The organism is Crossiella cryophila (assembly GCF_014204915.1).
In the GTDB taxonomy this organism is placed as follows: domain Bacteria; phylum Actinomycetota; class Actinomycetes; order Mycobacteriales; family Pseudonocardiaceae; genus Crossiella; species Crossiella cryophila.
This window is the reverse complement of sequence record NZ_JACHMH010000001.1, coordinates 1,079,606-1,137,276: the sequence shown is the minus strand read 5'-3', so window position 1 is coordinate 1,137,276 and position 57,671 is coordinate 1,079,606. Positions and strand designations below refer to the sequence as shown.

Sequence of the window (57,671 nt, the reverse complement as noted above, 5' to 3'; positions counted from 1 at the left end):
ACGGTGGGGCCGGAACGGGTCTCCGGGGTGGAGAACATGCCGATCACCGACAGCCCGGCCCAGGCGAGGATGCCCGCGGTGGCCATGGTCAGCAGCGTCATGCCGACGGCGAGCTTGCGCCGCCTGCTCTTCTCGTCCCGCTTGTCGTCCTCGTCGCTGCCCAGCGCCGGGTAGGACTCGGTGAGCGCGGCCTCCTGGGCGCGCAGCGCGGCGGCCTCGGCCTCGGCGGCCGCGGTCTGCTCGAGCACCCGCAGGATGGCCGCGCCGGTGCGCAGGCCGCCGACGCTGGTGTCCTCCAGGCTGCGCACGGCGACCGTGGACAGCTCGTGTGGCACGGCCGGGTGCAGCGTCTGCGGGGAGACCACGGTGCCGTCCGGGCCGGTGGGCGCCGACGGCAGGCCGTTGGGGCCGCCGTCCAGGGCCCAGCGGCAGGTCAGCATCAGGTACAGGGTGGCGCCGAGACCGCGGACGTCCTCGCGGGCGGTCACCTCGGCCCTGGGGCCGGGGAAGGCCAGCCGCAGCTTGCCGTCCGGGGTGACCCGCAGTCGTTGCGGGTGGTCAACGCCCAGCACCAGGCCGGCGTGGTGCGCGGTCTCCACCGCGGCGGCCAGCGGCTCCAGCAGCCGGGAGGCGGTGCCCGCGGGCAGTGGGCCCTCGGTGATCAGGTCCAGCAGATCGGTGCCCTGGGTCCATTCGGCCACCACGATGCCGAACACGCCGTCCCTCGGGTTGACCCCGTGTCCTGGCCAGAGCACGTCCAGCGTCCGGGAGACCCCGGGGTGGGTGAAGCCCGCGGAGTGGGTGGCGCGTTCCAGGGTGCGCCGGGAGCGGGCGGCGGTGCGCTCGTCCGAGGCGTCGCCGATCAGCACGGTGAGAGCAACGTCACGCCCCAGCGCGTTGTCCCTGGCCCGCCAGAACTGGGCTGGGCCGCGTGGATCCTGGCCCGCCAGTGACAACAGGCGGTAGCGGCCGTCACCGAGCGTCGCACCCGGAACGAAGGCGGCAGCACCTACCGCGCCGCCGGCTGGATTCCCGTGCGGCGCCGTGTAATCCGGCGTCCCACTCACCGAGCTTTCTCCCGTTCCGCACGTCTTCTACGGTCGCGACCCCTGACCGTGTGCTGCTGCTCCCGGTCGAGGGTACGGGAAGCCGGGCGTCAACGGCGGCGCAAAAGTCGGGTGATCCGTGACATTGCCGGATTCAGCTCCGTCACCTTGAGTAGCATCATCGAGCCGAAGGCGACGGCCAGTCCGAGCATGCTCCCGACAATCAGGACGATCCAGGCGATCATCCGCGGCGAGGTGCCGATCGGGGCGAACTCCAGCGTCGCGGTGTGCACCAGGACCACGGTCAGCGCACCCAGCAGCGAGCCGACCAGGGACAGCCCGAAGGTGCGGCCCAGCCGCCCGGTCTCCAGCCTGCCGAGCCGGACCCGCAGCCAGATGTTGCCTGCCACCGCGCCCACCAGGAACGACATCGAGTTCACGAAGGCGAGGCCGAGCACCATGGTGTGCGGGTCGAGCACCTGCACGCACAGGATGGACAGGCCGATCTTCACCGCCACCGTGACCAGCTGCAGCATGGCCGGGGTGCGGGCGTCCTTCATCGCGTAGAACACCCGCAGCTGCATCATGGTGATCGCGTAGGGCACCAGCCCGAACGCGGAGACCGCCAGCGTGGTGCCGATCTGCTGGGCGCTGGAGAGGGTGTTGGCGCCGTAGAAGAACAGCGCGACGCCGAGCTGGCTGCCCAGCACGGTCATGCCCGCGCTCAGCGGCAGCAGCATGGTGGTCAGCAGGCGGCTGCCCAGGGACAGGTCGGCGACCACCCCGCGCACGTTGTTGTCCGCGGCCGCCTTGCTCATCCGCGGCATGATCGCGGTGAGCAGGGAGAAGCCGAGGATGCCGTAGGGCAGCTGGAAGAGCTGCCAGGCCAGGTTGTACGAGGTCATGCTGCCGGGCAGGGCGGCGGTGGCGATCCGGGTGACCACGATCACGCCGACCAGGCCGAGCACCACGTAGACCAGCATCCACAGCGCCAGGGTGCCGAACTCGGTGAGCCTGCGGTCCCAGCCCCAGCGCCACTTGAACCTGATCCCGGCCCGGCGCATCGCGGGCAGCACGACCAGCGACTGCACCACGATGCCCAGCGTGGTGCCGATGCCCAGCACCAGCAGCTTCGGGTCGCTCATGGCCAGCGGGTTGATCGTCGGGTCACCGGGGACCAGCAGGTACACGCCGAGCGTGATCAGCACGACCAGGTTGTTGAACACCGGCGCCCAGGCCGGCAGGCCGAACACGCCGCGGGCGTTGAGGATCGCGGTGAACAGCGCGCCGAGGCCGAAGAAGAGGATCTCCGGCAGCAGCAGGAAGGCGAAGGCGGTGACCAGGTCCGGCCGGGCCTTGCTGGTGCTGCTGCCGTCGACGTAGATGGTGGTCAGCAGCGGTGCGGCCAGCACCATCACCACGGTGGCCACCAGCAGGATCACCGGCGCCATGGTCAGCAGGCGCTGGGTGTACGCCTCGCCGCCGTCCTCGTCCTCCTTCTCCGCCCGCACCAGCAGCGGCACGATGATGCTGGTCAGCACGCCGCCCAGGAGCAGCTCGTAGACCTGCAGCGGGATGGTCATGCCGACCTGGTAGGAGTCGGTGATCACGCCGGAGCCGACCACCACCACCAGCACGATCCGGGACAGGAACCCGGTGACCCGGCTGGCCAGGGTGGCGATCGCCATCGAGCCGCTGGCCTTGGCCAGTGAGGGCTGGGGCTTGGCCGGGACCGGCTTGTCCATCTGCCTCGTCTCGCTCACGCGGTGTGCTCCTGTTTGCCCGAGCGCAGGCGCCGGTACAGCCTGCGGGCCACCAGCAGCACCAGGGCCGCGCCCGCGGTGACCGTGATGCCGAGGGTGATCGTGCCGTACGCGGTGGAGATGAGGGTGATCCGGTTGGCGTCCCCGCCTGGGCCCAGCGGGCTGCCGTTGATCGTCTGCAGCAGGGCGTCCACGCTGAACTGGCCACCACGGGTGATCTCGGTGGGCACCCGGATCGGCAGGTTGCTGTTCGCGCCGATGGTCAGGTCGTTGACATCGCTGGTGCGCAGGCCCTGGGTGCTGCTGAAGGTCACCCGCACCTTGATCACCACCGGCAGCTTGTTGCTGATGGTCAGCGGCAACGGGCTGTCCGAGGAGGCCAGGTAGTACGGGCCGGGTGGGGTGACTATCCGCACCTGGGAGACCAGGTTCGCCAGCTGGTCGCCGACCAGCGAGCCTGCCGCGCCGCCAGCGGAGCTGTTGCCGCGCCAGGCGCCGGAGGCCGCCCGGATCATGCCCAGGTCCAGCGGGTCGATCAGCGCGGCCGGGGCGGTGCCCTTGACGCCGTCGCTGGTCATCGCCGCGAGCAGGTCCCTTGACCGGTCGCGCATCGCACGCAGTTCGCCGGTGGCGGTCGGGGAGATCTCCGCGCCGGTGGCCTCCACCGGGTAGGTCAGGCCCGCGGTGCGCCCGCCTGCCGCGGCGGCGGCCTGCTCGGTCAGCCCACGCGGGGTGACCAGCCTGCCGCCGAGCAGCTGCTGCATGGACTGCAGGAACGCGGTCAGCTCGCCGACCGGGGCCTTCCACCGCCGCGGCGGGGCGACCACCAGCGAACCGCCGGTCTTGCCCAGCGCGGTGGCCCGGTACAGCAGCGCGCCCATGCCGTTCTGCAGGTCCAGCGCGCCGTAGGTGGCTGAGCCGGAAGTGGGCGCGCGGCCGCCGCCGAGGGCGTTGAGCACCAGCGGGTCGATCGGCACCGCGGTGGAGCCGGCGGTCAGCGAGCCGGCCGGGGCGGCGAGTTTGACCGGGGCGGTCACCGTGCGGCCGTCCTGCAGCCCGCGCTGTTCCAGCAGCAGGTTGCGCCGGCCGAGGTCGGCCAGGGTGCGCTCGTCCAGCACCCCGCCCAGCGGCCACACCATCTCGCTGACGGTCTGCACCTGGAGCAGCTCGCCGACCGACTTGCTCCGGGTCACCGCCTGTTCCTGCAGGTCGGTGAGCCCGGCCTTGGACAGCGCGACCAGGTCGGCGTCGGCGAAGGGCAGCGCGAGCACGCAGCGGCCGCGGGCGATGCCCTTGAGCCGCTCCAGCCACTTCTGCGCCGCGGTCGAGCCGGTGCCCTCCACGGTGGTCCGGCCGCTGCGGATGCGGTAGACGCCGCCCGCGGTGTCGGCCATCGCGGCCACCGTCTGCACCAGGTCGGGGTCGATCACCAGGCAGAGCGAGCTGGCCAGCGCCGAGCCCGACGGCGCGGTCTGCTCCACCGCGGAGACCAGTTCGGACAGCCTGCCGCCGGTGGTCAGCGAGCGGGCCAGGTCGTCGTTGGTCAGCACGGTGCTGCCGTCGCTGGTGGGCAGGCGCACCGGCTGGTCGACGATCGGCCAGAGCACGGTGGTCGCGGGCGCGTTGGGCGCCGGTGGCAGCGAGGCGCCGCCGGGCACGCCGGTGACCGGCAGCAGGAAGCCGCGGGAGGCGATCCGGGCCCGCTTGCCGAAGTCCGGGGTGCCGTTGATGTTGAACAGCACCGGGTAGACGCCGGGGGTGGTGATCTGCAGGGTGGCCAGTGCGACCTCGGCCCTGACCTGCACGCTCTGCCCCGGCTCCAGGTCGCCCACGTTGGTGAACTTGGGTTCGGCCCGGTCGGTGGCCACCTCCCCCGCCAGCGCGTCGTTGATCTTGTCCTCGCTGGTCAGCGGCGCGCCGGCCTGCAACCGGACGATCAGGTCGCTGAGCTTGCGGTCCCCGGTGTTGGTCAGTTTGCCGACCGCGACGACCTTGTTGTCGCCATCGGCGGTGACCACCCTCGGTTGCAAGGTGTCCAGCTCCAGCGTCGCGGGCGGGGCCGGCGACGGGCTGGTCGAGGCGGGCTGGGCCCGCACGTCATAGGTTTCCGCCCACCCGGGCAGGGGCAGGGTCAGCACGGTGCACGCGGCTACCGCCGCGACCGTGAACAGCCTCTTCACGCCGGCTCCGAAGTCTCACTGGGCGCGCGCACGCGTTCGACCGCCTTGCGCACCAGGCGGCGTTCATCCACGTAGGCCAGCAGCCCATCCAGTTCACCCAGCGGCACCCACGCCACTTCGGTGACCTCCACGTCCTCGTCGGAAAGCTCTCCGCCCACCGCCTCCAGCAGGAAGTGGTGCACGGTCTTGTGTACTCGCCGGTCCTCGGCGACGAACCAGTAGTCGATCGCCCCGAGTACGGCCAGCACCCGGCCACGGATGCCGGTCTCCTCGGCGACCTCGCGGACGGCCGCTTCTTCGGCGGTCTCACCCTGCTCGATGTGGCCCTTGGGCAGCGACCACAACAGCCGTCCTTTTCGATCAAGTCTGCCAATGAGCGCAGCGTGTTCGCGCGCGGCATCCACTACCAGCCCGCCAGCGGACACCTCGTCCACCGTACGCAGCCGTTTTCCCCGCTGGCGCCTGGTCCGTCTGCCCGGTGCGGCGCCACCAGCGCTGCCGGAGGACGACGGGGGCATGGCGCCGATGGTAGTGCGACGTAGGGTGGCTCCTCGTGTCCAGCACCTCTGTACCGGCCCAGCCGAACCAGGTCGACCCCGCTCGCGGCGCGCAGCAGAATGCGGTCGTGGAACTGATGCGGATCGCCCCGGTCGCCGACGAACTCGCCCAGCGGTTCGCCGCCGCGGGTCACCGGCTGTACCTGGTCGGCGGCAGTGTCCGGGACGCGCTGCTGGGACGGCCGCTGACCGACCTGGACTTCACCACCGACGCGCGGCCGGAGCAGGTGCGCACGCTGCTGACCGGGTGGGCGGAGGCGATCTGGGACACCGGCATCGCCTTCGGCACCCTGGGCGCGGTCAAGCGCGGGGCCACGGTGGAGATCACCACCTTCCGCGCGGACAGCTACGACCGGGTCGGGCGCAACCCAGAGGTGGTCTTCGGCGAGACCATCGAGGCCGACCTGGTGCGCAGGGACTTCACCGTGAACGCGATGGCGGTCCAGCTGCCCGCGAAGACCTTCGTCGACCCGCACGACGGGGCCGCCGCGCTGGTTGCGCGGGTGCTGGACACCCCGGCCACGCCGGAGGAGTCCTTCGCCGACGACCCGCTGCGGATGCTGCGGGCCTGCCGGTTCGTCGCCCAGCTCGGTTTCGAGGTGGCGCCGCGGGTGCTGACCGCGATGCGCGAGATGGCAGGCGAGATCCAGCGGATCACCGCCGAGCGGGTGCAGGCCGAGCTGTCCAAGCTGCTCTGCGGGGCGCAGCCGCGGCGCGGGCTGGAGCTGCTGGTGGACACCGGGCTGGCCGAGTACGTGCTGCCAGAGGTGCCCGCGATGCGGCTGGCCATCGACGAGCACCACCAGCACAAGGACGTCTACCACCACTCGCTGGTGGTGCTGGACCAGGCGATCGCGCTGGAGGAGCCGGACAACTCGCCGGACCTGGTGCTGCGGCTGGCCGCGCTGCTGCACGACGTTGGCAAGCCGGACACCCGGCGGTTCGAGCCCGGCGGCGGGGTCAGCTTCCACCACCACGAGGTGGTCGGCGCGAAGATGGCGCGCAAGCGGCTGCGTGCGCTGAAATATTCCAAGGAGATCACCGAGGCGGTGGCCCAGCTCGTCTACCTGCACCTGCGCTTCCACGGGTACGGCAAGGGCGAGTGGACCGACTCCGCGGTGCGCCGCTACGTCACCGACGCGGGCCCGATGCTGAGCAGGCTGCACAAGCTGGTGCGCGCGGACTGCACCACCCGCAACAAGCGCAAGGCGGCCGCGCTGCAGCGCACCTACGACGACCTGGAAGTCCGGATCGACCGGATCGCGGCCGAGGAGGACCTGCGCCGGGTGCGGCCGGACCTGGACGGCAACGCGATCATGGAGCTGCTCGGGCTGCCGCCGGGTCCGCTGGTGGGCAAGGCGTGGACGTTCCTGAAGGAGCTGCGGCTGGACCGCGGTCCGCTGGCGCCCGAAGAGGCAGAGGTCGAGCTGCTCGCATGGGCAAAGGAACAGGGTTTGCAACCACCTGATCGGGGCTAGTTTCTGCCGGTTCAGTTGCCCTTTCGCTACGTTGGGTAGCGAAAGGGGGCACGGTGAATATCTTGGGCAAAACCCTGTTTAGCCTGGTCACGGTAGGTGTTGCGGTATCGGGGTGCAGTGCGCCGCCACCCAGGGAAACAGTCACGGTGACGGTGACCCAGCCGCCGGCAAACCCGTCGCCAACCTCGGCGACTCGCGGTAAGACGGTGGCGGTGCCGAACGTGGTCGGCATGGTGCACCAGCAGGCGCAGGACACCATGCAAGCCGCTGGCCTGCGCAATCTCGCTGAGGAAGACGCCACCGGGCGTGGCAGGCTGCTGCTCAACGACCGGAACTGGAAGGTCGTGAGTCAGGAACCGGCCGCGGGCACGGTGGTGGCGCTGGACACGAGGATCCTGTTGAAGTCCAAGAAGGACGGTGACAGATAACGCGTTCAGCGGTTAGCGGGACGACAGGCCCGTCGGTCACCATGTGTGCTGGAGGGATCTCGTAACGCAGGGGCATGGGGGTGCGCCGTGTACAGGGTGTTGGTGAGTGCGGACGACCTGATAGTCGGGTTCGGGCTGCGGAGCATGGTGTCCGCGGGGGCGGACCTGACCTTGGTCGATGAGGGGGACCGGGCCGACGTGGTGCTGGCCGACCTGCCGGACCTGTCCGAGTGGCGGCTGACCAGACTGGCCAGGCTGACCACCAGGACGCCGGTGGTGGCGCTGCTCGGGGTGGCCCGGGTGCACCAGGCGATCGGCCTGCTGCGGCAGGGGTTCCAGGGGATTCTCTTCCACGAGACCTACACGCCGGAGAGCCTGGCCGCGGCAGCCCGTGCCGCGGCCGAGGGCAACCGGGTGCTGGACCCGCTGCTGGCGGTGCCCTCGCTGCCCGGTCCGCGTCAGCCCGACTCGCGGCCGGTGGCCTCGGTCCGGCTGGCCTGCGCCTGACCACGGCGTTCGACCAGCAGGTAGCAGAGCGTCCCGATCAGGTAGACCACGACGACGCCGAGCATCACGCCGGTGGAGTGGCCGTCGGCGGGCACCAGCAAGGCAACGGTGCCCGCCGAGACCACCATGCTGACGTTGAACAGGGTGTCGTAGAGGGCGAAGACCCGGCCGCGGGTCTCATCGCCGATATCGCGCTGCGCGGCCGCGTCCACGCACAGCTTGACCACCTGGCCCGCGCCGATGATCAGGAACGAGGACAGCAGCAGCGCGGGCAGCGACAGGGTCAGGGTGAGCGCCAGCTGGGTCAGCGCGGCCAGCACCAGCGAGCCGGTGATGGTGGCCCGGCGGCCGACCTTGGCCACCAGCGGTGGCGTGACGAAGGCGGCGGCCAGGATGCTCGCGCCGCCGGCCAGCGCGATCACGCCGACCCCGCCCATGCCCGAGGGCAGCCAGCCAACGTCGTGGAATGAGTTGCGCAGCAGCAGCACGCCGAGCAGCACCAGCGCGCCGTAGGCCAGCCGGTGCGCGATGAGCGCGACGAACCCGGCGGCCACGCTGGTGGTGCGGGCGGCCGCCCTGGCCCCGTCGATCAGGCCGTGCGCGATCGCGACCAGCGCCCTGGACGGTTCGTTGACCTCGTCCGGGCCGAGCTGGCCGCGCCGGAAGCCGAGCATGATCAGCGCCGCGCCGATCGAGCCGAGCACCGCGATCGCGGTGACCGTGCCGGAACCCGCGTCCCCGGCGCCGAGCAGGGCACGCAGGCCGATCGCGCTGCCCGCACCGACCACGGCCATGCCAGCGCCCAGGGTGGCGGCCACCGCGTTCGCCTCGACCAGGTCCTCCCTGGGCACCAGGTGCGGCAGCGAGGCGGACAGCCCGGCCAGCATGAACCGGCTCACGCCAAGGGTGAGCAGCGCGGCCACGTAGAGCGGCGGGCCGGTCAGCCCGCTCAGCACGGCCACCGCGGTGACCAGCACCAGCACCCCGCGGATCACGTTGGACAGCAACAGGACCTGCCTGCGGTCCCAGCGGTCCAGCAGCGCGCCGGCGAACGGGCCGACCACCGAGTAGGGCAGGAAGATCACCGCGAACCCGGCGGCCGCGGCCAGTGGATCGGCCGCGCGCTCGGGGTTGAACAGCACCGCGCTGCCCAGTCCGGCCTGGAAGACGCCGTCACCCCACTGGGCGGTGACCTTGACGCCGAGCAGCCGGAAGAACCCGGGATTGGTCAGGAGATGGCGCAGTCCGGCCCGAGCTTTGTGCGGGGATTGGCCGCGACCGGCCACGCTGTCTTCGGCCGTCTGCACACACGCAGGGTACGGGGCCGGGTGCACCCCGCGGCACCCCGCACCACCTGGCCTTGACCGCGCACGGTGCGGTGCGGCGACCGGCGCGGACGCGGGTGGGATCATGTGCGTCGTGTCTTCCGACGCCGAAGTCGAGCCGGGGTCCCTGCTCGTGGCCACCCCAGGGCTGCTCGACCCCAACTTCCGTCGCACAGTGGTCTACATCATCGACCACCGCGACGAGGGCACGCTCGGCGTCGTGCTGAACCGGCCGAGCGAGGTGGCCGTCCAGGACGTGTTACCCGGCTGGGCCGCGCACGCCAGCCGCCCGCCCGCGGTCTTCGTCGGCGGTCCGGTGGAGCAGAAGACCGCGCTGTGCCTGGCCAATCTCAAGGCGGGCGAGGACATCGACGCCATGGACGGGGTGATCGGCGTCCGCGGCCCGGTGGCACTGGTCGACCTGGACTCCGACCCGGACGAGCTGGCGCCGCGGATGCGCGGGCTGCGCGTCTTCGCCGGGTACTCCGGCTGGAGCGAGGGGCAGCTGGAGGACGAGATCGAGCGCGGGGACTGGCTGGTGGTGCCCGCGCTGCCCGACGACGTGCTCACCCCGCCGAGGGTGGACCTGTGGGGCCGGGTGCTGCGCCGTCAGGGCATGCCGTTGTCGCTGCTGGCCACGCACCCGGTGGACATCAAGAGGAACTAGCCGCGCCCAGCTTCGAGCAGATCCCGCCGCAGCAGCCACCGCAGCCCTTGGCCGCTGGCTCCGGGTCGGGCAGGGCGTCGGCCGCGCGGTGCCCGAGCATGCCGCCTGCCGCGGTGATCAGCACCGCGCCCAGGCCGCCCAGGATGAGCAGGGTCATGTACAGCCCGGCCTCGGTCAGCGGCGCGGTGACCAGGCCGGTCAGCGCCAGCAGCACGCCGGAGACCAGGGTCGGCAGCCCGGCCACCCGGTTGGCCAGCGCGAATGCCTCGTCGCTGCGCATCGAGCGGGCGGTGCGCACACCAACGTAGGCGTTGCGGGCCAGGGAGCCGCGCATGCCGCGCAGCCCGACCACGGCCAGCGCCACCCCGGCGATGACGAGCAGGAAGGTCACGCTGATTCGCGGCACGATGGCGATGACTGCGAGCTGCTGCACCCCTTGAGGGTAAGCGCCGTGAATCCGGGACTTGCTCGCTACCTTCTCGTCACCGTTGTGAGGTGTGCTGCACCCATGTCTGTACGTATCGGCGCCGCCGGTGTGCTCACCGGTGTTCTCGTGCTCGGCCTCGCCGGCCCCGCCATGGCGGAACCCGCAGGTCAGCGCGTTCGACTTGTCTCCGAGCAGGTGCTCGGGAAGATCACTTTCCAGGGCACGACGGTCGGTGGCCTCTCCGGCATCGACTACGACCGGCGCACCGGGGAATGGGTGCTGATCTGCGATGACCGCTCCGACCGGCAGCCGGTCCGCTACTACACCGCGCGCCAGGGCAAGGACGGGTTCGAGCTGACCGGCACCAAGCCACTGCTCCGTCCGGACGGCAGCACCTACCCGAAGCTGTCCCTGGACACCCCCGACCCGGAGGAGATCCGGATCGATCCGCTCTCCGGCGACCTGTGGTGGACCAGCGAGGGCGACCGGCTGCCGCCGGTGCTCATCGACCCGGCCATCCGCCGGGCGCACCGGGACGGCTCCTTCGCCGGTGAGCTGCCGCTGCCCGCCAACCTGCGGATGTCCGCGGGCGAGCAGGGCCCTCGGCGCAACGAGGTGCTGGAGGGGCTGGCCTTCGCCGCGGGCGGTCACCTGGTCGTCTCCACCGTGGAGGGGCCGCTGATCCAGGACGGGCTCTCCCCCACCCCGGCCGCCGGCGCGCTGGGCCGGATCTCGGTGCAGAACCGGGCCGGGCGGCTGCTCTCCCAGTACGCCTATCCGATGGAGAAGGTCTTCGCCGAGCCGGTGCCTGCCGGGGCCTTCGCCAACAACGGCGTGGTGGCGATCCTGCCGGTGGAGGAGCACGACCCGCACCGGTACCTGGTGATGGAGCGCTCCTTCGTCACCGGGGTCGGCAACAAGGTGCGGATCTATGAGATCAACACCGCCGGGGCCACCGACGTGCGGAAGATCGACTCGTTGGCCGGGGCGAAGTTCCGCCCGGTGCGCAAGAAGCTCCTCGCCGACCTCGGCACCCTCGGTCTGTCCACTGTGGACAACGTGGAGGGTATGACCTGGGGTCCGCGGCTGCGCTCAGGCGAACGCAGCCTGGTGCTGGTCAGCGATGACAACTTCTCCGCGACGCAGGTCAGCCAGCTGATCACGCTCGCGGTGCGCTAACCTGATAGGCGTGAGCACGGCCCACCTGCTTCTTAGCCAGCCGCGCTGACCGACTCTCCGGTCCGCGCGGCAACCCCTCATGCCCTCCCGGGCTGAGGGGTTTTTGGTTGTCAGGGGCAGGCAAACGCAGAGGACATGACATGAGCACGGACCAGGACGCCGTTCCGGCGCACCGTTACACCGCCGCCATGGCAGGCGAGATCGAGCGCCGCTGGCAGGAGCGCTGGGAGTCCAGCGGGACCTTCCACGCGCCGAACCCGGCCGGGTCGCTCGCGGGTGACGGCGAGGTGCCAGCGGACAAGCTGTTCGTGCAGGACATGTTCCCCTACCCGTCAGGGGCCGGGCTGCACGTCGGGCACCCGCTGGGCTTCATCGGCACCGACGTGTTCGCCCGCTACTACCGGATGACCGGGCGCAACGTGCTGCACACGATGGGCTTCGACGCCTTCGGCCTGCCAGCCGAGCAGTACGCGGTGCAGACCGGGCAGCACCCGCGCAAGACCACCGAGGAGAACATCAACACCTACCTGCGGCAGATCCGCAGGCTGGGGCTGGGCCACGACGAGCGGCGGCGGATCTCCACCATCGACCCCGGCTACTACCGGTGGACCCAGTGGATCTTCCTGAAGATCTACAACTCCTTCTACGACACCGCGCTGGGCAAGGCGCGGCCGATCGCCGAGCTGGAGACCGAGTACGCCCAGGGCAAGCGGTCCACCCCGGACGGCCGCGGCTGGTGCGAGCTGACCGTGGCCGAGCAGGCCGGGATCATCGACACGCAGCGGCTGGCCTACCTGTCCGAGGCGCCGGTCAACTGGTGCCCAGGGCTGGGCACCGTGCTGGCCAACGAGGAGGTCACCGCGGACGGCCGCAGCGAACGCGGCAACTTCCCGGTGTTCCGCCGCAGCCTGCGCCAGTGGATGATGCGGATCACCGCCTACTCCGACCGCCTGGTGGACGACCTGGACCGGCTGGACTGGCCGGAGAAGATCAAGTCCATGCAGCGCAACTGGATCGGGCGCTCGCACGGCGCCAGGGTCCGGTTCGCGGTCGGGGACTCCGCGATCGAGGTCTTCACCACCCGCCCGGACACCCTCTTCGGCGCCACCTACATGGTGCTGGCGCCCGAGCACCCGCTGGTCGACGAGATCGCCTCCACCCAGTGGGCCGAGGACGTCGACCCGCGCTGGACCTCCGGCGCGGCCACCCCCGGCGCGGCGATCGAGGCATACCGGGCCGTGGCGGCCCGCAAGTCCGAGCTGGACCGGCAGGAGAACAAGGACAAGACCGGCGTGTTCACCGGCGCGTACGCGGTGAACCCGGTCAACGGCAAGCAGATCCCGGTGTTCATCGCCGACTACGTGCTGATGGGCTACGGCACCGGCGCGATCATGGCGGTGCCCGGTCAGGACTCCCGCGACTGGGACTTCGCCACCGCCTTCGGCCTGCCGATCGTCCGCACCGTGCAGCCGGGTGAGAGTCACCAGGACGGGCCGTTCCTGGGCGACGGACCGGCGATCAACTCCGAGTTCCTGGACGGCCTGGCCGTCGGCGAGGCGAAGAAGACGATCATCGAGTGGCTGCAGGAGCGCGGCGCCGGTGAGGGCACCGTGCAGTACAAGCTGCGCGACTGGCTGTTCTCCCGGCAGCGCTACTGGGGCGAGCCGTTCCCGGTGGTCTACGACGAGGACGGCCGGGTGCACGCGCTGCCGGAGTCGATGCTGCCGGTGGAGCTGCCCGAGGTCGACGACTACTCGCCGCGGACCTTCGAGCCCAACGACGCCAACACCGAGCCCTCGCCGCCGCTGTCGCGGGCGACCGAGTGGACCACGGTGGAGCTGGACCTGGGCGATGGCCTGAAGAAGTACCGCCGGGACACCAACACCATGCCGAACTGGGCCGGCTCCTGCTGGTACCAGCTGCGCTACGTGGACCCGGACAACAGCGAGCGGTTCGTGGACCCGGCCAACGAGGCGTACTGGCTGGGCCCGCGCCCGGCCGAGCACGGCGCCACCGACCCCGGCGGCGTGGACCTGTACATCGGCGGCGTGGAGCACGCGGTGCTGCACCTGCTGTACTCCCGGTTCTGGCAGAAGGTGCTCTTCGACCTGGGCGAGGTCAGCTCGGACGAGCCCTACCGCAAGCTGTTCAACCAGGGCTACATCCAGGCCTACGCCTTCACCGACGCGCGCGGCAGCTACGTCAACGCGCACGAGGTGGAGGAGATCGACGGGAAGTTCTTCTGGCAGGGCCAGGAGGTCAACCGCGAGTACGGGAAAATGGGCAAGAGCCTGAAGAACGTGGTCACCCCGGACGAGATGTGCGACGGCTACGGGGCCGACACCTTCCGGCTCTATGAGATGTCCATGGGCCCGCTGGAGGTCTCCCGCCCCTGGGCGACCAAGGACGTGGTCGGCGCCCAGCGCTTCCTGCAGCGGCTGTGGCGCAACCTGGTGGACGAGGTCACCGGCGAGCTGCGGGTCATCGCGGACGCCCCGGACGAGACCGCGCTGCGGCTGCTGCACAAGACCATCGCCGGGGTCCGCGAGGACTACGCGGCCATGCGCTACAACACCGCCGCGGCCAAGCTGATCGAGCTGAACAACCACGTCACCAAGGCCTACGCGGCCACGGCAGGCACCCCGCGCGCACTGGCCGAACCGCTGGTGCTGATGCTGGCCCCGCTGTGCCCGCACCTGGCCGAGGAGCTGTGGGCCAAGCTGGGCAAGGACACCTCGCTGGCGCACGGCCCGTTCCCGCAGGCCGAAGAGCGGTACCTGATCGAGGACAGCATCGAGTACCCGGTGCAGGTCAACGGCAAGCTGCGGTCCAAGGTCGTGGTCGCGGCCTCGGCCGGTCAGGACGAGATCAAGGCCGCGGTGCTGGCCGATGAGAAGGTCCTCGCCCTGCTGGACGGCGGCGCGCCGCGCAAGGTGATCGTGGTGCCCGGCCGGCTGGTCAACCTGGTCGTGTGATCGAAGCTGGTCAGGAGGTCGGCTCTGGCAGGCCGACCTCCCGGCCCAGCTCGGCGATCATCGACTCGAACAGGGTCTCGGCGTTGTTGAGCGCGAACGGGAAGCGGCCGAAGACCTCCAGCGCCACATGCCCGTAGAGCCGGACCCAGCACTGCAGGATCAGGTAGACCGTGGACAGGCCGAGCTGGTCCGCGGTCAGTTCCACGCCGGTCTCGGCCAGGGATTTCAGCAGGTCCTCGCGGTAGCCGCGCAGGTCGTCCACGAGTGCGGCAGGCACCTCGTTGTTGCCTGCGGCCAGTGACTCGTTCTCGGCCAGCATCTTGCCGGCCACGCCGAGGAAGACCTTGCCGAACTGGTCCTCGCCCAGGGTCTTGCGGCCGCCGCGGGAGCTGTTGTTGACCTCCACCTCCGGCGAGGCGAAGACCAGCGTGAACTCCTGCGGGTGGGCCAGTGCCCAGTGCCGGAAGGAGCGGAACACGGCGAAGACCTTGCCGACCACGTCGTCCTCTGGCACCGCGTCGAGCCGTGGGCGCAGGTCCTCGGCCAGGTCCGCGCAGATGTCCTCGACCAGCTGGCGGAGCAGGTCCTCGCGCGAGTCGTAGTAGCGGTAGAGGGCCGGTGCGGTGATGCCCAGCTCGCGCGCGATGGCGCGCAGGGTCACCGCGTCTCGGCCGTGCCCCACCAGCAGGCGACGGGCCGCCGCACGGATATCACGCTCGGTGTGAGCGCGCAGCCGTTCTCGGCGGGTGGCCTCCGTCATACTTCACCCCTTCGGGTTGTAAACACCGTTCACTCTCGCCTATGGTCACCGACGGTAGGTGAACACCGTTTACTGACCTCGCGTTCAACAGGCACGGTAGCCGCTGGCTACGCCACCCGACCAGTTTTGCCGGAGGGCCGGAAATGTTCCTTTCCTGGGGATCGGTGGTGCATCGGCGCCGCTGGGTGGTGCTCGTCGCCGCCGCACTGCTGACCATTCTCGGCGGCGCGTGGGGCAGCGGCGTCTTCGACAAGCTCACCCAGGGTGGTTACGAGGATCCGACCAGCCAGGCGATCACCGCGGTCAAGACCGCGGACGCGGCGCTGGGGCGGCAGAACGGCGATGTCGTGGTGATCTACGAGGCGCCCAACGGCGGCTCGATCGACGATCCGGCCCTCGGCCAGAAGATCAACGACAAGCTCAAGGAACTGCCGAGTTCCGAGGTCAGCCGGGTGGTCTCCTACTGGATGATCCCGGACCCGGCCATGCGCGCGGCCTTCGCCGACACCGGGCACAAGCGCGGCCTCGCGGTGATCACGCTGACCGCGGGCGATGACTCGAACAAGATGCTGCGGGCCTACGAGAAGATCAAGGACAAGCTGGCCGTCGACGGCGTGACCAGCCAGATCGGCGGCTTCGCACCCACCGGCGCCGCGATCAACACCAGCTCGCAGAACGACCTGATCACCGCCGAGCTGGTGGCGGTGCCGATCACCCTGCTGCTGCTCGTGCTGATCTTCGGCGGCCTGGTCGCCGCCGCGCTGCCGGTGCTGGTCGGCGGCCTGTCCATCCTCGGCTCGCTGGGCCTGCTCAACCTGCTGACCAGCTTCGTCGAGGTGAACACCTTCGCGGTGAACGTGGCCAGCCTGCTCGGCCTCGGCATGGCGATCGACTACGGGCTGTTCATGGTCGGCCGCTTCCGTGAGGAGCTGGCCACCGGCCGCGAGCCCAAGGACGCGGTGCGCCGCACCGTGGCCACCGCCGGTCGCACCGTCGCCTTCTCGGCAACGCTGCTGGTCATCGCGCTGGCCGGACTGCTGCTGTTCCCGCAGGGCTTCCTCAAGTCGGTCAGCTACGGCGGTATGGCCGCGGTGGCCATCGCCGCACTGGTCTCGCTGACCCTGCTGCCCGCACTGCTGGCCGTGCTCGGTCGCAAGGTCGACGCGCTCGCCCTGCCCTGGCGCAAGCGGGCCGCGACCAAGTCGGTGGAGGAGGAGGGCCGCGGCTGGCGCAAGCTGGGCCTGGCCGTGATGAAGCGCCCGCTGCTGTTCGCGGTGCCGATCATCGCGGGCCTGCTGCTGCTCGGCACGCCGTTCCTGTCGGCCAGCTTCGGCGAGGTCACCGAGAAGGTGCTGCCCGCAGGCAACCCGGCCAGGGTCACCGCGGAGACGCTGAACCGGGACTTCCCGTCGGTGAGCAAGGACGCCGCGCAGATCGTGTTGCAGGGCAAGGACGGCAAGGCGCCCGACCAGGCCGCGGTGCAGAAGTTCGTCGGCGAGGTCGGCAAGGTCTCCGGCGTCACCAATGTGCAGCCCTCGGGCGCGGGCAAGGACGTGGTCACGCTGACCGCGAAGCTGCCCGGCGACGTGCTCAGCGACCAGGCCAAGAACGCGGTCAAGGAGATCCGGAACCTGACCCCGCCCACCGACACCAAGGTGCTGGTCGGCGGTATCAGCGCCCGGGTGCTGGACAGCCTCAACGCGATCACCGCCGGTCTGCCCTGGATGGTGCTGGTCATCGTCGGCGCCACCCTGGTGCTGATGTTCCTGGCCTTCGGCTCGGTGCTGCTGCCGATCAAGGCCGTGGTGATGAGCGCGCTCAGCCTCTCCGCCACCTTCGGCGTGCTGACCTGGGTCTTCCAGGACGGTCACGGCGCGGACCTGCTGAACGTGACCCCTGGCCCGTTGGAAGCGGGCATCGTGGTGCTGATGGCGGCCGTGGTCTTCGGCCTGTCCACCGACTACGAGGTCTTCCTGATGTCCCGGATGGTCGAGGCCAAGAGCAAGGGCGCCAGCAACGAGGAGGCGGTGGCCACCGGCCTGGCCCGCACCGGCCGGGTGATCAGCTCGGCCGCGGTGCTGCTCATCGTGGTGACCGGCGCGTTCGCCTTCGCCGAGGTCACGATGATGCGCTTCGTCGGCGTCGGCATGATCCTGGCCCTGGCCCTGGACGCCACCGTGGTGCGGATGCTGCTGGTCCCGGCGGTGCTCAAGCTGATGGGCAACGCGGCCTGGTGGGCCCCTGGTCCGCTGCGCAGGCTGCAGCAGCGGGTGGGCATCCAGGAGAGCGACGACATCGAGGAGAACCCGAAGTCCCAGGCGCCGCAACCGGTGCGCTGAGTCTCGCGAGCACGGCGCCCGGACACCTGGTGTCCGGGCGCCGTCGCGTCTGATCAAGATTCACGTGAAACCAGCTCAGCGGAACAGGGTCGCGCCCAGTGGCCGGTCCGGGCCGAAGCCGGGCAGCACCAGGAAGGTGCCCGAGGCGGTCGCGGTGGCGTAGTGCATCAGCGCGTCGCCCTCGTCCAGCCGGTGCTGGGTGGCCACGAAGGTGCGCAGTTCGCGCTGGAAGCAGACGAAGAGCAGGCCGCGGTCGGCCGGGCCGTCGTCGTAGCTGTAGGACCGGCGCAGCATCAGGCCGGAACCCGAGGTCAGCGGGTGGGCCCGGCGGACGTGTGAGTCGGCGGGGACCAGGTACTCGCCGTCGGCGGACTTCGCGGTCAGGTCGATCTCGGCCGCCGGCCCGCCGCCGGAGAGCGGTTCCGAGGTGTCCCGCCGCCGGCCGAACACCGCTTCCTGCCGCGGCACCGGCTGGGCCAGGAAGCCGGGGACGTCCAGGCGCAGGCGGCGGATCACCGCGATGCTCGCGCCGGAGTCGAGCCAGACCTCGCGCCGGAGTTCCTCCTCGCCGCGCGGGACCACGATGCCGTCGGTGAAGCCGAAGATGTTGCGGGCCGCGCCGTCCGGGCGGGATTCACCGCGGAAGGCGGTCTGCCGCCAGCGCGGGCGCAGGTCCAGCTCGCGCAGGAGTTCGGTCACCGCGAGCGAGACGACCAGCGGGTCGCCCGCGCAGACCTGGAGCATGAGGTCGCCGCCGCGGTGCTCGGGGCGGATCTGTTCGCGGGCGAACGCGGGCAGGTCGGTCGCACCGGGCTGACCAGGGGTGATGGTGGCGACTACGCGGGGGCCGATGCCGACGGTGATGGTGAGGTCCGCAGGCGGCAGGCCCGCGAGCGCGCCGGGGGCGGCGGGCGTGGGGGTGGGATTTGTCAGCGCTGTGATGCGGTCGCCGAGGGTGCGCAGCAGGGCTCGCCAGTCCGCGCCCGGGGCGTCCCACACCGAGAAATCGCAGTGCCGCTGGGCGATCGCCGGGCTGGCCACGCCTGCCTGGTGCGGGCCGTGTGCGCGCGGGCCACTCGCCGGGGCGGCCGGTGCGTCCGGGACGTGGCAGCCGGCCAGCAGGCCGGTGGCGCCCAGGCCCAGGAGCAGGCCGCGGCGGGACAGCGGTGGCGTCACGGGGCGCATTGTGCCGGGCGGAAATGGCTACTCCCGGCTACTGGGCGGGAAAGTCGCCCGACCGTGGTCCCCCTTCGAGTGAGGCTTGCGGTGGAAGCGGGTTTCCGGGGTGTGCTGGCCCTAGGATTCCGGCGCTGTGCGAGCCGTTTTCCTGCGTGCCGCCGGTCTGCTCGCGGTTATCGTGCTCGGCTCCGGATGTGCTTCGGGCACTGCCGGTCAAAGCCCGGTCCGCCCCGCCACCGACGGCCCGACCACTGTCCGGGTGCCCCGTGACGCGCCCACGATCCAGGCCGCGGTGGATGCCGCGCGGGAGGGCGATCTGGTCCTGGTCTCCCCCGGCACCTACCGGGAGACGGTCCAGGTCAGGCGGGCCAACCTGGTGCTGCGCGGGACCGAGCGCAATGCGGTGATCATCGACGGCGAGGTGCGGCGGGCCAACGGGATCGTGGTCACCGCGCCGGGTGTCGCGGTGGAGAACCTGACCGTGCGCAACCACACCCTCAACGGGGTGCTGATCACCGGCATGTCCGACACCGCGGGCGGGGTGGCAAGGGGCAGCACCGGGTACCGGCGGCTGGACACCTCGGTCTTCCCACCGCTCAAGGGTTTCCGGGTCTCCTACCTCACCGCCAGCAACAACGCGCTCTACGGCATCTACGCCTTCGACGCCCAGCACGGGATCATCGAGAACAACTACGCCTCGGGCAGCGCGGACTCCGGCATCTACGTCGGCCAGTGCAAGCCCTGCCACATCGTGGTGCGGGACAACGTGGCCGAGCGCAACGCGGTGGGCTACGAGGGCGCCAACGCCTCCACCGGGATGTACGTGCTGCGCAACCGGTTCGTGGCCAACCGGGTCGGGCTGACCAGCAACTCCGACTACCAGGAAGCCCTTGTCCCGCAGGAGGACGCGGTGATCATGGGCAACCTGATCGGCAACAACGCCGAACCCGCCTCCCCCGCGCAGGCCGACGGCGGCTTCGGGCTGGGGGTCGGCATCGCCGGGGGCAGCCGGAACCTGGTGTCCCGCAACCGGATCGTCGGCCACCCGGCCGCCGGGGTGGTGCTGGCCTCCAGCGAGGACCTGCCGCCCAACGGCAACCGGATCGAGGGCAACGTGTTGTCCGCCAACGGGATCGACCTGGTCTACGCGGCCTCCGCGCGGGCGCCCGGGGCGGGCAACTGCCTGCGGGACAACCGGATCGGCCTCACCCTGCCCGCCAGGCTGGACACCCTGATGGCCTGCCCGCAACCGGAGACCGCCCGGCCAGGGGTGCCCGTGCCCCGGCTGCCCGCGCCGCGGGGCATCTCCTTCCGCGCGGTGGCCCAGCCACCGCACCTGCCCGACCTGCCCTCGGCCGCCACCGCACCGGGTGTGCCTGCCGGTGCCGAACTGCCGCCGGTCGACCTCGATCGGATCTCGGTGCCCGAGACCGCCTTCCTCGCCGACTGCTCTGGAGTTCGACTGTGAAACCCCGCCGGGTCCGGCTCATCGCCGCCATCATCGTCTTCGCGCTGCTCCTGGTCCCGCTGCTGGGTGTGCTGATGAGCTGCGCCCGCCCCGGCGACGCCATGCCGCGCTCGCTCAGCAGTGCCGAGGCCGAACGGCTGGCCCTGGTGCGCTTCATCAACTACGAGTCGCGGACCGCCACCGTGCGCGCGGCGGTGCCCAGCGCGGCGGGCGTGCTGGTGCTGGACGGGCGGGTCGACTTCGTCGAGCACATCGGGTACGCCGCGATGCGCACCGAGGGCCGCGCCGACGCCTCCTCGGCCGGACTGCTCCAGTGGAACCCGGAGGTGCTGGCCTTCCGCGCGGGCACCGGCCAGGTCGCGGCCGATCCGGTGCCGGGCAACGGCTGGCAGGTCCGGCCCATCCAGCGCGCGGGCAACGACCTGGACACCGCGCTGAACCTGCTGGTCAACCTGGCCGCGGACCGGCCGGACAACGCCCAGCTGCTGCAACAGAGCAGTGCCCGCTGGCTGCGTGCGGACAAGGTCGGCGACACCGTGGTGGACGTGTTCGAGGGGCCGCAGCAGCCGGGCAAGGAGGCCACCGGGCGGCTGCGCTACTGGGTGGCCGGGGACGGGCGGCTGCACCGGCTGGAGGCCCGGATCGGCACCAGCGAGCAGTCCGCGCTGATCGACTTCCGGCCGAATGCGGCGCCGATCACACCGATTCCGGCGATTCGGGCTTGAACCTGACGCGACGTCAGCTCCTACCGTCATCGACGTGAACGGGGAAACCAAACGGTGGAGCGTCGGGGAACTGGCGCGGGCCACCGGACTGACCGTCCGCACGCTGCACCACTACGACCAGATCGGGCTGGTGCAACCGAGCGAACGGACCTCGGCAGGCCACCGCCGGTACATCGCCGCTGATCTCCAGCGGTTGTACCGGGTGCGGGCGCTGCGTTCCTTCGGCCTCTCGCTGGAGGACGTCGGCATCGCACTGCAGGGGGCCGCCGCCGATCCCGAGGTGCTGCGCGAGGTGCTGCACACCCAGCTCGGCCAGCTCGACAGCCAGGTCCGCGCCGCCCAGCGGCTGCGTGACCAGGTGCGCTCGCTGCTGGAACAGCTGGACGGATCGGCTTCCCCGGACGCCGCGGAGTTCCTACAACTGCTGGAGTCGATGACGATGATCGAGAACTACTACACCAAGGAGCAGCTCGACCAGCTGTCCCGCCGCCGGGAGGAGTTCGGCGAGGAGGCCATCAAGGAGGTCGAGAACGAGTGGCCCCGGCTGTTCGCCGAGGTCGACGACCTGATGGCGGAGGGTGCGGCGCCGACCGACGAGCGCGCGGTGCGCGTGGTCGAGCGGATGGACGAGCTGATCTTCGCCTTCCACGGCGGGGACGAGGGCATCAAGGCCGCGGTGGAGAAGATGTGGGCCGAGCAGGGCGAGCAGCTGCGTGAGCAGCAGTGCGGCCCGTCCGCCGAGGTGAACGCGTTCCTCGCCGCGGTGCGCGCGGCCAGGGGCTGAAGTTGTGCACCGGTCCCCGGACAAGCTGTGGACAACTGGGGATCAGTTGTGGAGAAACCTGCTGGCAGGTTGCTCCTCGTGGGTGAAAATTGCCGCTCTGAGCTGCAAGTTCTAGTTATCCACAGCTTGGTCGCGGCCAGTTTGTAACGCGGACTGAGTAGTCCTGCGGATTTACCAACGTGTGCACAGGCCGCACCCTGTCGCACATGACCGCTCAACCGGTGTTGCGTGTGGCGCAGGAACTCCGCGAGATGGGCCTGCGGCTGCAGGCGCTGGAGACGGAGCTGCGCTCCGCGGTGCAGGCAAGCACGGGAGTGGCGCCGCCCGTGCCGGTCGCACCGCCGCCACCGGCTCCGACCAGGCAGTTCCCGGTTCCGGCCGGGATGCCGACGCACGCCCCGATGCCGATGCCGGTGGGGCCGCCGCCGGTGCCCATGGGCATGCCGCCGGGCGCGATCCCGCCCTGGCAGCCCCCACCGCCACCCCCGCCGATGGACCCGGCCGCGCGGCAACGCCGCAACAGCCGGATCGTCACCTGGGTCGGCGGCGGCGTCACCCTGCTCGGCCTGGTGTTGTTCCTGGTCCTGGCCGCGCAGCGGGGTTACTTCGGCCCGGTGCCCAGGGTGGTCGGCGGTGCGGTGCTCGGACTGGCCCTGGTCGGGCTCGCGCTGCGGGCCTACACCCGGCCCGGCGGGCGGACCACCGGGTACGCGCTGGCGGCCACCGGATTCGCCGCGCTCTACCTGGACATCGTCGCGGCCACCTCACTGCACGACTTCCTGCCCGCGCAGGGCGGACTGGTGGCCGGACTCGTGGTCACCGCGGCCGGGCTGTGGCTGGCGGTGCGCTGGGACGCCCAGCCGCTGGCCGTCGGCGTGGTGCTGGGCGCCGCGCTCAGCGCGCCGATGCTGACCATGGCCTTCACCCCGCTGCTGGTCGGCTTCCTGATGGTGCTCGCCCTGGCCGCCGCCCCGGTGCAGCTGATCCGGCAGTGGTCCGGACTGATCGCCGCGGCCACACTGCCCGCGTTGCTCGGCTCGGTGGCCGCCAGCCTGCGCGCCATCCTCACCGCGGCCGAGCAGTACGCCACCATCGCGGTCGGCTTCGGCGCCGCGGTGCTGGCCATGCTGCTGGCCGCGGCCGCCGCCCGGCAGCGCCCAACCGACCCGGTCCCGCTGGTGGTGCTGGCCTCGGCCGCGGTGCCGCCGCTGCTGTCCGCGGGCATCCTCAACCAGGTCGGCGCGACCAGGGCCGCGCTCGGCTTCGCCCTGGTGGCCTTCGCCTTCGCCGCCGCGGGCAAGTGGCTGACCAGGCGGTTCGCCATCACCGCCGCCGCGATCGGGTTGATCGGCATATTCCAGGCGATCATGACCTACGCCGAGGGCAACTCCCGCTCGCTCACCCTGCTCGGCTGCGCGCTGGTGCTGGCCGGACTGGCCTGGTGGCAACGCAGCAGGCTGCCGCTCTTCGGCGCCCTCGGTTACGCCTGGACCGGGCTGTTCGCCGCGCTGATCGGCACCATCCCGGTCAAGCTGCTCATCCAGGAGCCGGTCGCGCCGGTCGAGGTGAGCACGCCGGTGGCCGGGTTGCTGCTGGCCGCGGTCGCGGTGGCGGTGCCGGTGGCCGCCTACCGGACCGGGCTGCTGCGTGGTCCGGCGGAAAGCGCCGACCAACGGCCGCTGTGGCTGATCGCGGCGGTGATCGCGCTCTACGGCACGGCCACCGCGGTGCTCGGCACGGCGCTGCTCGCGCTGCCCGACCGGGACGGCTTCCTCACCGGGCACGTGCTGGTCACGCTGAGCTGGACCGCGGCCGCGCTGGTGCTGCTGCTGCGCGGGATCCGCTCGGCGCACCTGCGGGTCACCGGGATGGTGCTGCTCGGCATCGCGCTGGCCAAGTTGTTCCTCTTCGACCTGGCCGCGCTGGACGGGCTGGCCAGGGTGGCCGCGGTGCTCGGCGCCGGACTGGTGCTGCTGGTGGTCGGCACCCGGTACGCGCGACTGGTGGCCGCGGTGAAGGAGGAGGGTGAGGCGCCGGTCGGCGCGAGTTAGAACGGCACGCCGCAGCGGAGCAGGATGTTGGCGTACGGGCTGGCCTCGCCGGTCCGTACGACCAGCTTCGCACCGGAGACCCGGCGCTTGAACTCCTCGTGGTCCACCCGTTCCAGCTCGGGCAGCCGCTCGGCCATGGCCACCGCGCAGCGCGGGTTGGCCGCGCTCATCTCACTGGCCACCAGCGCGCTCTCCACGACCAGCTCGCGCAGCAACCCGTCCAGCACGTCCAGGAAGGTCGGCACGCCGAAGGAGAAGGCCAGGTCGATCAGCTTGGGGCCGTCCGGGATGGGCAGACCGCAGTCGGCGATCACCAGTTCGTCGGTGTGACCGAGCCGGGCCAGTGCGGCACTCAGTTCGGCGTGCAGGATGCCGCCGCGTTTCACGCGCGCACCTCGCCGCGGGTCGGGTAGGAGGGCTGCGCGCCGGGGCGGGTCACCGAGATCGCCGCCGCGTGCACCGCGAACCTCGCCGCGGCCAGCAGCTCGTCCCCGGCGGAGAGCCGGGCGGCCAGCGCGCCGGTGAAGGCATCGCCTGCCCCGGTGGTGTCCACCGGGCTGACCCTGGGCGCGGCCACCGTGGACACGCAGTCCGGGGTGGCCACCACCGCGCCGCGGCCGCCGAGGGTCACCACCACCGAACGCGGTCCGAGCGCGAGCAGCGCCTCGGCCAGCGCCGGACCGTCCGCGCTGGTGGTCTCCGCGCCGAGCAGCCAGCCTGCCTCGTGCTCGTTGACGATCAAGGGGTCCAGCGCGGCCAGCGCGTCCGCGGTGAGCGGGCCGGGCGGGGACAGGTTGAGCACCGTGCGCACGCCGGCGGCGCGGGCCAGTTCGATGGCGCGCAACGCGGCGGGCATGGGCACCTCCAGGGACACCAGCACCACGGTGGAGATGGCGATCACCGAGGCGGCCCGGTCGATGTCCGCGGTGGTGAGCGTGCCGTTGGCGCCGGGTGAGACCACGATCGAGTTCTCCCCGTCCGGGGTGACCGTGATGTGTGCGATGCCGGTGGGCCGGTCGGGCGTGCGCACGTGTTCGGTGCGCACCCCCGCCGACCGCATCGACTCCAGCAGCAGCTGGCCGTGCTCGTCATCGCCGACCGCGCCGAGGAAGGCCACCCCGGCGCCGAGCCTGGCGGCCGCGACCGCCTGGTTCGCGCCCTTGCCACCGGGCGAGACCCGCAGGTCAGAACCCAGCACGGTTTCACCGGCGGCAGGACGGCGAGCCACCGTGGTCACCAGGTCCGCGTTGGCGGACCCGACCACCACGATGTCCGTGAGCGCGGTCAGCGATGTGATCACTTCTTGAACTCGGCCAGGTTGTCCTTGGTGATGACCTTGACCGGGACGGAGATCTTGGCCTCGGTCTTCTCGCCCTTGGCCGCCTTCACCGCCTGCTCGATGGCGAGCTTGCCCAGCTCGGCGGGCTGCTGCGCCACGCTGGCGGAGAGCTTGCCCGACTCGATGGCCGTGATCGCGTCCGCGGTGCCGTCGAAGCCGACGACCTTCACGTCCTTGCCCGCGCGGTCACCCAGTGCCTGCACCGCGCCAAGGGCCATGTCGTCGTTCTCGGCGAAGACGCCCTTGGTGCCTGCCTGCGCCTGCAGCAGGTCGGTGGTCACCGACATGCCCTTGGCCTTCTCGAACTCCGCGGTCTGGGTCGCGGCGACCTTGATCCCGGCGGCGTTCTTGATGTTGGTGGTGAAGCCCTGGCCACGGTCGCGGCTGGCCGAGGTGCCCAGCACGCCCTGCAGGTGCAGCACGTCGCCGGAGCCGACCAGCTTGGCCAGGGTGTCCGCGGCGAGCTGGCCGCCCTGGACGTTGTCCGAGGCGATCGAGGCGGCCACGGTGGCGTTGTTGATCGTCCGGTCCACCGCGATGACCGGGATCTTGGCGTTCTCCGCGAGCTTGGCGGCCGGGGTCGCCTGGTCGGAGTCGACCGGGTTGATGATGATCGCCTTGACGCCCTGGCTGACGAAGTTCTGCACCTGGGAGAGCTGGGTGGCAGCGTCGTTCTGCGCGTCCTGGACGACCAGCTTCACCTTGGCGCCGTCCGCGGCCTTCTGCGCCGCGTCCCGCAGGGTGGTGAAGAAGGTGTTGGACAGCGTCGACAGGGTCACGCCGATCACGGTCTCACCGGAACCGGAGTTGCCGGTGCCGGCGCCGCCGCCGCATGCCGCGGTGAACGCCAGGGTCGACGCCGCCAGGGTGGCGAACACGGCGCGGTTGAGCATCTTCATTCGGGGTTACCTTTCCTTACCTACCGGGTGGGGGCCGGTGGAACTCAAAGGGTGTGACTGGTGCTCAGTTGTTCAGGAACTCTCGGACGTTCGCCTTGGTGACGACCCGGACCGGGATCTCGATGAGGTTCCGGACGGTCTGACCCTTGAGGTAGCGAACCGCCTGCTCAACCGCCTGACGGCCCAGTTCCTTCGGCTGCTGGGCCACAGTGGCGGCCATCTTGCCGCTGTCCACCGCGGCCAGCGCCTCCGGCGTGCCGTCGAAGCCGACGATCTGGAAGTCCTTGCCCGCGCGCTCGCCAAGTGCCTGGACCGCGCCCAGCGCCATGTCGTCGTTCTCGGCGAAGAGGCCCTTCACCCCGGACTTGGCGGTGATCATGTCGGTGGTCACCGACATGCCCTTGGCCCGGTCGAACTCGGCGGTCTTGGACAGCGCGATGCGGACACTGGAGCGCAGCGCCAGACCCTGCTGGAAGCCCTCCCCGCGGTCCCGGCTGGCCGAGGTGCCCAGCAGGCCCTGCAGGTGCAGCACCTCGCCGGGACCGGTGGCCTTGGCCAGCGCGGCCGCCGCCTCGACCCCGCCCTGCACGTTGTCCGAGGAGACCTCCGAGATCACCCGGCCACCGGTGACCGCGCGGTCCACCGCGACCAGCGGGATGCGCGCGTTCTCCGCCGCGATGGCCGCGGGCTTGGATTGCTCGGTGTCCACCGGGTTGAGCAGGATCGCCTTGACCCGCTGGCTCACCAGGCTCTGCACCTGGGTGAGCTGCGTGGTCGCGTCGTTGTTGGCGTCCATGTAGATGACCTTGACGCCCTGCTCCTTCTCGCCCTGCTGGACGCCCTCCTTGAGCTGGAGGAAGAAGGGGTTGGTCAGGGTGGAGGACGCGAAACCGATCACGATCTCCCCACCGGGGGCCGGGGTGTTCGCGTCACTGCTCGGGTCGCAGGCGGCGACGAACACGAGTGCGGCGGCGGTCGCGGCGGCGAGGATGGCCCGCCTGGAGTGCCTCATTGCGGAGTTTCCCTTTCTGCTGGTCCTCATCGGTCAGCGACTGCGGCGGCGAAGAGTGTCAACCAGGACGGCCACGGCGATCACCACGCCGATCACGACCTGTTGCCAGAAAGGAGAAACCTGGACCAGGTTGAGCCCGTTGCGCAATACCGCGAGGACCAGAGCTCCGACGAAAGCGCCGCTGGCTCTGCCGACTCCGCCCGAAAGGGAGGCGCCGCCGATGACCACGGCGGCGATCGCGTCCAGCTCGTACCCGACCGCGGCCTGCGGCCCGGCCGAGCCGAGCCGACCGGCCAGCAGGATGCCCGCGATGCCCGCGAACAGCCCGGACAGCGCGTAGATGATCAGCTTGTTCTTGCGGACGTCGATGCCGGAGAGCATCGCCGCCTCCTCGTTTCCGCCGATCGCGTACATCGTGCGGCCCGGGTAGGTCCGGTTGAGGATGAAACTTGTGAGAGCCAGCACACCGAGCATTACCAGCAGCGGCACGGGCAGGAAGTCCCCGATGGTGGAGCCGAGGAAGGTCACCTCGTCCGGGGTGACCTTGGGCGCGCCCTGGGAGACCACCAGGGTCAGGCCGCGGGCCACGCTGAGCATGGCCAGGGTGGCGATGAAGGCGGGCAGCCTGCCGTAGCTGACCAGCACGCCGTTGATCAGGCCGGCCAGCGCGCCGACGCCGAGCCCGGCGATCAGCGCCAGCCAGCCGGGCAGACCGGTCTCGGCCGCGGTGTAGGCGGCCACGATGCCCGAGAGCGCCGCCACGCTGCCGACCGAGAGGTCGACACCGGCGGAGACGATCACGAAGGTCTGGCCGAAGGCGAGCACCGCGACCACCGCGGCCTGCACACCCACGTTGAGCAGGTTCTGCGCGGTCAGGAAGGTCGGGGTGAGCAGGCTCAGGGTGACCACGAGCAGCAGCAGGCCGCCGAGCGCGCCGTTGTCGGAGAGCAGCCGCCCGATGTCGGGCCCTTTCCGCCGCCGTGTGGTTCCGGTGGTGGTGGTCATGCCCGCTGCTCCCGAGTGCTGTCGACGGTGATCCCGCCGGGTTCGTCCTGGTCCTGCCGGTTCTGCGCGTCGAGCTGCTCAGCCTGCTCGGCCTCGTTCCAGGCCGCGCTGAAGCTGGGCACCCGGCGCCGGGCAGCCGGGTCGGAGACGGCCAGTGCCATCACCGCGTCCTGGGTGGCCTCGGCCGCGCTGAGTTCGCCCGCCACCCGGCCGCCGGCCATCACCAGCACCCGGTCGCTCATCCCGATCACCTCGGGCAGGTCGCTGGAGATCAGCACCACCGCGCGCCCGTTGGCGGTCATCTGGTTGATCAGCTCGTAGATCTCGACCTTGGCGCCCACGTCCACGCCGCGGGTCGGCTCGTCGAGCACGAGCACCTGCGGGTCGGCCAGCAGCCACTTGCCGATGGCGATCTTCTGCTGGTTGCCGCCGGAGAGTTCCTTGACGGTCTGGCCCAGCCCGGCGCAGCGCACCCGCAGCTTGCCGGAGATCTCCTCGGCCTTGCGGGCCTGCCCGCGCCGGTCGATCAGGCCGAGGTGGCTGGTCCCGCGCAGGGTCACCAGGCCCAGGTTCTCCCCCACGCTGGAGGTCAGCACCAGGCCCTGGCCCTTGCGGTCCTCCGGCACCAGGCCCAACCCGGCCCGCATGGTGGCCTGCACGTTGCCCGCGGGCAGTTTCCGCCCGGCCACCTCGACCTGGCCCGAGTCGTAGCCGTCCACGCCGAAGACCGCGCGGGCCACCTCGGTTCGGCCGGAGCCGACCAGCCCGGCGATGCCGAGCACCTCACCGGCCTTGACCTCGAAGGAGACATCGGCGAACGCGCCCTTGCGGCACAGCTTGTGCACCTTGAGCGCGACCGCGCCGCCCTCCTCGGCCCGCCGGGGGTACTGCTCCTCGATGGTCCGCCCGACCATCAGCTGGACCATCTCGTCCTCGGTGGACCCGGCAGGCAGCACGCCCACGCTGCGCCCGTCACGCAGCACGGTGATCCGGTCCGCGATCCGGCGGATCTCCTCCAGGTGGTGGGTGATGAACACCAGGCCGACGCCCTGCCGCCGGAGCTGGTCCATGATCTCCAGCAGCCGGTCGGTCTCGCTCTCGGTGAGCACCGCGGTCGGCTCGTCCAGCACCAGGATCCGGGCGTCCTGGTCCAGCGCGCGGGCGATCTCCACCATCTGCTGCTGGGCGATGCCCAGCTTGCTCAGCGGGGTGGCCGGGTCGACCTTGAGCCCGACCCGGTCCAGCAGCGGCACCGCGTCCCGGCGCATCCGCCGGTGGTCGATGACGCCGAAGCGGCGCGGCTGGCGGCCGAGGAACAGGTTCTCCGCCACCGAGAGCTGCCCGACCAGGGTCAGCTCCTGGTAGATCACGGCCAGGCCGAGCGCGCGGGCGTGCAGCGGCGAGGTGATCTTCACCTGCTCGCCGGCCAGGAACACCTTCCCCGCATCCGGCTTGTGCACCCCGGCCAGCACCTTGACCAGCGTGCTCTTGCCTGCCCCGTTCTCACCGAGCAGGACGTGCACCTCACCCGCGCGCACCTCGAGATCCACATCGGCCAGCGCGAGCGCGCCGGTGAACCGCTTGGTGACACCTTCGACGCGGAGCAGGACGCTCATGCAATTCCTCCGTGTTCGCCACACGAGCCGCGGGCGATCAACTTGGCCGACAGACTCACGTTCTTCGCGCGCTCGCCCGAGATGAGCCCGAGCAGTTCGCGCACTGCCGCGCTGCCCATCTCCTCGGTGGGCTGGGCGATCACCGTGATCGGCGGATCGAACAGCGGGAACCAGGCCAGGTCGTCGTAGACGGCCAGGCCGACGTCTTGGGGCAGCCGCAGCCGCCGCCTGCGCAGCTCTTCGAGCGCGCCGAGGCCCATCAGGTTGTCCATCGCCACCAGCACGCTGGGCGCGTCCGGGCGGTCCAGCAGCTCGCCGGTGGCCCTGGCGCCGCTGGCCCGGCGGAAGTCGCCGTGCGCGATCTGGGTGGCCTGCGCGGCCAGGCCCAGCTCGGCCAGTGCCGAGGTGAACGCGGCCAGCCGCTCCCGGCCGGTGCTGGTGTTCTCCGGTCCGGCGATCACGCCGATCCGCCGGTGCCCAAGGCTCAGCAGGTGCTTGGCCAGCTCACGCAGCGCGGCAACGCCGTCGGCCCGGATGACCGGGGCGTCGCTGGCCGGCACCGCGCGGTCGAGCAGCACCAGCGGCACCCCGCTGTCGTTGACCTCGGCCAGCCACTCCGGATCATCGCTGGCCGGGCACACCAGCAGGCCGTCGACCCGGCGGTCCAGCAGCGTGCGCACATAGCGGCGCTGCTGCTCGTCGCTCTCGTCGGCGTTGCCGAAGACCACGCAGTAGCCGTGCTTGCGCGCTTCGTCCTCGACCGCCCTGGCGATCTCACCGAAGAAGGGGTTCAGCAGATCGCTGATCACCAGCCCCAGGGTCTGGGTGCTGTGCATGCGCAGGGACCGGGCCAGCACGTTGGGCCGGTACCCCAGCTCCGCGACCGCGGTGAGCACGCGTTCGCGAGTGGCGTCAGTGGGCGCGGCATGGCCGTTCAGTACCCGGGACACCGTGGCGGTGGAGACGCCAGCACGTAGTGCGACGTCCTTCATGGTCGCCAACGACCCGATCCTCCAGACGTGGGTGGGGAAGTCCCCCGTCGTGTATCTGACTTACTACGTTCCGTTGTGTATTCGATTACAGGTCAAGGTTATTCGATTACACAAGCCGCCGAAAGTTCTGTATCGCTTCAGTAGCCAACAGATCACGAAGGGTTAACCCGTGCGAGATGTAGGTATTCGCACGGATGTCTCGGCGGGTCCGTACCGGGCAGAGTGTGTGTCGTGGGAGCCGGAAGTGCGCCTCCCCCGCCACTCCCGCGGTGTGGCTGGCGGAGGCGCATCCAGGTCTTTTCCGTGCACAGGGTGCCTGCTCCGCCGTCGCGGGCAGCACGAGGGGGTGGACGGGAGAGAAGAAGTCAGTGTCAGGGGCGGGTCGAGGGGGCCTGCCAGGGGGACGACTGACAACAGAAGGGCCGCCATCTGGGGAGATGGCGGCCCTTCGGCTTCTACTGGCTGGCTAGCCCAGGTCAGACGCTGTCGGAGCGTCGGCGTCGCCGACTGGCCAGCAGCATCAGCCCGGCGCCGCCGCCAAGGGCCAGCAGGCCCAGTGCGAGCAGCCACCCGACATCGGCGCCGGTGTCGGCCAGCTTGCCCTGGTCAACCACTGGAGCGGGCCGCGGACCGGGGCCAGGCCCAGGTCCGGGACCGGGTCCGACCTTCGGCGCGAGCAGGCCCGCGTCGATGGTCAGGTTCTCCCGCTTGCCCGGTCCGAGTGCGACCGGCTTGGCGCACCCGGTGGCCGGATCGGCGTCGGAGTCCTTCGCCGGATCCCCGGCCGCCGCCTTGGTCGGCGTGTAGCCGGCCAGCGCGGACGGCAGGCTCTTCAGCCCGAAGCAGACCGTGTAGCTGCCCTCCGGCAGGCCCTCCACCAGGTACTTGCCGTCCTTGCCGGTGGTGGTCTCCTTGACGGTCTTGCCGTCCTTGTCGACCACCTTCACCGGCACGCCGGGCACCCCTGGCTCATCCGGGTCCTGCAGGCCGTTGCCGTTCTTGTCCACCCACACGTAGTCGCCGAGCCGGTTGACCGGCTCCGCGATGCCCGCGTCCAGGGTCAGGTCCTCCGGCTTGTCCACGCCGAGCGTCGTGGTCTTGGTGCACCACGTCGCCGGGTCGACATCGGAGTCGACATCCGCCGCGCCCGCGTTCGGCTTGGTGACCTGGAAGTCACCGTAGGGCGCGGGAAGCGACTTGCCGTCGAAGCACACCTGGTAGGTGCCATCCGGCAGCTTGCCGAAGAGGTACTTGCCCTTGTCGTCGGTCTTCATGGTCGCCAGCTGCTTGCCCGTGGCGTCCTTGAGCACCGCGGTCACCCCGGCCACCGGCTTCTCGCCCGCGTCCTGGAGACCGTTCTTGTTGGCATCCACCCACACGTAGTCGCCGAGCCGGTTCGGCTCGCGCAGACCCGCGTCGACGGTGAGCACCTCGCGCTTGCCCACGGTCAGCTCCACCGGGTTGGTGCAGCCGTCGGCGTTGGCGTCGGAGTCCTTCGCGTCATCCGAGCCCGCGTCCTGCCTGGTTGGCAGGTAGCCGGCGTTGGCCGCAGGCAGCGTCTTCAGGTCGAAGCACACCTGGTAGAGGCCGTTGGGCAGCCCCTCGAAGAGGTACTTGCCCTGCTCGTTGGTCTTCGTGGTGAGCGTTTCGCCAGCCTTGTTGCTGACCTTCACGGTGATGCCCGGCACCGGGGGTTCGCCCTGGTCCTGGACGCCGTTGCGGTTGGTGTCCACCCAGACGTAGTCGCCGAGGCGGTTCACCGGGGCCACCAGGCCCGCGTCCAGCGTCAGGTTCTCCCGCTTGCCGGTGCCCAGCTGGACCACCGGCGTGCACCCGGTGACCGGGTCCGCGTCGGAGTCCTTGGCATCGTCACCGGTGTTCGCCGTGGTCAGCGTGTAGTCGCCGACGTTGGCCGGGAGCTTCTTGACGTCGAAGCAGACCTGGTAACCACCATCGGGCAGATCGGTGAACAGGTACTTGCCCTGCGCGTCGGTCTTGGTGGTCTGCTCCGGCCCGTTGACCGGACGCAGCACCGCGGTCACCCCGGCCACGGGGATCTCGCCCGCGTCCTGGAGGCCGTTCTTGTTGGCGTCGATCCAGACGTAGTCGCCGAGCCGGTTCACCGGGCTGGTGAGCCCGGCGTCCAGGGTCAGGTTCTCCCGCTTGCCCGGTCCGAGGTCCACCGGCTCGGTGCAGCCGGTGGCCGGATCGGCGTCGGAGTCCGTGCCGTCGTCACCGGCGTAGCGCTTGGTGAGCTGGTAGTCGGCGAGGTCGGCAGGCAGGCTCTTGAGGTCGAAGCAGACCGAGAACTTGCCGTCGGGCAGCTTGTCGAAGAGGTACTTGCCCTGCGGATCGGTGGTGGTGCGACCCACCTCCGTGCCGCCGCCGTTCTTGACCACCACGGTCACCCCGGCCACCGGCTTCTCGCCCGCGTCCTGGAGACCGTTCTTGTTGGCATCCACCCAGACGTAGTCACCCAGCTTGTTCGGCGGGCTGACCAGACCGGCGTCCAGGGTGAGGTTCTGCCGCTTGCCCGCACCCAGTTCGACCACCTCGGTGCAGCCGGTGGCCGGGTCGGCGTCGGAGTCGGCGGTGTCCGCACCGGCGTTGGGCGTGGTCGGCAGGTAGTCCGCCACCGCCTGCGGCAGGCTCTTCAGGCTGAAGCACACCTGGTAGGAGCCGTCCGGCAGATCGGTGAACAGGTACTTGCCGTTCGCGTCCGTGCTGGTGCTGCCGACCTCGGCGCCATCGCCCTTGAGCAGCGTGACCTTGACCCCCTCGACGCCCGTCTCCGGCGCGTCCTGGAGGCCGTTCTTGTTGGTGTCGATCCACACGTAGTCGCCCAGCTGGTTCACCGGCGGCATCAGACCCGCGTCCAGCGTCAGGTCCTCCGGCTTGTCGATGTTCAGCGTGGTCGTCGCGGTGCAGCCGGTGGCCGGATCGGCGTCGGAGTCCTTCGCGTCATCGGTTCCCGCGTTGGCCTTGGTCGGCACGTAGTCACCGACGCTGGCCGGCAGCTTGGTCAGGTCGAAGCAGACCTGATAGGTGCCGTCCTTCAGCTTGTCGAACAGGTACTGCCCGCTCGCGTTGGTCGTGGTGTTGCCGACCACCGCGCCCGAACCGTCCTTGAGGATCACCGGCACGCCCGGCACCGGGCTCTCCGGCGCGTCCTGGACGCCGTCCTTGTTCGCGTCGATCCAGACGTAGTCGCCGAGCCGGTTGCCCGGCCGGATACCCGCGTCCAGGGTCAGGTCTTCCCGCTTGTCCGGGCCGAGCGTGGTGCTGGCGGTGCAGCCGGTGGCCGGATCCGGGTCGGAGTCCTTGGCGTCGTCACCGCCGGCGTTCGGCCTGGTGGGCAGGTAGCCCTGGTACTCGGGCGCGAGGCCGGAGAGGTCGAAGCAGACCGTGTAGGCGCCGTCCGGCAACGGGGTGATCAGGTACTTGCCGGTGGCGTCGGTGGTCGCGGTGCCCGCCGCGCTGCCGTCCGGCTTCTTCGCGGTCACCTTGACCCCGGGCACCGGCGGTTCCCCGGCGTCCTGCACGCCGTTGCGGTTGGTGTCCACCCAGACCAGGTCGCCCAGCTTGTTCGGCGGGGCGACCGTCACACCGGCGTCGACGCTGTGATCGTCCGCGCCTGCCGGGCCGACGTTGACCGTGGCGGCGCCGGTGGCCGGGTCGACGTTGGAGTCCACGGTCCGGCTGGCCCCGGCCTCCTTGCCGGTCCAGTTCAGGGTGGCCGGTGGTGGCGCCCCCGGCAGACCTGAGGTGTCCGCGGCGGAGTAGTCGAACTTCACCGTGTAGCAGCTCTCCGGCTTCACCCCCTCGGCCGCGCCGAAGTAGTACTGGCCCTTGGCGTCGGTGGTCTTGGTGCCCAGCACCGTGGTGCTGCCGCAGGCCAGCAGGGTCACCTTGACCCCGGGCAGCGCGGGCTCGCCGCCGTCCTGCACGCCGTCGGAGTCGGCGTCGAACCAGACCCGGTTGCCGATCTGCACCGGGGCCTGGTCGCAGAGCGCCTCCAGGTCGCCGAGGCCGTTGGCCTTGCCCCAGCCCTCGCTGGTCTCGTCCAGGACCTCGTAGGCGTTGGAGCGCTCGTCGTTCTGCATGGTGCCGTTGACCCGGTCGAACCAGCCGACGCCGCTGGCGCGGTAGTCCACCGGGTCCATCACGGTCGCGGGCATCCGGGAGGCGCCGGGCACGATCGCCACCGCGCCCATCCCGGTCTCCTGGTGCCGGTTGAAGAACTCGCCAGGGTAGTACTCGACCACCGAGTCCGGCTCGCCGCCGTTGTCCGAGCCGGTGTTGTTGTTCGGGCAGCCCGCGCCGCCCTCCCAGACGAAGCCACCACCGGACTGCTTGCAGACCCGGTTGTAGTCACCGCCGACCACCGCGTTGTAGGTGGTGCCGCGGGCGCTGCCGTCCGGGGACGGGGTCTGCTGGCCGACCTGGTCGCCGAAGCGGTCCCGGAAGCCGAGCACCAGGTCGCCGTCGTTCTCCACGCCGATGTCGGTCATCAGCGGCTGCGGGTAGGCCGTGTTCTCGGAGCCAGGGTCGAACCCGGCCCGGCTGTGCGGGATCTTGTTCAGGTCCCAGGTGTCCAGCCATGGGCGCCAGGTCGTGCCGGTGTCCCGGAACGCCTCGCCACGCTGGAAGTCCAGCGTCTTGTTGACCACCGCGGCCCCGAAGGCGCTGCCGGTGAACGGAAACACCACGCCCTTCACATCGGACAGCTTCTGGCTGGACGCGCCAGAGCAGACGCCGCCGACGTAGACCACGCCGTCCTTGACGCCCAGCGCGCCCGGCCGCCAGTCGGCCGCGGCGGCACAGGCCGTCGCCGGGATGGCGTAGGAACCCTTCGGCGCGGTCGCGGTGGCCGCGGTGGCGTCGTAGACGTAGAGCTTCTTGTCCGCCATGTTGACGACGTAGAGGTCCTTGCCGTCGTCGGAGATCTCGAGGTCGCCGAGGCTCTCCTTGCCGGGGACGCTGTAGAACCCGCCGTCGAAGTTGGTGCCGACCGCGTGTGCGGTCGAGCCCGCGTTCGGCACGGTGGCGAACCGGGTGGTCGCCCCGCCAGCCGCGGTCACGTAGATCGCGCCGGCGCCGCCGGGGCCGTAGAGCGCGAGCCGTTTGGCGAAGGCGCCGGAGAACAGCCGCTTGTCCGCCTTGCGGTAGGCCATGCCGAAGATCGTGCCGGTCTGGCCCTGACCGGCCAGCTGGGTCGGCGCGGGCGAGGTGCCGCGGGCGGTGAACGGGAAGCTCACCAGCGAACGGGCGCCCGCGTTCTCCTTGACCAGGTACACATCCCGCTGGCAGGCCGTGGCCAGCGCCGGGTTGGCCTGGCAGTAGTCCGCCGGGTTCCACACGCCCATCGTCACGGTGACGTTCTTGCGGCCGGAAACGTCGACGAATTCGGTGAGTGAGGAGAGACTGCCGCCTGCCGGCGCGGGCTTCAGGTAGGACATCGACTCGGGAATGCTCGCCTCGACGCGGTACTTGCCGCCCGAGACGTTTCCGAGTGGGACCGTCACGGTGCCGTCAGCGGCCGTGGTCGCCGATGCCGAGCCGCCACTCGGATCGGTCACGGTCAACGGAATTCCACTGACGCCCACTTCCAGCGCGGGCTCATAAGTGCCATTGCCGTTGACATCACGGACAACGCTCACACGCAGTGTTCCGTCACCCTCGCCCGCGGCTGCGGGTGCTGGGTGGACGAGGACAGCCGCGCTGGTCGCCGCAAGGGTGGCTGCTGCAACCAGCCCTATCGGTCTTCTCACGTCACGCTCCCGGGAATACGGTCACAGGAATTAGCTGAGTCGAAGATCGGCTCGCGCGCACGGTATTCCGCGGGAGGAGTGATGGAGGGTCACCAGCCAAGGTGAACTTTGATCGCGGGGAAGCACTGAGCGCGGTCCCGTCCCCCGAATTCCCGCCGTTCTAGGGTTTTGTCGACTACAGCCAGTAGAAGAAACCGGCTATCGTTGGGTTCCGGACACGATCTGGCAGCGAAATCCGGGTTCAGCAAGCGGAGTGCGGCCAACGCGGAAAGCGATGGCCGTCGACTCGAACGGGGAAAGGGGTCAGGCGATGGTGTTGATCACCGGTGCCCGGCTGGTCACCTTGCGTGATCCGCGTCACGGAGTCGGGAACCCCTACTTCTTCGGTATGGTCTAGACCATGTCGGGAACCCAGCTGGTCGGTGTCGGAGTAAGCCCAGGTCAGGCCGCTGGGCCCGTGGTCAGGGTGGCCGAGCCGCTGCCGGAACCGTCGGCCGGCCCGGCGCCCGCGGACGCCGCGGCCGAGGCTGCCCTGATCAAACCGGCCGCGGACGCGGTGGTGGCCGAGCTGAACCGGCGGGCCGCCGCCGTCGAGGGCGAGTCCAGGGTGGTGCTGGAGACCACCGCCGCGATGGCCGCCGACCCCGCGCTGCTGGCCGAGGCGGAGAAGCTGGTCAGGGACCGCGGCCTGCCCGCGCCGCGCGCGGTGTTCGAGGCGGCCAACGGCTTCGCCACCATGCTCGCCGCGGCAGGCGGCTACCTGGCCGAACGGGCCAGGGACGTGCACGACGTGCGGGACCGGATCGTGGCCACCCTGCTGGACGTGCCCATGCCCGGCGTGCCCACGCTGACCGCCCCGAGCGTGCTGGTGGCCCGCGACCTGGCCCCGGCCGACACCGCGGGCCTTGACCCGGCGCTGGTGCTGGCCCTGGTCACCGAGGAGGGCGGCCCCACCAGCCACACCGCGATCCTGGCCCGCTCGCTGGGCATCCCCGCGGTGGTGGCCTGCCGCGGTGTGCTCGCGCTGGACCCGGCCGGGCTGGTCGTGGACGGCGGCACCGGCCTGGTCACCGCGCCGGGTGGGACGGTGGCCGCCCAGGCGGTGGCCCGAGGGCCCAAGGTCGAGTGGAACGGGGTCGGCAAGCTCGCCGACGGGCACCGGGTGAAGGTGCTGGCCAACGTCGGCTCGGCCGAGGACGCCAAGGCCGCGGTGGCCACCGGCGCGGAGGGCGTCGGCCTGTTCCGCACCGAGTTCTGCTTCCTCTCCGCCACCGAGGAACCCACGGTGGCCGCCCAGCGCGAGGCATACGCCGCGGTGCTCGCCCCGTTCCAGGGCAAGCCGGTCATCGTGCGCACCCTGGACGCGGGCGCGGACAAGCCGCTGCCCTTCCTCAACACCGTCGAGGAGCCCAACCCGGCACTGGGCGTGCGCGGTCTGCGCATCGCCAGGGAGTCCGCAGGCGTGCTGGACCGGCAGCTGGAAGCGATCGTCGCGGCCGCCGCGGACACCGGGGCCGAGGTCTCGGTGATGGCGCCGATGGTGGCCACCGCCGAGGAGGCCGCCTGGTTCGCCGAGCGGGCCAGGGCCGCCGGGGTGACCAGGGCCGGGGTGATGATCGAGATCCCGGCCGCGGCACTGGCCGCGCGGGAGGTGCTGGACGCGGTCGACTTCGTCAGCCTCGGCACCAACGACCTGGCCCAGTACGTCTTCGCCGCCGACCGCATGCTCGGCGCGCTGGCCACCCTCAACGATCCCTGGCAGCCCGCGCTGCTCCGGCTGATCGCCCTGGTCGGCGAGGCCGCCACCGCCACCGGCAAGCCAGCCGGGGTCTGCGGCGAGGCCGCCGCGGATCCGGATCTGGCCTGCGTGCTGACCGGACTCGGCCTGACCAGCCTGTCCATGAACAACGCCGCGCTGACCCAGGTCGGCGCCAGGCTCGCCGGGGTCCGGCTGGACGCCTGCCAGCTGGCCGCCCGAGCCGCGCTGGCCGCCAAGGACCCGGCGCACGCCAGGACCGCCGCGCACGCCGCCCTGCACTGAGCGGGCTGGGGGTCAGCGGCGGAAGAACCGGGATTTCCGGGCCGGGCGCTTGATCTCCACCGAACCGAAGCGGATCACCCCGGTGAGGATGAAGTGCGGGTCACCGGGGTGCTCGCCGCCGCCGACCTTGTCGGTGACGGTGCCCGCGGTCATGGCCAGCGAGTCCACGTTCACCGTGGCCCCCTCCGGCACGATCAGCGTGGTGCTGCCCAGCGCGTTGTGCAGCTCGATGGTCACCACCGGCTCGGCGATCACCGCCTCGGTGAAGTCGAGCAGGGTGTGACCGGCCTTGCCGCGCAGCACCAGCCTGCCGGGCACGACCCACCGGCCGCGGCGCTCCAGCGAGGACATCGCGTTGTGGCCCAGCACCAGCTCGCCGCGGGCCACCGACTCGTTGAGCACCATCCCCGGCACGTCGATGAGCACCGCGTTCAGCTCACCGCGGGTGCGCGCGGTCAGCGCCCGGTCGGAGCGGACGGTGAACTCGGCCAGGCTGATCCGGCCCAGGCCGGTGGCCCGTTCCAGGAGTTGCACCACGTGCATCCGCTCGGCGTCGGAGACCAGCAGGTGACGGTGCTCCAGCTCTCCGGCCACCCTCACTCCTCGACGTCCAGGCCGTGCTCGATGGCGTAGCGGGCCAGCTCGACCCGGTTGTGCAGCTGGAGTTTGCGCAGCGTGGACTGCACGTGGTTCTCCACCGTGCGGTGCGAGATGACCAGCCTGGTGGCTATCTGCCGGGCGGTCATGCCCTTGGCCACCAGCCGCAGCACCTCGGTCTCCCGTTCGGTGAGCTGCGGCGCGGCCGGTCCGCCGTCCGGGGTGGTGGCCATCCGCCGGTACTCGCCGAGCACCAGCCCGGCCAGGCCGGGGGTGAACACCGCGTCGCCCGCGGCGGTCCGGCGCACCGCGTCGATCAGCTCCTCCACCGAGGCCGACTTCACCAGGTAGCCGGAGGCGCCTGCCTTGACCGCCTCCAGCACGTCGTCGTGCTCGCCGCTGGCCGAGAGCACCAGCACCTTGGTCTCGCGCAGTTCCGCGGTGATCAGCCCGGCCGCCTGCACGCCGGAGGTCTCACCCATGTTCAGGTCCATCAGCACCACGTCCGGGCGCACCGCCCGCGCGATGCGCACCGCGGCGTCCCCGTCGCCGGCGGTGGCCAGCACCTCGAACCCGCGTTCGGCCAGGTCACGGGCTACCCCGTCGCGCCAGATCGGATGGTCGTCGACGACCATCACCGTCACCTTCGGCGCATTCATCGCCGTCCCCCCTTCGTTGTCTGCCTCGGCACGCGGACCTCCCACTCGGTGCCCTCCCCGGCCCCGGTGTGCAGGGCGAGCGTGCCATGCAGGTCCTGCACCCGCCCCCGGATCGATTGCGCGATGCCCATTCGTCCCTCCGCCTCGGCCGCGGTGATCCGGCCGTCCGGAATGCCCGGCCCGTCGTCCCTGATGCTCACCACGACCTCCTCGCCCAGGTCCTCCACCAGCACCCAGGCCCGTGCCGCACCGCCGGCATGTTCGTCCACATTGGACAGTGCTTCCCTGGTCAGCGCGCACAGCTCGGCCGCGGTGTGCGCCGGCAGCAGCACCTGGGTGGCGGGTGCGGAGACCTGGAACCGCGGCGTGGCCAGTAGCTGCAGCTGCGGGCGCAGGTCCACCTCACCGTCCACAGTGGACTCAGGTGGCTGGCTGGACACCAGTGCGCGCAACGCTATTTCCTGCTCACCGGCCAGTTCGGCCAGTTCCGCGGTCTCCCCGCCCAGCTCCCGGCCGCGTCGCCGCACCCTGGCCAGCACCTGCAGCACCCCGTCGTGGATGGAGCGGGCCAGCCGCTCCCGCTCCCTGGTCGCCGCCTCCGCCTGCAGGGCCCGGTGCAGCCGCTCGGCCGAACGCCTGGCCACCGAGGAGGCCAGGCCGAGCACGAAGCCGACCCCGACCAGCAGCACGGTGTCCCTGGCGATGTCGGTGTCGAAGCGGCCCCGGATCAGCCAGCTCATCCCGGCCACGATCGCCCCGGCCAGCATGCCGGGACCGCGTCCGTGCAGCACCGCCGCGGCCACCACGCAGCCCGGCGCCCACACCGTGACCACGGTCGGCGCCGAGGAGAGCATGTAGGTCCGGTCGTGCACGAACCAGCAGGCCAGCAGCAGCCCGGCGGTGAGCAGCACATCGGCCACCACCACCGAGGTCCGGCGGCCGCTCTCCCTGGAGTAGCAGTAGACGGTGAAGGCGGTCCAGACCGTCATCACGCCGAAGACCACCCAGCCGAGCCACTCCCGCTCGTACTGCGCGCGGTGTACCAACACCCCGCCCAGCGCGAACAGCAGCGTGACCACGCGCAACCACACGAGTGCGCGCCACAGCGGCATGACCGTCTCTCCCACGGATGACATCCTGCCTCACCAAGCGCATACCAATCCCCCCGCTTGGACGCAGTCCCAAGCCGGTATCTGTGCCACCCTTGAGCGGGGGTGACGGTCGGCAGGGGGCCGGCTACGCATCGCCACGGGTTTCTGGTGTCCGCACCATGGGGGAGGCCGTCTTGCGTGACTGGCCACTGTGGACACTGCGTGGACCGGCGCTGGTGTACTGGCTGGTGATCGACGGTTTCGCAGTGTCCGCCGCGGTTCTGCTCACCGTGCTGGGGCATGCCCCGCGCACGGAGGATCTACCCAGGTTCATCGTGCTGGTGCTGACCGCCGCGTTGGTGGTAATCGGCACCAGCGTGGTCGGCGCGTTGCGGGTGGAACCGCAGCGCAGCCCCTGGGCCGTGCACGTGTCCTACCTGCTCGCCGGGGTGTTCGCGCTGCCGGGCAACCTGCTGGTGGTGCTGATGCTGGGGCCCGCGCTGCACGGCGCGCTCAGTCCCCGGCACCGGCCGCACCACTGGTTCTTCACCACCTCGGCCACCGTGCTGGCCACCATGGCCGCGCGCACCGTCATCGGCTGGTCCGAACCACGCACCGACCTGTTCGCGATGGTCGCCGCGGGCGCAACCCTGCTGGTGGTGCGGGCGCTGATCGTGGCCATCGGCCTGCGGCTGCGCAATCCGGCGGCCCGGCCGGAACAGGTGGTCGGGCAGATGCTCGACGTCACCGTCGGCGTGGTCGCGGTCTGCCTCGGCGGCCTGATGGCGATGGCGATGACCGACGACCCACTCCGGGTGCTGCTGGCCGCGCCGCCGTTGCTGCTGCTGGAGAGCGCGGCCCAGTTGCCACAGTGGCAACGCTCGGCCCAGCGGGACGCCAAGACCGGCCTGGCCAACTCGATGCACTGGGACCGGCTGGCCCGCGACGCCCTGGACCGGGCCCGCAACCGCAAGTCCGCCGCCGCCCTGCTGCTGCTCGACCTGGACCACTTCAAACGGGTCAACGACCGAGTCGGTCACCTGGCCGGTGACGCGGCGCTGGCCGCGGTGGGCAGGCTGCTGCTGGGCAGCGTCCGGCACGGCGAACTGGTCGGTCGCTTCGGCGGCGAGGAGTTCGTGGTGCTGCTGCCCGACACCACCCCCGGCGAGGCGGAACAGACCGCGCAACGGGTACGGGCAGGCGTGGCCCAGCTGCGGGTGCCCACCACCGCCACCGACGGCCGCGACCACGAGCTGTCCGGGCTGACCGTGAGCATCGGCGTGGCCACCTCGCCGCGCTACGGCTACGTGCTGCCGGACCTGATGGTGGCCGCCGACTCCGCGCTGCTGGCCGCGAAGAGTTCCGGCCGCAACCTGGTCACGGTGGCCTAGGCGGGCTCCTCGCCCTTGCCGCCGACCACCGCGTCGGCCCGGTTGGTCGGGTCCACCAGCTCCGGATCCGGATCGTCCTCGTTGACCAGTGAGCGGATCGCCGAGTTCAGCACCGCCAGCACCGGCACACCCAGCAGCGCGCCGGGGATCCCGGCGAGGGACAGGCCACCCATGATCACCAGGATCACCGCGAGCGGGTGCAGGGAGACCGCCTTGCCCAGCAGCAGGGGCTGCAGGACGTGGCTTTCCAGCTGCATCACCGCGATCACGATGATCAGCACGATCAGCGCCTCGATCGGGCCGTTGGCCACCAGGGCCACCAGCACCGCGACCGAACCGGCGATCAGCGAACCGATGATCGGCACGAACGCGGCCAGGAAGACCAGCGCGGCCAGTGGCACCGCCAGTGGCACGCCCACGATGGCCAGGCCGATGCCGATGCCCACCGCGTCCACGATGGCCACCACCACGGTCGCCCGCACGTAGCTGACCAGCGAGGCGAAGCCGCGGCGGCCCGCCACGTCCACCCGCTTGCGGGCCCGGATCGGCACGCCCCTGGTGAGGAAGCTCCAGATGTTGCTGCCGTCGTGCAGGAAGAAGATCAGGGTGAACAACAGCAGCAGGAAGCCGGTGAGCAGTTCGCCGACGCCGACCGCGGTGGTCACCGTGGTGTTCACCGCGTTGGTGGCGATGGTGGAGATGTTGCTCTTGAGCATCTCCACGAACCGGCCAACGTACTGGTCCAGGTCCTGCGGGGTCAGCTGCAGCGGCCCGTGCACCAGCCAGTCCTTGATCTGGTCGATACCGACCACGACCTTGGCCTGCAGCTCTGGCACGCCGTTGACGAAGGCCGCGACCACCGAGACCAGCACGCCGACCACCAGCAGCAGCCCGCCGACCAGGACGATCGTGGTGGCCGCCCAGCCCGGCACCTTCCAGGCCACCAGGTGCTTCACCGCGGGCGCCATCAGCGCGGCCAGCAGCAGCGCGATGCCCACCGGGATCACCAGGCTGGCGAAGTAGCCGACCAGGAACACCAGTACGGCCAACGCGCCGCAGAGGGTGAGGAAGCGCCAGGACAGCGCCGCTCCCACCCGGAGTCCGTAGGGGACCTGCTCGACAACCTCGCGCCGGACCTTGCTCGGCTGCTCCTGCCTGCGGCTGCTCACCCCGATCACGGTAGCCGTGACCGAGTCGTCATGGGGCAAACGCGCGGGCCGTCCTCCGGTCTATTGCCCATCCGGCCCCGTGCGGGTGAGATCGACAGCAATGGACCCGTATCCCAAGCCCTCGGATTTCACCGAGGTCGAGCGCGCGGTCTGCCGCGCCTTCGCGGTCGGTCGTCAGCTGGTCCTGCCGCTGGCAGACGGTGTGGACACCCGGGTGCGGGCCAGCCTGCTGGCCGGGCTGCTCACCGGCCTCTACCGGCTGCGGCCCGCCGGGGTGCCCGCGCTGCGGCTGACCGGGGCGAGCATCACCGGCCGCCTCGACCTGGAGGCGCTGGACCTGCGCACCCTGATCGAACTGACCAGGTGCACCTTTGACACCGCGCCCGATCTGCGGATGGCCCGGCTGATCGGGCTGCGCCTGCCCGGCTGCCGGCTGCCCGGCCTCAAGGGCCGCAACCTGCAGATCGACAGCGACCTGGTGCTGGAGGCCGGGTTCACCGCCACCGGCTGCGTCGACCTCACCGACGCCACCGTGCGCGGCACCCTGCGGCTGGCTGGCGCGGTGCTGCGCAGCCCGCAGGACCACGCGCTGCTCGGCGCCCGGCTGCGGATCAGCGGTTCACTGCAGGCCACCTCGCTGCGGGCCACCGGCGAGGTGCGCCTGCGCGGGGCCACGGTCAGCGGCAACGTGCACCTGGGCGGCGCGCACCTGAGCAACCCCGGCGCGGACGCGCTGGAGGGCTCGGGACTGGTCGTCTCCGGCAATCTGTTCTGCGACGGCGACGGCGGCCGGTTCACCGCCAGCGGCCGGGTGGTGCTCTCCGGCGCCCGGATCGGCGGCGACGCGGTGTTCTCCGGCGCCCGGCTGCAGGCCGAGGACTCCGCCGACTCGCCGATGCCGATCGTGCCGCACGGCCAGGCGCACGACGCCGCCTCGCTGGTCGCCGACCGGATCACGGTGGACGGCAACGTGCAGCTCGACGACGGCTTCACCTCGGCCGGTTCGGTGCGGCTGCCCAACGCCAGCATCGGCGGCTACCTGCGCATGGTCGGCGCCACCCTCGGTCCGGAGGCCGCGCTGGCCGAACTGGAGGAGGAGCACGAGAAGCAGCCGGTGCAGCGGTTCCCGGTGGCCCTGTTCGCCGACGGCATCGAGGTGCGCGGCGACCTGGAGGCCAGGGGCAAGGCGGTCCGGCTGCCCGACGGCCGGTTCGAGCGGCAGGGCGGCATGCGCGCCTTCGGGCAGGTCCGGCTGGTCGACGCGCACGTGCACGGCAGCGCCAGCCTGTCCGGGGTGACCCTGCACGGACCCGGCATCGACGTGCTCTTCGCCGACCGGCTGCGCGTCGGCGGCACCCTGTTCCTGCGTGATCTGGCCGCCCGCGGCTCGGTCCGGCTGCAGAACGCCGCCATCGGCTCCACCCTGGACTGCTCCGGCGCCAAGCTGGTCGACCCGCGCCGCCGCAACGACGGCACCATCAAGCCCTCGCTGGACGCCAGGGTCGCCACCATCGGCAAGGACCTGCTCTGCAGCTGGGGCATGGTGGCCGAGGGCGGGGTGCGGATCCGGCTGGTCGAGGTGGGCAAGATGGTCACCTTCACCGGCTCCGAACTGGGCGGCGGCGATGACGGCATCGCGCTCAACGCCTACGGCCTGACCGCGCAGCAGCTCGTGGTGCGCTTCGGCCGCAGGCCGCTGGGCCGGGTGATCCTGAGCCGGGCCAAGGTCGTCACGGTCACCGACGGGGAGCTGCTGTGGCAGGCCACCGGCGGGCTCGACCTGGAGGACTTCTCCTATCAGGGCATCGCCGCGGACCCGGACGTCGACGTGCGCACCCGGCTGACCTGGCTGCGCACGGTGGCCCCGGACTACGCGCCGGGACCCTACGAGCAGCTGGCCAACGTCTACCGGGACGGCGGGCACGAGGAACGCGCGGAACGCGTGCTGCTGGAGAAGCAGCGGCACCGCTACACCGAGCTGGGCGTGGCCGGGCGGCTGTGGGGCCTGCTGCAGGAGGTCACCGTCGGCTACGGCTACCGGCCCTGGCTGGCGCTGCTGTGGCTGCTGGTGTTCTGGGCGGCTGGTGGCATCTGGTTCAACGAGATGTACAGCGCCACCCCCGGTCCGCACCAATATCCGATCGAGCGCCTGGACTCCGACCAGAACCCGGTGTGGAACCCCTGGCTGCTGGCCGCGGACATGTTGCTGCCGATCGTGACCCTCGGCCAGGACAACATGTGGCGGATCACCGGCGCCTCGCAGTGGATAGCCGTGGTGCTCACCGCGGTCGGCTGGATTCTCGCCTCCACCGCGGCGGCCGGCGCGACCCGTGTGTTGAAGCGAAACTAAATCAGCTTTAGCCAATTAACTCGATAGTGGGTATTCGGCCGCAGAGTTTGCGGACGGGGTTCTTGATCTGACATGTTCTGCGTTGTCCAGCTCAAGATTCTCCAGACGGAGGCGTGCACGTGCCGGGTACGGACCAGAATGTCGCGGGGGGTGGCCGAGTGCGTCGGCTGCTGTCCCGGGCGCTCGTGGTCTCCGGCGGCACGCTGATCGGCTGGCTGATCGCGGCTGGTTCGGCCAACGCCGCGGACCTGGTCCCGGTCGAGCCGATGGCCGACCCGGTGCAGAGCGTCACGCAGGCTCTCGCCGCCTCCACTGACCAGGCCGCCGGCCTGGTCGGCGAGGTCCGCACTGCCGCTGACGAGGGCGTTCGCAGGGCGATCAGCGAGGCAACCTCGGTGATCAGCCAGCCCGCGCGGCAGGTCAAGGTCGATGGCCCCATCGAAGACGCCGTGCACAACGTGGCCAAGCTGTTCGAGCAGGCCCCGGTGCTCAGCGAGGTGACCGAGGCGGTCGCCAACACCGGCTCCGGGCCCTCCGCCCGGATGTACGCCAGGGACGCCGCCTACTACGAGGGCGCCCCCGTCGCCGACGCCGAATCCCGTGTGGAGCAGGCGGCGACGGCCCCAGTGGCGAGTCAGCCTGATCGCCATCCCGTTCCGCCTGCGCCGAGCACGGCGCCGGTGCAGCAGCCAGGCCAGGTCGAGGACGCGCCCCGGCAACAGCCGCAGCCCGTCCAGCCTGGCCTTCCACTCCTCCCGCTGGTCCCGTTGCCGATGCCGGTGCCGACCAGCAACCCCGGTTCCTGCTCGTGCGGACACGACGGAACCGACGCGGCCCTGGTCGCGCTCGGCGGCTATCTGCCGATGCACTCCCTGATGGACACCACGCGTGGCCTGCTGGCGGACTCCGCCGCGGCCGACTGCGTGCTCGCCGGGCAGGCCAAGGCGCCCGGCACCACCCCCGACTGACCACCCCGGCGCGGTAAGCGACCTCTGTCCTGAGGTCGGCGTGCTGCCGGGGCTTTTCTCTCGGCGCTCCGCTCGCCGTTCTCGCAGGTCGCAGAAATCGCGCCATTCCGGTGCACGTCGATTTTATTCGGCGTGCCTGAAATATCCCCATAGACCCGGGTGGCCGATTGCCCCGACGTGAATTCACGTCCGGCCATCCGACCCCATTCCCCCTCCCGCCAGGGGGAACAACAAAAGGAGATCCACAATGCACATCTGGGCGAAGCGCGGTCTGAAGACCGTACTCGTCACCGGTGGGCTGCTCGCCCTCGGTACTGGCGTCGCCAGCGCCGGCGAGAACCCCGACACGCAGTCCACTCCCCTGGGCGCGTCGGTCACGGTCCCGCTGCACATCGACAACAACGCCGTTGGCACCGCGCTGGGTGAGGTCGACCTCCCCCCGCTGCACAACGAAGCGCTGACCGTCGACACCCGCAAGATCATCCCGAACCTGCCCTTCGGTGGCGCTGCCACCGAGGCCGGCAAGTCGGTGAAGCTGCCCCAGCTCGGCGGCAAGGGGAAGGCCACCAGCAAGGCCGACGACGCTCCCAAGCTGGGCGAAGCCGACCTGCTGCGGGCGAACCAGATCCACGCTGACGCGGTTGTCCCGGTCATCATCGAGGGCAACGCGATCGCCGCCACCGGCGACGCGGACGTCGAGAACGTCAGCGAGTACAGCTACAGCAAGCCCGAGGTCGTCGTCACCAACGGCGACAGCGGCAGCATCGCGGGCAACGTGGTCGACGTCGACGCGGTGTCCCCGGTCCTGATCTCGGGCAACGCGGTTGCCGCGGCGGGCCACGCCGAGGCGACCAGCGTTTCCCTGGTGGAGGCCCAGTCCGGCGGCGACGTCGAGACCTCGGGCAAGGACTCCTCGCTCTCCGGTAACGCCGTCGTCGTGCCGCTGGCCACCCCGGTCCAGCTGACCGGCAACGCCATCTCCGGTGCCGCGGGTGTCGCCGACACCAGCAACGAGTCCTCCATCGCCGCCGACGCTGGTGGCAACGTGGACTCCGACGGCGAGGGCTCGACCCTCGGCGGCAACATCGGCCACGGCCAGATCGCGCTGCCGGTCGAGGGCAACAACAACGCCCTCGTGGTCTTCCCGGTCGGCAACTCCAACGCGACCGGCTCCACCACCGCGGACGCCATCGCGGGTGGGGACAGCGTCACCTCCGGCTACGACAGCGGCATCGGTGGCAACCTGATCACCCCGAACGTCTCCGGCCCGGTCACGGTCGCCGGCAACGCCCTCGCCTGGGGCGGCCTGGCCGACTCGGTCTCCGAGTCCACCAGCACCGCGCAGACCGGCGGCCTGCTGATGACCAACGGTGACGAGAGCACCGGCGGTGGCAACATCGTCGACGCCGCGATCGCCGAGCCCGTCCAGGTGCTGGGCAACTCCGGTGGCTGGGTGTCCAACACGGACTCGCAGCACACCCAGGTGACCGAGTCCGTTGCCGGTGGGGACGCCTTCACCAACGGCGACAACGGCATGGTCGCCGGCGTCATCGGCTCCGCGCCGCTGACCCTGCCCGCCGAGGTCTCGGGTGTGGCCGGTGGCTGGATCGCCAACGCCGACGCCGCCACCAACACCGACACGACCACCGACGCCGGTGGCATGATCGGCACCCGCGGCAACGACTCGCTGGTCGCCGGTGACGGCGTCCAGGTGCCGGTGGCCGCTCCGGTCAACGTCGAGGGCGTGACCGGCGGCTGGATCGTCAACGGCACCGCGCAGTCCACCAGCAACACGGACAACGAGGCCGGCGGCGACAACACCGCGACCGACGACGACGCGCTGGGCAGCGGCAACGCCGTGTCCACCCCGGTCTCCGGCCCGGTGGCCGTGACCGGCAGCACGCTCGGCTGGATCGTCCGCGGTGAGTCGTGGAGCGAGTACACCGCCGACGTCGTCTCCGGTGGGGACGTGACCGGCAACGGCACCGACGGTGGCCTCTCCGGCAACGTCGTGCAGACCCCGGTGGCAATGCCCGTCCAGGGCCAGGGCCTCTCCGGTGGCTGGATCGTCGTGTCCGAGGCCGAGTCGGAGAACACCGTGTCCTCCGTGGCCGGTGGCGACTCGACCTCCGAGGGCTCGCACGGCGTGCTGACCGGCAACCTGGTCACCCCCGCGGTGGCCGGACCGGTGCAGGCCGAGGGCATCGCCGGTGGCTGGATCGTCAACTCCAGCGGTGCGGCGGAGAACACCACCGACGTGGTGGCCGGTGGCGACAACACCACCGCCGGTGACCTGGGCGGCCTGGCCGGCCTGGTCGCGACCGCGCCGGTGGCCGTGCCCACCAACGTGGCCGGTGACGCCGCTGGCCTGATGCTGCTGGCCGACGGCTCCGCGTCCAACGCGGTGACCTCCGAGGCCGGTGGCGACACCGAGACCAGCGGGGTCAAGGGCACCGGGACCGGGACCGTGGCGAACGTGCCGGTGGCCAGCGCCATCCAGGTCGCGGGCGACTCGGTGAACCTGATCGGCACCACCTCCGGTGTGGCCGACAACAGCATCGCCTCCGAGGCCGGCGGCACCACCGTGACCGACGGTGTCAGCAGCTTCCTCGGTGGCGACATCGTCACCGCGCCGCTGAGCCCGGTCGTCGAGGCCAACGGCCTCGCCGCCTCGGGTGCGGGCACCGCCGACGCCGTGTCCGCCTCCGTGGTGGAGACCGAGTCCGGTGGCGAGCTGGCCACCGCCGGTGACGGCGGCTCGATCGCCGGTTCCATCGTGAACGTGCCCGTCGGTGCGGCCGCTCAGCCGTTCGGCGACGCCGTGTCCGCGCTGGCCGTGACCGACTCGCTGGCCGACTCCCAGGTCGACAGCACCGTCGGCGGTCCGGGCAGCACCTCGGGTGCCGAGGGCGGCAGCCTCTCCGGCTTCAACGCCTTCGCCCCGATCGGCGCCGTCGCGCAGGTCTACGACGTGCCGGTGGAGGTCGTCGGCGACGCGATGACCAACGCTTCTGAGGCCACCAACATGGAGGTCGGTGGCGCCCCCGCCGAGCTGCAGATCCCGGTGACCGACATGGAGCTGGGCAAGAACCTGCCCTCGGTGACGGACGTGCCCTTCGGGTTCTCCGGCGCCAAGGGCCGCACCGCGGCTCCGGTCAACGGACCGCTGGGTGTCTCCGGTGGCAAGTTCGGCCTGCCGAGCCTGCTCGACGGCGGTCTGATCCCCGCCATGCCGACCCTGCCGAAGGTCGCGCTGCCCACCCTCCCGGGTGTGCCCGCGGTCCCCGGCGCCGGTCGCCAGGCTGACCTGCCGGGCGTGGGCGGCCTGCTGCCCACCCTGCCGGCTCTGCCCAAGGTCGGCGTTCCGGCCATGCCGAAGCTGCCCACCCCGGGTATCTGATCCACGGTCCAGGGCCTCTTCCATTAGTGGGTGCAGGGAGGCCGTAGACCGGTAACACAACTCGGGTAGGCCCGGGACGCAGCCAGCGTCCCGGGCCTACCTTTGTGTCATGCGGATCGTGTCCCTGCTGCCCGCCGCCACCGACATCCTCGCCGTGCTCGGCAAGGCCCCCGAGCTGGTCGGCCGCACCCACGAATGCGACTGGCCAGCCGAGATCGCCGCGGTGCCGGTGGTCACCACCAGCACGATCGATCAGGACCGGATGACCAGCCGGGAGATCTCCGCCGCGGTCGGCGGGCAGCACCAGGGCTCCTCGCTCTACGGCCTGGACACCGCCCGCTTCGCCGAACTGGCCCCAGATCTGGTGCTCACCCAGGACCTCTGCGACGTGTGCGCGCTGTCCTACCGCCGGGTCGCCGCCGAACTGCGTGTGCTGGACACCGACACCAGGGTGCTCAGCCTGGAACCCCGCACCCTGGCCGAGGTGCTCGGCTGTATCCGCCTCCTCGGCGCGGAACTCGGCGCCGGTGCGCTGGCCGAGGCCAAGGTGGCCGAGCTGACCCGGCGGCTGGACGCGGTGCGCGCCGCGGTGGCCGGGCGGCGCAGGCCCCGGGTGGCCGCGATCGAATGGCTGGATCCGCTGTGGCCTGCCGGGCACTGGGTGCCCGAGCAGATCAGCGTCGCCGGTGGCCTGCCGCTGCTGGCCATGGTCGGCGAGCACACCGGCGCGATGACCTGGGACAGCCTGATCGCCGCCCGCCCGGACGTGCTTGTCCTGCTGCCGTGCGGATTCCCGCCCGAGCGCACCATGGCCGAACTGCCCCTGCTCACCCACAATCCACAGTGGACACACGTGGGTGCGGGCCAGGTGTGGGTGCTGGACGGCCCTGCCTACTTCAACCGGCCGGGACCGCGGGTGGTGCGCGGCGCGGAGGTGCTCGCCCAGGTGCTGCACGGGATCGCCGTCGGCGAGCCGGTGACCGCGGCGGAGGCGCGGCGGATCAGCTGAGCCGCCCGCACTGCTGACAGGATCGGCGCATGCAGCAGGTCATGATCGTCACCGGCGCCTCCGGCGGCATTGGCGCGGCCACCGCCCGGCTCGCCGCACAGCGGGGCTTCCGGGTGGTGCTCGCCGCGCGCTCGGCCGGGCCGCTGGAGGCACTCGCCGCCGAACTGGACGGGCTCGCCGTGCCCTGCGATGTCGCACAGTGGCCGCAGGTGCGGGACCTGGTGGCGCGGACCGTGGATCGGTTCGGGCGGCTGGACGTGGTCTTCGCCAACGCCGGGTACAGCGTGTCCACCAGCTTCCGCACCGAGGCGGGCGCCCCGCCGGAGCAGTGGCGGGACATGGTGCTGACCAATGTCTACGGCGCCGCGCTCACCGCCAAGGCCGCCCTGCCGGAACTGCAACGCGCCAACGGACATCTGGTGCTCACCGGCTCCGCGGCCGGTCGCGGCATCCGGCCGGGCAACCTGTACTCGGCCACCAAGTGGGCGGTCACCGGCCTGGCGCAGAACATCCGCGCCGAGTGCGTGGGCAGCGGCGTGCGGGTCAGCCTGCTCCAGCCCGGCCTGGTCGACACCGGCGGTATCCCGCCGGAACGCGCCACCGAACCCAAACTGACCCCGCACGACGTTGCCCACGCCGTGCTCTACGCGGTTGAGCAGCCCGCCCACGTCAACGTGGACGAGATCATCCTGCGCCCGGCCTGAAGTTGCGGGCGTAGGTGCTGTTCAGGTCGAGATTGCGCAGTGCCTCCTCGACCATCGGCAGCGTCTCGGTGCCCGGTTTGGCCCGCAGCGCGGCGGACTGGACCTCGATCCGCTGGGCCAGCAGGCCTGCCCGCCGCTTCGCGGTCTGCGCCACGCAGATCGCCAGCGGGTCCAGGGTGGCCAGCCCGGTGCCGGCGGCGTCGCAGTGCTCGCCGTCCAGCACCGCCTGACCCGCCTGCCAGGCAGCGGCCAGGTGACCGGGATCCATCGGGAGCCCGGCCGGGCCGAACAGCATCGAGCGCAGCGAGTCGTCCGAGCGCACCGCGCGCGGGAACCCGATCTCGGTGTAGGCACGCAGCAGCCGCAGATTGTCCTGCAGTTCCAGCGCCTTGGGCAGCTCGGTGCGGTTGAGCTTGGTCGCGACCACCTCGAGGTAGTTGGCCCGCCGCTCCCCGGCGCCCTCGGTCCGCCACACCGTCACCGGGGTGAAGGTGGTCGCGGGCACGTAGCTCTCCACGTGATGCGGCCGGGCGCAGTTGTCCGGGGTCCGCAGGTCGACCACCTCGTCCCGCTCCCAGCCGCACAGCACGACCTCGCCCCTGGCGTGCGTCTCCGGGTCGACCTCACACACCCGGCGCTTGGAGGTGCCGGTGTGCTTGTTGGTGAAGGGTTCCAGCACCGGCTGGGTCCAGCAGGAGTGCGTGTACCTGAACTTCTCCCAGTCCAGGTACATGCCGGCGGTCAGCGTCTTGGGCAGGTCCCGGCCGGTGGCGATGAACCGCGCCGAGGTGCCCTGGCCGCCGCCCTGGCACCGGGTGGTCTACTCGGGCACGTTGTGCAGGTACCGGGTGCCGTCGCCCGCGGTCCAGCTCATCCGGTCGACGTCGACGTCCTGCCAGTTCGGCGCGAACAGGTTGTTGGTCGCCGGACCGGCGCCCGGCCTCGGCCTGCTGAACTCCTGGGCCGTGGCCAGGATGCCGCGCCCCTGCTCGGCGATGGCCCGCGCGTTGGCGCTGAGCTGACCGGGGCCGATCTCTTTCTTGGCGTACCCGGGGTTCTGCAGCGCGGTCAGCGTGTACGCCCGCGCCGCCTCGGCCCACAGGTCCGCGTTCGCCACCGGCTTCTCCGTCGGTGCGATCGGCTCGCCGGCGATCTCGGACAGCCGCTGGTTGAACTGCTGGTTGAACTGCTGGGACTTCGAGGCCAGCACGAGCAGCTGGTCGTGGATGGTCTCCAGCTTGTCGCTCTGCTGTCGCAGCAGGTCCACCACGGTGCCGAAGCCGCGCATCATCTCCCGGTAGCTGGTGTTGAGCGCGTTGTCGATGCGGTCGAACCGCTCGTTCATCCGGTCGCTGATCAGCTTCAGGTTGTCGTTGGTCTGCTTGAAGCCGGCGTGGATCTCCTGGAGCACCATCTTGGCCAGGTTCTCCTCGACCGACGGCCCACCGCCGCGCCCGCGATCGTGCCGAAGGCGCCCAGCGTGCTGCCGATGGCGGTGCTGGTGGCCAGGGTGGCGGCGGCGGTGAGCAGCGAGCTGATCGCGGTGGCCACCTGGTAGGCGGCCGAGACGAAGGTGGCCAGGTACTGGGCGACCTTCTTGTCCGCCATGCCGACCAGCCCGACCACCACGTCGAGCGCACCCTTGACCGCCTCAATGGTGTCCCGGCGCTTCTTGTCCAGCTCGAAGGCACTGGCGATCTCGGCCTCGCTCGCGCCGGAGTTCGGCCGGTCGGCCACCCCGGCCTTGCGCAACAGCTCCTCCAGCGTGCCGCCCAGTTCGGTCGGCTTGCCGTTGGCCTCGTTCAGCTTGGTCCGCAGCCCGATGAACTGGGTGGAGACCTCGGTCATCAGCTCCTTGGCGCCCAGCCTGGCCGCGGCCACCAGCTTGTCGACGTCGACCAGGTCCTTGAGCTTGGCCACCTGCTTGAGGTCGGCCAGCGTCCACCGCGAACAGCTGCTGCGCCCCGGACAACCGCCGGGTCACCTCCAGCGCCTGCACCTCCAGCGCCTGCACCTCCGGCGCCAGGTCCCGCACCGCCAGCGCGGCGAGCAGCTGGCCGAGCTGCGGCCCGCCGGCGTCCACCCCCGGCGCGCCGTGCACCAGCTGGATCAGCCTGCCGAGCACCTCGGCGGTGGAGCGGCGCGCGTCCACCCCGGAGAACCCGGCGGTGACCACCTGCTCCACCCCGTCCACATGCGCGGCCACCTCGCCTGCGGCCGCGTCCGGGTGGCTGGCCCGCCAGTCCATCAGCTCGGCGGTCAGCACCACCCGCTTGTCGTACTCGACCCCCGGGTCCTTGACCCGCACCGCCGCCCCGAACAGCACATCGGTGAGCTGTCCCTCGTGCACCGGCACCGGCTGCCGCGGGTCGGCCAGCGCCGGTTGCGCCGGTCCGGCCAGCAGGCAGGTGGTCACCGCGAGCGCGATGGCGCCCCTGGTTCCCCACTGTCTTGATCTACCCATGACTCGGAGCGTAGGTCTGTGACCTGGGGCGGAACCTCGCTCGCCATATTCAACAGAGCTTGAATAAGGCGGTCAGCCGAGGAGTTCGGCGAGCTGGGCCAGCTCCGCGGGTGGGTCCACCACCGGCTGGATGAGGAGTTCGTCGATGCCGGCCTTGGCCAGGGCGGCGATGCGGGTGCGGAGTTCCGCGCGGGTGCCGACCAGGGCGAGGGTGTTCATCAGCGCGGGCAGGACCAGATCCCGGTCTCCGGGTGCGATGCGGCCGAGGTAGTTCGGGTAGAGCCTGGTGTGCCGGTCCGGTGCGGTGGCGGTGGTGCCACGCCGGTCCAGCAGTCCTCGCACCGCATCGCGTTCCGCGGCGCCGAGTTGGTCGGCGAAGGCGGGGGTGTCCGCGGCCGTGTCGGCGGCGTAGGCCAGCAGCGACAGGACGAGGTGGCCGGTCGCGTCCCTGGCCGCGTCGCCGTGCGGGTCCTCGCCCTCCGCGAGCACGTGCAGCGCGGTGACCAGGTAGGAGTCGGGGTCGTGGGGTGTGCCGGGGGCGGCCTGGCGGCGGACCTGGTGCAGTGCCTGCCAGGCGGCGGGGTCCAGCAGGCCGAAGGAGATGAGCCCGGCGCCCCGGCGGCCGGCCACGGCGGCGGCCTTCGGTCCGAGCGCGGCCACTACGAACTCGATCGGGTCTGTGGTGTTCACCTGCGCCCCTGCGTGCAGGAACCGGATGTCGCGAACCCGGTCGCCCTCGCGGTGTGCGGTCGAGCCGCCCGCGCACAGGTCCTGCAACGCGGCGGTGAACTTCTCCAGCGCGGTCGCCGAGGTCGGCGGCAGGCCCAGGGTGCGCCGCGCGGTGTTCCCGGTGCCGACCCCGCAGATGATCCGGCCCGGCGCCAGGGCGTTGAGACTGGCGAACCCGCTCGCCGCGGCCGGGGCCGAACGCAGTGCCGGGGAGGTCACGCCGATGCCGAGCTTGATGCGCCGGGTGGCCTTCGCGCACAGGGCCAGTGCGACGAACGGGTCGCCGTGGACCATCGGGGTGTCGTTGAGCCAGAAGCTGTGCAGGCCCAACTCCTCGGCCTGCGCGGCGAGGTCCTCCACACCTGGCTGGGCGGCGACCACGACGCCTGCGCGCATCACAACCCCACGGTACCGACCGGGGTCAGCCCTGGGCCAGGTCGGTGAAGCGGCTGTAGTGCAGCTGGTGCGCGACCACGATGGTGGCGGTCGGGCCTGCCCGGTGCTTGGCGATGATCAGGTCGGCCTCGCCCGCCCGCGGGTCGTCGCGCTCCCAGGCGTCCGGGCGGTGGATCAGCATGACCATGTCCGCGTCCTGCTCCAGCGAGCCGGACTCACGGAGGTCGGACAGCATCGGGCGCTTGTCCGTGCGTTGTTCCGGACCACGGTTGAGCTGGCTCATCGCCACCAGCGGCACCTGCAGCTCCTTGGCCAGCAGCTTGAGGTTCCGGGAGAACTCCGAGACCTCCTGCTGGCGGGACTCGACCTTCTTGCCCGAGGTCATCAGCTGCATATAGTCCAGCACGATCAGCTTGAGGTCGTGCCGCTGCTTGAGCCGCCTGGCCTTGGCCCGGATCTCCATCATGGTCATGTTCGGCGAGTCGTCGATGAACAGCGGAGCCTCGCTGATCTCGCTCATCCGCCTGGCCAGCCGGGTCCAGTCGTCATCGGTCATCCGGCCACCACGCATGTCGGCCAGCCGGATCCGGGCCTCGGCCGAGAGCATGCGCATGACGATCTCGGTCTTGCTCATTTCCAGCGAGAAGATGACGCTGGACATGCCGTGCTTGATCGAGCAGGAGCGGGCGAAGTCCAGGCCGAGGGTGGACTTGCCGACGCCGGGACGGGCCGCGACGATGATCATCTGACCCGGGTGCAGGCCGTTGGTCAGCTGGTCGAGGTCCACGAAGCCGGTGGGCACGCCGAGCGCGCTGCCGCCGCGACTGGCGATCGCGTCGATCTCGTCCATGGTCGGCTGGAGCAGTTCCTCCAGCGCCGTGTAGTCCTCGGTGGTGCGCCGCTCGGTGACGTCGTAGAGGGCCGACTGTGCCCGGTCCACCACCTCGGACACGTCCGCGCCCTCGGCGCCGTTGTGGCCCAGCTGGACGATCTTGGTGCCGGCCTCGATCAGCCGCCGCAGCACCGCCTTCTCCGCCACGATCTCGGCGTAGTAGCCGGCGTTGGCCGCGGTGGGCACGGTGGCGATGAGGGTGTGCATGTACGGCGCGCCGCCGACCCGCAGCAGTTCGCCGCGGCGCTCCAGCTCGGCCGAGACGGTGATCGCGTCGGCCGGTTCGCCGCGGGTGTAGAGGTCGAGGATGCACTCGTAGACCGACTGGTGCGCCGGGCGGTAGAAGTCGCCGGGCCGGACCACCTCGACCACGTCGGCGATGGCGTCCTTGGACAGCAGCATGCCGCCGAGCACGGACTGTTCGGCCGCGAGGTCCTGCGGGGGTTGCCGATCGAAGCCACCGGAGGAGTCGCCGCCCCTGAAATCACGGTCGTCCACCACGGCCACGGTCGTGCACCTCCACCAAGCTCGACACCCACCAGGATTCTGCTCGCGACCCCTGACAGAAGAGGTCTGACCTCTCGTCACCGAGGGCGCGCAGTGGCGACGCTAGGTCCCCCGTCCGGAGCAGGCAAACCAGCCTGTGGATCAACTTGTGGGCAGCCTGGGGATGGATGTCCACGACTGGACACAGGGCCCCTGTGCCCTGTGGACAACTTGGGGAGAACCTGCGAGGAAAAATCAAAGCGCGCTGGTCAGAGCCTATGTGCGCGATGTGGAAAAACTAACCCGAAACTGGTTCGGCGTGTCGCCTGTGACCGCGCCGACGGCGTGTCGCGGGCCGGGCGTCACAACTCCAGATTTGTGCTGTGACGCTGAGACAAACGAGCACAGGCGCCGCCCGTATGGAGTAGCCCCGTCCGGGCGGTGCCTGTGCTCGTGGTCAAGCAGAGCGTGCTCAGCCCGCGGCAACCACGAGGTTGACGCTGGCGGTGACCTCCGGGTGCAGGCGCACCGCGATGGTGTGCTTGCCCGTGGTCTTGATGTGGCCGGAGGTCTCGACGGAACGCTTGTCGAGCACCGGGCCACCGGCGGACTTGATCGCGGCAACGATGTCCGCGGTGGTCACCGAGCCGAAGAGCTTGCCGCCACCGGCCGCGGCGCGGCCGGCCAGCTGCACGGCGCCAAGGCCGTCGAGCTTGGCCTTGACCTCCTTGGCGTGGTCCAGGTCGCGGATCTTGCGACCCTCCTGGGCCCGGCGGATGGTCTGCACCTGCTTCTCCGCACCCTTGGTGGCCAGGATGGCCAGGCCGCGGGGCAGCAGGAAGTTGCGGCCGTA

The 57,671-nt window shown here is 71.0% G+C and carries 45 protein-coding genes (2 of these 45 running past the window's edge); 19 read left to right on the top strand and 26 right to left on the bottom strand.

The window, feature by feature from the left end:
- From HNR67_RS05390 to HNR67_RS05375, 4 genes are all read right to left on the bottom strand, one after another.
- Window positions 1-1,067, bottom strand: partial view of a protein kinase family protein gene (locus HNR67_RS05390; protein WP_312986497.1) — the 5' portion only. It extends 526 nt beyond the left edge of the window; the window shows 1,067 of its 1,593 coding nt (coding positions 1-1,067); it begins with the start codon at window positions 1,065-1,067; the stop codon falls past the left edge of the window.
- Window positions 1,068-1,156: 89 nt separating this feature from the next.
- A complete protein-coding gene (gene murJ, locus HNR67_RS05385; RefSeq protein ID WP_312986495.1) occupies window positions 1,157-2,809 on the bottom strand; it encodes a murein biosynthesis integral membrane protein MurJ in 1,653 nt (550 codons plus the stop codon).
- Entirely contained in the window at window positions 2,806-4,989 is a 2,184-nt protein-coding gene (locus tag HNR67_RS05380) for a DUF6049 family protein (RefSeq protein WP_185001005.1), read from the bottom strand. The genes murJ and HNR67_RS05380 overlap by 4 nt, the downstream gene beginning before the upstream one ends.
- Window positions 4,986-5,507, bottom strand: a complete 522-nt coding sequence (locus HNR67_RS05375; RefSeq protein WP_185001004.1) for an NUDIX hydrolase — start codon at window positions 5,505-5,507, stop codon at window positions 4,986-4,988. The genes HNR67_RS05380 and HNR67_RS05375 overlap by 4 nt, the downstream gene beginning before the upstream one ends.
- 35 nt (window positions 5,508-5,542) lie before the next feature.
- On the opposite strand from HNR67_RS05375, the gene HNR67_RS05370 reads away from it, so the two are divergent.
- The 3 genes from HNR67_RS05370 to HNR67_RS05360 all read left to right on the top strand — a co-directional run bounded on the left by HNR67_RS05370 (window position 5,543) and on the right by HNR67_RS05360 (window position 7,959).
- Window positions 5,543-7,024 carry a CCA tRNA nucleotidyltransferase gene (locus HNR67_RS05370; protein WP_312986492.1) on the top strand — a complete coding sequence of 494 codons (1,482 nt, stop codon included), beginning with the start codon at window positions 5,543-5,545 and terminating at the stop codon, window positions 7,022-7,024.
- A 206-nt stretch (window positions 7,025-7,230) separates the two neighbouring features.
- Window positions 7,231-7,452 (top strand): PASTA domain-containing protein, encoded by a 222-nt coding sequence (locus tag HNR67_RS46115; RefSeq protein ID WP_247755024.1) that lies wholly within the window; start codon window positions 7,231-7,233, stop codon window positions 7,450-7,452.
- Between the two features lie 102 nt (window positions 7,453-7,554).
- Window positions 7,555-7,959 (top strand): hypothetical protein, encoded by a 405-nt coding sequence (locus tag HNR67_RS05360; protein WP_185001003.1) that lies wholly within the window; start codon window positions 7,555-7,557, stop codon window positions 7,957-7,959.
- On the opposite strand, the gene HNR67_RS05355 is transcribed toward HNR67_RS05360, so the two are convergent.
- Complete coding sequence (locus HNR67_RS05355) at window positions 7,911-9,266, bottom strand: MFS transporter (protein ID WP_312986490.1); 1,356 nt, start codon at window positions 9,264-9,266, stop codon at window positions 7,911-7,913. The genes HNR67_RS05360 and HNR67_RS05355 overlap by 49 nt on opposite strands.
- Before the next feature lie 103 nt (window positions 9,267-9,369).
- On the opposite strand from HNR67_RS05355, the gene HNR67_RS05350 reads away from it, so the two are divergent.
- Window positions 9,370-9,951 (top strand): YqgE/AlgH family protein, encoded by a 582-nt coding sequence (locus HNR67_RS05350; protein ID WP_185001001.1) that lies wholly within the window; start codon window positions 9,370-9,372, stop codon window positions 9,949-9,951.
- On the opposite strand, the gene HNR67_RS05345 is transcribed toward HNR67_RS05350, so the two are convergent.
- Window positions 9,938-10,384: an SdpI family protein gene (locus HNR67_RS05345; RefSeq protein WP_185001000.1), complete on the bottom strand. Its 447-nt coding sequence runs from the start codon at window positions 10,382-10,384 to the stop codon at window positions 9,938-9,940. The two genes, HNR67_RS05350 and HNR67_RS05345, sit on opposite strands and share 14 nt — an antisense overlap.
- A 75-nt stretch (window positions 10,385-10,459) precedes the next feature.
- On the opposite strand from HNR67_RS05345, the gene HNR67_RS05340 reads away from it, so the two are divergent.
- A complete protein-coding gene (locus HNR67_RS05340; protein WP_185000999.1) occupies window positions 10,460-11,557 on the top strand; it encodes an esterase-like activity of phytase family protein in 1,098 nt (365 codons plus the stop codon).
- Window positions 11,558-11,697: 140 nt separating this feature from the next.
- Complete coding sequence (gene leuS, locus HNR67_RS05335; protein ID WP_185000998.1) at window positions 11,698-14,532, top strand: leucine--tRNA ligase; 2,835 nt, start codon at window positions 11,698-11,700, stop codon at window positions 14,530-14,532.
- A 10-nt stretch (window positions 14,533-14,542) separates the two neighbouring features.
- Here leuS and HNR67_RS05330 read toward each other — a convergent pair whose 3' ends face one another.
- Window positions 14,543-15,292, bottom strand: coding sequence for a TetR/AcrR family transcriptional regulator (locus tag HNR67_RS05330; RefSeq protein WP_185000997.1), 750 nt, complete (start codon window positions 15,290-15,292; stop codon window positions 14,543-14,545).
- Between the two features lie 167 nt (window positions 15,293-15,459).
- Here HNR67_RS05330 and HNR67_RS05325 point away from each other — a divergent pair, with 167 nt between their 5' ends.
- Complete coding sequence (locus tag HNR67_RS05325) at window positions 15,460-17,631, top strand: MMPL family transporter (RefSeq protein WP_312986488.1); 2,172 nt, start codon at window positions 15,460-15,462, stop codon at window positions 17,629-17,631.
- Between the two features lie 75 nt (window positions 17,632-17,706).
- On the opposite strand, the gene HNR67_RS05320 is transcribed toward HNR67_RS05325, so the two are convergent.
- Window positions 17,707-18,816, bottom strand: a complete 1,110-nt coding sequence (locus HNR67_RS05320) for a Dyp-type peroxidase (protein ID WP_185000995.1) — start codon at window positions 18,814-18,816, stop codon at window positions 17,707-17,709.
- A 127-nt stretch (window positions 18,817-18,943) separates the two neighbouring features.
- On the opposite strand from HNR67_RS05320, the gene HNR67_RS05315 reads away from it, so the two are divergent.
- From HNR67_RS05315 to HNR67_RS05300, 4 genes are all read left to right on the top strand, one after another.
- On the top strand, window positions 18,944-20,278 hold the full coding sequence (locus tag HNR67_RS05315) for a right-handed parallel beta-helix repeat-containing protein (protein WP_312986485.1): 1,335 nt from the start codon (window positions 18,944-18,946) through the stop codon (window positions 20,276-20,278).
- Window positions 20,275-21,003, top strand: coding sequence for a hypothetical protein (locus tag HNR67_RS05310; protein WP_312986484.1), 729 nt, complete (start codon window positions 20,275-20,277; stop codon window positions 21,001-21,003). Before HNR67_RS05315 ends, HNR67_RS05310 begins: the two co-directional genes overlap by 4 nt.
- 34 nt (window positions 21,004-21,037) lie before the next feature.
- Window positions 21,038-21,787 carry a MerR family transcriptional regulator gene (locus HNR67_RS05305; RefSeq protein ID WP_185000994.1) on the top strand — a complete coding sequence of 250 codons (750 nt, stop codon included), beginning with the start codon at window positions 21,038-21,040 and terminating at the stop codon, window positions 21,785-21,787.
- Between the two features lie 206 nt (window positions 21,788-21,993).
- Complete coding sequence (locus HNR67_RS05300) at window positions 21,994-23,838, top strand: DUF2339 domain-containing protein (RefSeq protein WP_185000993.1); 1,845 nt, start codon at window positions 21,994-21,996, stop codon at window positions 23,836-23,838.
- Here the strand turns inward: HNR67_RS05300 and rbsD are convergent.
- From rbsD to HNR67_RS05260, 8 genes are all read right to left on the bottom strand, one after another.
- Entirely contained in the window at window positions 23,835-24,224 is a 390-nt protein-coding gene (gene rbsD, locus HNR67_RS05295) for a D-ribose pyranase (protein WP_185000992.1), read from the bottom strand. The two genes, HNR67_RS05300 and rbsD, sit on opposite strands and share 4 nt — an antisense overlap.
- Window positions 24,221-25,138, bottom strand: coding sequence for a ribokinase (rbsK, locus tag HNR67_RS05290; RefSeq protein ID WP_312986482.1), 918 nt, complete (start codon window positions 25,136-25,138; stop codon window positions 24,221-24,223). The genes rbsD and rbsK overlap by 4 nt, the downstream gene beginning before the upstream one ends.
- Window positions 25,135-26,076, bottom strand: coding sequence for a substrate-binding domain-containing protein (locus tag HNR67_RS05285; RefSeq protein WP_246492462.1), 942 nt, complete (start codon window positions 26,074-26,076; stop codon window positions 25,135-25,137). The genes rbsK and HNR67_RS05285 overlap by 4 nt, the downstream gene beginning before the upstream one ends.
- 64 nt (window positions 26,077-26,140) lie before the next feature.
- Window positions 26,141-27,088: a substrate-binding domain-containing protein gene (locus tag HNR67_RS05280; protein ID WP_185000991.1), complete on the bottom strand. Its 948-nt coding sequence runs from the start codon at window positions 27,086-27,088 to the stop codon at window positions 26,141-26,143.
- Window positions 27,089-27,121: 33 nt separating this feature from the next.
- Window positions 27,122-28,093 carry an ABC transporter permease gene (locus tag HNR67_RS05275; protein WP_185000990.1) on the bottom strand — a complete coding sequence of 324 codons (972 nt, stop codon included), beginning with the start codon at window positions 28,091-28,093 and terminating at the stop codon, window positions 27,122-27,124.
- A complete protein-coding gene (locus HNR67_RS05270) occupies window positions 28,090-29,709 on the bottom strand; it encodes a sugar ABC transporter ATP-binding protein (protein WP_185000989.1) in 1,620 nt (539 codons plus the stop codon). Before HNR67_RS05270 ends, HNR67_RS05275 begins: the two co-directional genes overlap by 4 nt.
- Window positions 29,706-30,701, bottom strand: a complete 996-nt coding sequence (locus tag HNR67_RS05265; protein ID WP_246492897.1) for a LacI family DNA-binding transcriptional regulator — start codon at window positions 30,699-30,701, stop codon at window positions 29,706-29,708. Before HNR67_RS05265 ends, HNR67_RS05270 begins: the two co-directional genes overlap by 4 nt.
- Window positions 30,702-31,177: 476 nt before the next feature.
- Complete coding sequence (locus HNR67_RS05260) at window positions 31,178-36,280, bottom strand: SdrD B-like domain-containing protein (RefSeq protein WP_221489780.1); 5,103 nt, start codon at window positions 36,278-36,280, stop codon at window positions 31,178-31,180.
- A gap of 592 nt (window positions 36,281-36,872) precedes the next feature.
- On the opposite strand from HNR67_RS05260, the gene ptsP reads away from it, so the two are divergent.
- Window positions 36,873-38,513, top strand: a complete 1,641-nt coding sequence (ptsP, locus tag HNR67_RS05255; RefSeq protein WP_185000986.1) for a phosphoenolpyruvate--protein phosphotransferase — start codon at window positions 36,873-36,875, stop codon at window positions 38,511-38,513.
- A gap of 12 nt (window positions 38,514-38,525) precedes the next feature.
- On the opposite strand, the gene HNR67_RS05250 is transcribed toward ptsP, so the two are convergent.
- From HNR67_RS05250 to macS, 3 genes are read right to left on the bottom strand one after another with little or no spacing between them, the layout of a single operon-like run.
- Window positions 38,526-39,107, bottom strand: a complete 582-nt coding sequence (locus tag HNR67_RS05250) for a DUF1707 SHOCT-like domain-containing protein (protein ID WP_312986480.1) — start codon at window positions 39,105-39,107, stop codon at window positions 38,526-38,528.
- A 2-nt stretch (window positions 39,108-39,109) separates the two neighbouring features.
- A complete protein-coding gene (locus HNR67_RS05245; RefSeq protein WP_185000985.1) occupies window positions 39,110-39,769 on the bottom strand; it encodes a response regulator in 660 nt (219 codons plus the stop codon).
- The gene (gene macS, locus HNR67_RS05240; RefSeq protein ID WP_185000984.1) at window positions 39,766-40,905 is read right to left on the bottom strand and encodes a MacS family sensor histidine kinase; all 1,140 of its coding nucleotides are present in this window, start codon (window positions 40,903-40,905) and stop codon (window positions 39,766-39,768) included. Before macS ends, HNR67_RS05245 begins: the two co-directional genes overlap by 4 nt.
- 149 nt (window positions 40,906-41,054) lie before the next feature.
- Here macS and HNR67_RS05235 point away from each other — a divergent pair, with 149 nt between their 5' ends.
- Window positions 41,055-42,251 carry a sensor domain-containing diguanylate cyclase gene (locus HNR67_RS05235; protein WP_185000983.1) on the top strand — a complete coding sequence of 399 codons (1,197 nt, stop codon included), beginning with the start codon at window positions 41,055-41,057 and terminating at the stop codon, window positions 42,249-42,251.
- Here the strand turns inward: HNR67_RS05235 and HNR67_RS05230 are convergent.
- Window positions 42,248-43,420 (bottom strand): AI-2E family transporter, encoded by a 1,173-nt coding sequence (locus HNR67_RS05230; RefSeq protein WP_312986478.1) that lies wholly within the window; start codon window positions 43,418-43,420, stop codon window positions 42,248-42,250. The genes HNR67_RS05235 and HNR67_RS05230 overlap by 4 nt on opposite strands.
- A 100-nt stretch (window positions 43,421-43,520) precedes the next feature.
- On the opposite strand from HNR67_RS05230, the gene HNR67_RS05225 reads away from it, so the two are divergent.
- From HNR67_RS05225 to HNR67_RS05205, 5 genes are all read left to right on the top strand, one after another.
- Window positions 43,521-45,770, top strand: a complete 2,250-nt coding sequence (locus tag HNR67_RS05225; RefSeq protein WP_185000982.1) for a translocation/assembly module TamB domain-containing protein — start codon at window positions 43,521-43,523, stop codon at window positions 45,768-45,770.
- 158 nt (window positions 45,771-45,928) lie between these two features.
- Window positions 45,929-46,738, top strand: a complete 810-nt coding sequence (locus HNR67_RS05220) for a hypothetical protein (protein ID WP_185000981.1) — start codon at window positions 45,929-45,931, stop codon at window positions 46,736-46,738.
- Between the two features lie 247 nt (window positions 46,739-46,985).
- Window positions 46,986-50,138 (top strand): beta strand repeat-containing protein, encoded by a 3,153-nt coding sequence (locus tag HNR67_RS05215; RefSeq protein WP_185000980.1) that lies wholly within the window; start codon window positions 46,986-46,988, stop codon window positions 50,136-50,138.
- A 109-nt stretch (window positions 50,139-50,247) separates the two neighbouring features.
- A complete protein-coding gene (locus HNR67_RS05210; RefSeq protein WP_185000979.1) occupies window positions 50,248-51,147 on the top strand; it encodes a cobalamin-binding protein in 900 nt (299 codons plus the stop codon).
- Between the two features lie 29 nt (window positions 51,148-51,176).
- Window positions 51,177-51,851: an SDR family oxidoreductase gene (locus tag HNR67_RS05205; RefSeq protein ID WP_185000978.1), complete on the top strand. Its 675-nt coding sequence runs from the start codon at window positions 51,177-51,179 to the stop codon at window positions 51,849-51,851.
- Here the strand turns inward: HNR67_RS05205 and HNR67_RS05200 are convergent.
- The 3 genes from HNR67_RS05200 to HNR67_RS05190 all read right to left on the bottom strand — a co-directional run bounded on the left by HNR67_RS05200 (window position 51,832) and on the right by HNR67_RS05190 (window position 53,771).
- Window positions 51,832-52,584 (bottom strand): hypothetical protein, encoded by a 753-nt coding sequence (locus tag HNR67_RS05200; protein ID WP_185000977.1) that lies wholly within the window; start codon window positions 52,582-52,584, stop codon window positions 51,832-51,834. The genes HNR67_RS05205 and HNR67_RS05200 overlap by 20 nt on opposite strands.
- Before the next feature lie 87 nt (window positions 52,585-52,671).
- Window positions 52,672-53,265: a hypothetical protein gene (locus tag HNR67_RS05195; RefSeq protein WP_185000976.1), complete on the bottom strand. Its 594-nt coding sequence runs from the start codon at window positions 53,263-53,265 to the stop codon at window positions 52,672-52,674.
- Window positions 53,214-53,771 (bottom strand): hypothetical protein, encoded by a 558-nt coding sequence (locus HNR67_RS05190; protein ID WP_185000975.1) that lies wholly within the window; start codon window positions 53,769-53,771, stop codon window positions 53,214-53,216. Before HNR67_RS05190 ends, HNR67_RS05195 begins: the two co-directional genes overlap by 52 nt.
- Here HNR67_RS05190 and HNR67_RS05185 point away from each other — a divergent pair.
- A complete protein-coding gene (locus HNR67_RS05185) occupies window positions 53,764-54,306 on the top strand; it encodes a hypothetical protein (protein ID WP_185000974.1) in 543 nt (180 codons plus the stop codon). The two genes, HNR67_RS05190 and HNR67_RS05185, sit on opposite strands and share 8 nt — an antisense overlap.
- Window positions 54,307-54,387: 81 nt before the next feature.
- Here the strand turns inward: HNR67_RS05185 and HNR67_RS05180 are convergent, their stop codons facing one another.
- From HNR67_RS05180 to rplI, 3 genes are all read right to left on the bottom strand, one after another.
- The gene (locus tag HNR67_RS05180) at window positions 54,388-55,440 is read right to left on the bottom strand and encodes an LLM class flavin-dependent oxidoreductase (RefSeq protein WP_185000973.1); all 1,053 of its coding nucleotides are present in this window, start codon (window positions 55,438-55,440) and stop codon (window positions 54,388-54,390) included.
- 25 nt (window positions 55,441-55,465) lie between these two features.
- A complete protein-coding gene (gene dnaB, locus HNR67_RS05175) occupies window positions 55,466-56,839 on the bottom strand; it encodes a replicative DNA helicase (protein WP_185000972.1) in 1,374 nt (457 codons plus the stop codon).
- Between the two features lie 451 nt (window positions 56,840-57,290).
- Window positions 57,291-57,671 carry the 3' portion of a 50S ribosomal protein L9 gene (rplI, locus tag HNR67_RS05170; protein WP_185000971.1) on the bottom strand. Its footprint extends 72 nt past the window's final position, so 381 of the gene's 453 nt are visible here — the last part of the coding sequence; its start codon lies off the right edge, out of view; its stop codon occupies window positions 57,291-57,293.

Coding starts and splice junctions, on each gene's coding strand:
- HNR67_RS05375 (WP_185001004.1), bottom strand. CDS start 5,507: ATGCCCCCGTCGTCCTCCGGCAGCGCTGGTGGCGCCGCACCGGGCAGA.
- HNR67_RS05350 (WP_185001001.1), top strand. CDS start 9,370: ATGTGCGTCGTGTCTTCCGACGCCGAAGTCGAGCCGGGGTCCCTGCTC.
- HNR67_RS05340 (WP_185000999.1), top strand. CDS start 10,460: ATGTCTGTACGTATCGGCGCCGCCGGTGTGCTCACCGGTGTTCTCGTG.
- leuS (WP_185000998.1), top strand. CDS start 11,698: ATGAGCACGGACCAGGACGCCGTTCCGGCGCACCGTTACACCGCCGCC.
- HNR67_RS05330 (WP_185000997.1), bottom strand. CDS start 15,292: ATGACGGAGGCCACCCGCCGAGAACGGCTGCGCGCTCACACCGAGCGT.
- HNR67_RS05320 (WP_185000995.1), bottom strand. CDS start 18,816: ATGCGCCCCGTGACGCCACCGCTGTCCCGCCGCGGCCTGCTCCTGGGC.
- HNR67_RS05300 (WP_185000993.1), top strand. CDS start 21,994: ATGACCGCTCAACCGGTGTTGCGTGTGGCGCAGGAACTCCGCGAGATG.
- HNR67_RS05285 (WP_246492462.1), bottom strand. CDS start 26,076: ATGAAGATGCTCAACCGCGCCGTGTTCGCCACCCTGGCGGCGTCGACC.
- HNR67_RS05280 (WP_185000991.1), bottom strand. CDS start 27,088: ATGAGGCACTCCAGGCGGGCCATCCTCGCCGCCGCGACCGCCGCCGCA.
- HNR67_RS05275 (WP_185000990.1), bottom strand. CDS start 28,093: ATGACCACCACCACCGGAACCACACGGCGGCGGAAAGGGCCCGACATC.
- HNR67_RS05270 (WP_185000989.1), bottom strand. CDS start 29,709: ATGAGCGTCCTGCTCCGCGTCGAAGGTGTCACCAAGCGGTTCACCGGC.
- HNR67_RS05265 (WP_246492897.1), bottom strand. CDS start 30,701: ATGAAGGACGTCGCACTACGTGCTGGCGTCTCCACCGCCACGGTGTCC.
- ptsP (WP_185000986.1), top strand. CDS start 36,873: ATGTCGGGAACCCAGCTGGTCGGTGTCGGAGTAAGCCCAGGTCAGGCC.
- HNR67_RS05245 (WP_185000985.1), bottom strand. CDS start 39,769: ATGAATGCGCCGAAGGTGACGGTGATGGTCGTCGACGACCATCCGATC.
- macS (WP_185000984.1), bottom strand. CDS start 40,905: ATGTCATCCGTGGGAGAGACGGTCATGCCGCTGTGGCGCGCACTCGTG.
- HNR67_RS05225 (WP_185000982.1), top strand. CDS start 43,521: ATGGACCCGTATCCCAAGCCCTCGGATTTCACCGAGGTCGAGCGCGCG.
- HNR67_RS05215 (WP_185000980.1), top strand. CDS start 46,986: ATGCACATCTGGGCGAAGCGCGGTCTGAAGACCGTACTCGTCACCGGT.
- HNR67_RS05210 (WP_185000979.1), top strand. CDS start 50,248: ATGCGGATCGTGTCCCTGCTGCCCGCCGCCACCGACATCCTCGCCGTG.
- HNR67_RS05205 (WP_185000978.1), top strand. CDS start 51,177: ATGCAGCAGGTCATGATCGTCACCGGCGCCTCCGGCGGCATTGGCGCG.
- HNR67_RS05200 (WP_185000977.1), bottom strand. CDS start 52,584: ATGTACCTGGACTGGGAGAAGTTCAGGTACACGCACTCCTGCTGGACC.
- HNR67_RS05195 (WP_185000976.1), bottom strand. CDS start 53,265: ATGGTGCTCCAGGAGATCCACGCCGGCTTCAAGCAGACCAACGACAAC.
- HNR67_RS05180 (WP_185000973.1), bottom strand. CDS start 55,440: ATGCGCGCAGGCGTCGTGGTCGCCGCCCAGCCAGGTGTGGAGGACCTC.